The sequence below is a fragment of the Actinomadura sp. NBRC 104425 genome (assembly GCF_030269545.1).
GTDB lineage: Bacteria > Actinomycetota > Actinomycetes > Streptosporangiales > Streptosporangiaceae > Spirillospora > Spirillospora keratinilytica.
In genome coordinates, this window is the sequence record NZ_BSTN01000004.1 from 281,962 (window position 1) to 339,632 (window position 57,671).

General features: G+C 71.6%; 46 protein-coding genes and 1 pseudogene (1 of these 47 running past the window's edge). 33 read left to right on the top strand and 14 right to left on the bottom strand.

The genetic code is table 11. The annotated features are described in order from the left end of the window. Window positions 1–84 precede the first annotated feature (84 nt). The 16 genes from QSK22_RS09115 (at window position 85) to paaZ (ending at window position 19,310) form a co-directional block, all read left to right on the top strand. Window positions 85–1,032, top strand: a complete 948-nt coding sequence (locus QSK22_RS09115) for a glycine betaine ABC transporter substrate-binding protein (protein WP_285493580.1) — start codon at window positions 85–87, stop codon at window positions 1,030–1,032. A gap of 14 nt (window positions 1,033–1,046) precedes the next feature. Next, the gene (fae, locus tag QSK22_RS09120; protein ID WP_285493581.1) at window positions 1,047–1,559 is read left to right on the top strand and encodes a formaldehyde-activating enzyme; all 513 of its coding nucleotides are present in this window, start codon (window positions 1,047–1,049) and stop codon (window positions 1,557–1,559) included. Beyond that, window positions 1,556–2,671: a mandelate racemase/muconate lactonizing enzyme family protein gene (locus QSK22_RS09125; protein WP_285493582.1), complete on the top strand. Its 1,116-nt coding sequence runs from the start codon at window positions 1,556–1,558 to the stop codon at window positions 2,669–2,671. Before fae ends, QSK22_RS09125 begins: the two co-directional genes overlap by 4 nt. A gap of 1 nt (window position 2,672) precedes the next feature. Continuing rightward, the gene (locus QSK22_RS09130) at window positions 2,673–4,175 is read left to right on the top strand and encodes an aldehyde dehydrogenase (protein WP_285493583.1); all 1,503 of its coding nucleotides are present in this window, start codon (window positions 2,673–2,675) and stop codon (window positions 4,173–4,175) included. Continuing rightward, window positions 4,172–5,071 (top strand): NAD(P)-dependent oxidoreductase, encoded by a 900-nt coding sequence (locus tag QSK22_RS09135; protein ID WP_285493584.1) that lies wholly within the window; start codon window positions 4,172–4,174, stop codon window positions 5,069–5,071. The genes QSK22_RS09130 and QSK22_RS09135 overlap by 4 nt, the downstream gene beginning before the upstream one ends. Window positions 5,072–5,107: 36 nt before the next feature. After that, on the top strand, window positions 5,108–6,247 hold the full coding sequence (locus QSK22_RS09140; RefSeq protein WP_285493585.1) for an iron-containing alcohol dehydrogenase family protein: 1,140 nt from the start codon (window positions 5,108–5,110) through the stop codon (window positions 6,245–6,247). A gap of 15 nt (window positions 6,248–6,262) precedes the next feature. Next, window positions 6,263–7,699, top strand: a complete 1,437-nt coding sequence (locus QSK22_RS09145) for an NAD-dependent succinate-semialdehyde dehydrogenase (protein ID WP_285493586.1) — start codon at window positions 6,263–6,265, stop codon at window positions 7,697–7,699. A gap of 1,258 nt (window positions 7,700–8,957) precedes the next feature. After that, window positions 8,958–10,685, top strand: coding sequence for a 2,3-epoxybenzoyl-CoA dihydrolase (boxC, locus tag QSK22_RS09150; RefSeq protein ID WP_285493587.1), 1,728 nt, complete (start codon window positions 8,958–8,960; stop codon window positions 10,683–10,685). A gap of 3 nt (window positions 10,686–10,688) precedes the next feature. Beyond that, a complete protein-coding gene (gene boxB / locus QSK22_RS09155; protein ID WP_285493588.1) occupies window positions 10,689–12,107 on the top strand; it encodes a benzoyl-CoA 2,3-epoxidase subunit BoxB in 1,419 nt (472 codons plus the stop codon). 18 nt (window positions 12,108–12,125) lie between these two features. Continuing rightward, entirely contained in the window at window positions 12,126–13,700 is a 1,575-nt protein-coding gene (locus tag QSK22_RS09160) for a benzoate-CoA ligase family protein (RefSeq protein WP_285493589.1), read from the top strand. 71 nt (window positions 13,701–13,771) lie between these two features. Beyond that, the gene (locus tag QSK22_RS09165) at window positions 13,772–14,791 is read left to right on the top strand and encodes an NAD(P)/FAD-dependent oxidoreductase (RefSeq protein ID WP_285493590.1); all 1,020 of its coding nucleotides are present in this window, start codon (window positions 13,772–13,774) and stop codon (window positions 14,789–14,791) included. A gap of 52 nt (window positions 14,792–14,843) precedes the next feature. Continuing rightward, window positions 14,844–15,194 carry a ferredoxin gene (gene fdxA / locus QSK22_RS09170; protein ID WP_285493591.1) on the top strand — a complete coding sequence of 117 codons (351 nt, stop codon included), beginning with the start codon at window positions 14,844–14,846 and terminating at the stop codon, window positions 15,192–15,194. Continuing rightward, the gene (locus QSK22_RS09175) at window positions 15,194–15,487 is read left to right on the top strand and encodes a hypothetical protein (protein ID WP_285493593.1); all 294 of its coding nucleotides are present in this window, start codon (window positions 15,194–15,196) and stop codon (window positions 15,485–15,487) included. Before fdxA ends, QSK22_RS09175 begins: the two co-directional genes overlap by 1 nt. Before the next feature lie 19 nt (window positions 15,488–15,506). Next, window positions 15,507–16,988, top strand: a complete 1,482-nt coding sequence (locus QSK22_RS09180; protein ID WP_285493594.1) for a 3-hydroxyacyl-CoA dehydrogenase — start codon at window positions 15,507–15,509, stop codon at window positions 16,986–16,988. A gap of 34 nt (window positions 16,989–17,022) precedes the next feature. After that, window positions 17,023–17,766, top strand: a complete 744-nt coding sequence (locus tag QSK22_RS09185) for an enoyl-CoA hydratase/isomerase family protein (protein ID WP_285493595.1) — start codon at window positions 17,023–17,025, stop codon at window positions 17,764–17,766. Next, window positions 17,763–19,310 (top strand): phenylacetic acid degradation bifunctional protein PaaZ, encoded by a 1,548-nt coding sequence (gene paaZ, locus QSK22_RS09190; RefSeq protein ID WP_285493596.1) that lies wholly within the window; start codon window positions 17,763–17,765, stop codon window positions 19,308–19,310. Before QSK22_RS09185 ends, paaZ begins: the two co-directional genes overlap by 4 nt. A gap of 3 nt (window positions 19,311–19,313) precedes the next feature. Here paaZ and QSK22_RS09195 read toward each other — a convergent pair whose 3' ends face one another. The 3 genes from QSK22_RS09195 to QSK22_RS09205 form a co-directional block, all read right to left on the bottom strand. Then, on the bottom strand, window positions 19,314–20,180 hold the full coding sequence (locus QSK22_RS09195; RefSeq protein ID WP_285493597.1) for a PaaX family transcriptional regulator: 867 nt from the start codon (window positions 20,178–20,180) through the stop codon (window positions 19,314–19,316). Window positions 20,181–20,449: 269 nt separating this feature from the next. Next, entirely contained in the window at window positions 20,450–21,892 is a 1,443-nt protein-coding gene (locus QSK22_RS09200) for a serine/threonine-protein kinase (protein WP_285493599.1), read from the bottom strand. Further along, window positions 21,889–23,355, bottom strand: coding sequence for a serine/threonine-protein kinase (locus QSK22_RS09205; RefSeq protein ID WP_285493600.1), 1,467 nt, complete (start codon window positions 23,353–23,355; stop codon window positions 21,889–21,891). Before QSK22_RS09205 ends, QSK22_RS09200 begins: the two co-directional genes overlap by 4 nt. Before the next feature lie 262 nt (window positions 23,356–23,617). On the opposite strand from QSK22_RS09205, the gene QSK22_RS09210 reads away from it, so the two are divergent. The 9 genes from QSK22_RS09210 to QSK22_RS09250 all read left to right on the top strand — a co-directional run bounded on the left by QSK22_RS09210 (window position 23,618) and on the right by QSK22_RS09250 (window position 31,703). After that, a complete protein-coding gene (locus QSK22_RS09210; RefSeq protein WP_285493601.1) occupies window positions 23,618–24,439 on the top strand; it encodes an SAM-dependent methyltransferase in 822 nt (273 codons plus the stop codon). A 342-nt stretch (window positions 24,440–24,781) separates the two neighbouring features. Further along, the gene (locus QSK22_RS09215) at window positions 24,782–26,887 is read left to right on the top strand and encodes an RHS repeat-associated core domain-containing protein (RefSeq protein ID WP_285493602.1); all 2,106 of its coding nucleotides are present in this window, start codon (window positions 24,782–24,784) and stop codon (window positions 26,885–26,887) included. Continuing rightward, the gene (locus QSK22_RS09220) at window positions 26,814–27,608 is read left to right on the top strand and encodes a polymorphic toxin-type HINT domain-containing protein (protein ID WP_285493603.1); all 795 of its coding nucleotides are present in this window, start codon (window positions 26,814–26,816) and stop codon (window positions 27,606–27,608) included. The genes QSK22_RS09215 and QSK22_RS09220 overlap by 74 nt, the downstream gene beginning before the upstream one ends. 122 nt (window positions 27,609–27,730) lie before the next feature. Next, complete coding sequence (locus tag QSK22_RS09225; protein ID WP_285493604.1) at window positions 27,731–28,120, top strand: hypothetical protein; 390 nt, start codon at window positions 27,731–27,733, stop codon at window positions 28,118–28,120. A gap of 124 nt (window positions 28,121–28,244) precedes the next feature. Next, the gene (locus QSK22_RS09230; RefSeq protein ID WP_285493605.1) at window positions 28,245–28,418 is read left to right on the top strand and encodes a hypothetical protein; all 174 of its coding nucleotides are present in this window, start codon (window positions 28,245–28,247) and stop codon (window positions 28,416–28,418) included. Window positions 28,419–28,994: 576 nt separating this feature from the next. Continuing rightward, on the top strand, window positions 28,995–29,468 hold the full coding sequence (locus QSK22_RS09235) for a hypothetical protein (RefSeq protein WP_285493606.1): 474 nt from the start codon (window positions 28,995–28,997) through the stop codon (window positions 29,466–29,468). A 117-nt stretch (window positions 29,469–29,585) separates the two neighbouring features. Then, entirely contained in the window at window positions 29,586–30,350 is a 765-nt protein-coding gene (locus QSK22_RS09240; RefSeq protein ID WP_285493607.1) for a polymorphic toxin-type HINT domain-containing protein, read from the top strand. 2 nt (window positions 30,351–30,352) lie between these two features. After that, entirely contained in the window at window positions 30,353–30,838 is a 486-nt protein-coding gene (locus QSK22_RS09245) for an SUKH-3 domain-containing protein (RefSeq protein ID WP_285493608.1), read from the top strand. A gap of 514 nt (window positions 30,839–31,352) precedes the next feature. Continuing rightward, window positions 31,353–31,703: a hypothetical protein gene (locus QSK22_RS09250; RefSeq protein WP_285493609.1), complete on the top strand. Its 351-nt coding sequence runs from the start codon at window positions 31,353–31,355 to the stop codon at window positions 31,701–31,703. Window positions 31,704–31,969: 266 nt separating this feature from the next. Here QSK22_RS09250 and QSK22_RS09255 read toward each other — a convergent pair. Beyond that, window positions 31,970–33,211 (bottom strand): annotated as a pseudogene (locus QSK22_RS09255) (IS256 family transposase). Window positions 33,212–34,073: 862 nt separating this feature from the next. On the opposite strand from QSK22_RS09255, the gene QSK22_RS09260 reads away from it, so the two are divergent. Genes QSK22_RS09260 through QSK22_RS09270 form a run of 3 tightly spaced genes read left to right on the top strand, consistent with a single transcriptional unit; the run spans window position 34,074 to window position 38,011 of the window. Continuing rightward, complete coding sequence (locus QSK22_RS09260) at window positions 34,074–35,360, top strand: hypothetical protein (protein ID WP_285493610.1); 1,287 nt, start codon at window positions 34,074–34,076, stop codon at window positions 35,358–35,360. Then, entirely contained in the window at window positions 35,357–35,839 is a 483-nt protein-coding gene (locus QSK22_RS09265; protein ID WP_285493611.1) for a hypothetical protein, read from the top strand. The genes QSK22_RS09260 and QSK22_RS09265 overlap by 4 nt, the downstream gene beginning before the upstream one ends. Before the next feature lie 57 nt (window positions 35,840–35,896). Continuing rightward, the gene (locus QSK22_RS09270) at window positions 35,897–38,011 is read left to right on the top strand and encodes a fibronectin type III domain-containing protein (protein ID WP_285493612.1); all 2,115 of its coding nucleotides are present in this window, start codon (window positions 35,897–35,899) and stop codon (window positions 38,009–38,011) included. A gap of 6 nt (window positions 38,012–38,017) precedes the next feature. Here the strand turns inward: QSK22_RS09270 and QSK22_RS09275 are convergent, their stop codons facing one another. From QSK22_RS09275 to QSK22_RS09305, 7 genes are all read right to left on the bottom strand, one after another. Next, window positions 38,018–39,355, bottom strand: coding sequence for a serine/threonine protein kinase (locus QSK22_RS09275; RefSeq protein ID WP_285493721.1), 1,338 nt, complete (start codon window positions 39,353–39,355; stop codon window positions 38,018–38,020). Between the two features lie 13 nt (window positions 39,356–39,368). Beyond that, on the bottom strand, window positions 39,369–40,235 hold the full coding sequence (locus QSK22_RS09280) for a protein phosphatase 2C domain-containing protein (RefSeq protein WP_285493613.1): 867 nt from the start codon (window positions 40,233–40,235) through the stop codon (window positions 39,369–39,371). Between the two features lie 17 nt (window positions 40,236–40,252). Continuing rightward, on the bottom strand, window positions 40,253–40,927 hold the full coding sequence (locus tag QSK22_RS09285) for a vWA domain-containing protein (protein WP_285493614.1): 675 nt from the start codon (window positions 40,925–40,927) through the stop codon (window positions 40,253–40,255). Then, on the bottom strand, window positions 40,924–43,434 hold the full coding sequence (locus tag QSK22_RS09290) for a GTPase-associated protein 1-related protein (protein WP_285493615.1): 2,511 nt from the start codon (window positions 43,432–43,434) through the stop codon (window positions 40,924–40,926). Before QSK22_RS09290 ends, QSK22_RS09285 begins: the two co-directional genes overlap by 4 nt. 73 nt (window positions 43,435–43,507) lie before the next feature. Continuing rightward, a complete protein-coding gene (locus tag QSK22_RS09295) occupies window positions 43,508–44,743 on the bottom strand; it encodes a hypothetical protein (protein ID WP_285493616.1) in 1,236 nt (411 codons plus the stop codon). 2 nt (window positions 44,744–44,745) lie between these two features. Further along, a complete protein-coding gene (locus QSK22_RS09300) occupies window positions 44,746–47,715 on the bottom strand; it encodes a DEAD/DEAH box helicase (protein ID WP_285493618.1) in 2,970 nt (989 codons plus the stop codon). Next, a complete protein-coding gene (locus tag QSK22_RS09305; protein ID WP_285493620.1) occupies window positions 47,663–49,891 on the bottom strand; it encodes a BTAD domain-containing putative transcriptional regulator in 2,229 nt (742 codons plus the stop codon). Before QSK22_RS09305 ends, QSK22_RS09300 begins: the two co-directional genes overlap by 53 nt. Window positions 49,892–50,034: 143 nt before the next feature. Here QSK22_RS09305 and QSK22_RS09310 point away from each other — a divergent pair, with 143 nt between their 5' ends. Then, window positions 50,035–50,247, top strand: coding sequence for a DUF397 domain-containing protein (locus QSK22_RS09310; RefSeq protein WP_285493621.1), 213 nt, complete (start codon window positions 50,035–50,037; stop codon window positions 50,245–50,247). 93 nt (window positions 50,248–50,340) lie between these two features. On the opposite strand, the gene QSK22_RS09315 is transcribed toward QSK22_RS09310, so the two are convergent. Beyond that, a complete protein-coding gene (locus tag QSK22_RS09315) occupies window positions 50,341–51,213 on the bottom strand; it encodes a helix-turn-helix domain-containing protein (protein WP_285493622.1) in 873 nt (290 codons plus the stop codon). Window positions 51,214–51,695: 482 nt separating this feature from the next. Here QSK22_RS09315 and QSK22_RS09320 point away from each other — a divergent pair, with 482 nt between their 5' ends. Continuing rightward, entirely contained in the window at window positions 51,696–52,427 is a 732-nt protein-coding gene (locus QSK22_RS09320) for an MBL fold metallo-hydrolase (protein ID WP_285493623.1), read from the top strand. A gap of 78 nt (window positions 52,428–52,505) precedes the next feature. Here the strand turns inward: QSK22_RS09320 and QSK22_RS09325 are convergent, their stop codons facing one another. Then, on the bottom strand, window positions 52,506–53,405 hold the full coding sequence (locus tag QSK22_RS09325; RefSeq protein WP_285493624.1) for a LysR family transcriptional regulator: 900 nt from the start codon (window positions 53,403–53,405) through the stop codon (window positions 52,506–52,508). Window positions 53,406–53,475: 70 nt separating this feature from the next. Here QSK22_RS09325 and QSK22_RS09330 point away from each other — a divergent pair, with 70 nt between their 5' ends. Beyond that, window positions 53,476–54,921: an MFS transporter gene (locus tag QSK22_RS09330; RefSeq protein ID WP_285493625.1), complete on the top strand. Its 1,446-nt coding sequence runs from the start codon at window positions 53,476–53,478 to the stop codon at window positions 54,919–54,921. 18 nt (window positions 54,922–54,939) lie between these two features. Here QSK22_RS09330 and QSK22_RS09335 read toward each other — a convergent pair whose 3' ends face one another. Further along, window positions 54,940–55,731 (bottom strand): 2,3-dihydro-2,3-dihydroxybenzoate dehydrogenase, encoded by a 792-nt coding sequence (locus tag QSK22_RS09335; RefSeq protein WP_285493626.1) that lies wholly within the window; start codon window positions 55,729–55,731, stop codon window positions 54,940–54,942. Between the two features lie 201 nt (window positions 55,732–55,932). On the opposite strand from QSK22_RS09335, the gene QSK22_RS09340 reads away from it, so the two are divergent. Beyond that, window positions 55,933–57,156 (top strand): isochorismate synthase, encoded by a 1,224-nt coding sequence (locus QSK22_RS09340; protein ID WP_285493627.1) that lies wholly within the window; start codon window positions 55,933–55,935, stop codon window positions 57,154–57,156. Next, a protein-coding gene (locus tag QSK22_RS09345) for a (2,3-dihydroxybenzoyl)adenylate synthase (protein ID WP_285493628.1) crosses the window boundary here: on the top strand, window positions 57,153–57,671 show its 5' portion. Its footprint extends 1,134 nt past the window's final position; 519 of the gene's 1,653 nt are visible here — the first part of the coding sequence; the start codon lies at window positions 57,153–57,155; the stop codon falls past the right edge of the window. Before QSK22_RS09340 ends, QSK22_RS09345 begins: the two co-directional genes overlap by 4 nt.

The window sequence follows — 57,671 nt, forward strand, 5'->3', positions numbered from 1 at the left end:
GAGGGCGTGCGAACCCGGGGGGTCTGCGGCCCCCGTCACTCCGATTCCTGTCCCACCCCACTCAGGAGTTCCACCATGTCCGCAATGTCCAAGAGGATCGCGGTGCTGGCTGCGCTGCCCGGCCTGCTGCTGACCGCCTGCGGCGGCTCGCCCACGACCGCCGAGCAGGGCAGCCTCGGCTCGGAGCTGAAAGGCGCCACCTTCACGGTCGGCTCCAAGGACTTCACCGAGTCGATCATCCTCGGTCACATCACGATGGACCTGCTGCGCGCGCACGGCGCCAACGTCAACGACAAGACCAACATCAAGGGCTCCACCAACACCAGGACCGCCCTGACCACCGGCAACGTCGACATGTACTGGGAGTACACCGGCACCGCGTGGGTGACCTACCTCAAGCACACCGAGCCGATGGCCGACCCCGCCAAGCAGTACCAGGCGGTCGCCAAGGAGGACCTGGACGCCAACAAGATCGTCTGGAGCAAGCCGGCGCCGCTCAACAACACCTACGCCTTCGCCATCCGCAAGGAGAAGGCCGCCGAACTCGGCGTGAGCAAGCTGTCCGACCTGGCCGCGCTCGTCCAGAACAAGCCGAACGAGGCCACCTTCTGCATCGAGAGCGAGTTCTCCACCCGCGACGACGGCTGGCCCGGCATGACGAAGGCGTACGGCATCCAGGTGCCCAAGTCCAACGTCAAGATGCTCGACACCGGCCTCATCTACAGCGAGACCAAGAAGGGGAGCACCTGCAACTTCGGGGAGGTCTTCGCCACCGACGGCCGGATCGCCTCCATGGGCCTCACCGTGCTGCAGGACGACCGCAAGTACTTCCCCGTCTACAACGCGGCGCTGACCCTCCGGCAGGACACCGCCACCAAGTACCCGCAGATCCAGCGGTTCCTGGACCCGGTGGCGGCCAAGCTCGACGACAACACCATGCGGCAGCTCAACGCCAAGGTGGACGCCGACGGCCTGGAGGCCGACCAGGTCGCCCACGAGTGGCTGGTCGAGAACGGATTCGTCAAGAAGTGAGCGGAGTTGAGAACATGAGCGACATACAGATCGGGGAGAGCTTCATCGGCGAGGGCTCCGAGGCCGCCCACATCAACACGGTGCTCGGGTCGCGCAGCGGCCCCGCCGGGACCGCCTGGGCCACCGCGCTGGCCGCGCCGCGGTCGGGGCACGTCCCGTTCGTGGCCGTGCTCAAGCCCGGCGTGCCGGCCAAGCCCGTCACCCTGTTCGTCAACAAGGCGCCCATCGAGTCGCCGGAGCACGCCGACCTGACCTGGGGCGCGGCCCAGGCGGGCGTGGCGGCCGGGGTGATGGACGCCGTGGCCGAGGGCGTGGTGCCCGAGTCCGCCGCCGACGACCTGGTGCTCATCGCCGCCGTGTGGGTCAATCCGAAGGCCGCCGACGCCGACCTGGTGTACGCCAACAACCGCGAGGCCACCCGGACGGCGCTGCGCGCCGGGGCCGCCGGCCTGCCGACCGTCGACGAGGCGCTCGCCGCCCGGCACGCGCCGTCCAACCCCTTCTACACGCCCTCGGGGGACGCGTGAAGATCACTGCCATTCGCCTGGACCGGATGCGGCTGCCGCTGGAGCCGCCGTTCCACGCCGCCTGGGACCCCGTCCCGCGGACCTGGTTCGACGCCACCCTCGTCACCGTGGAGACCGACGAGGGCGTGGTCGGATACGGCTCGGGCGACACCATGGACGGGTTCGAGGCCCACGAGCACCTGTTCCTCGGCCGCGATCCGATGGCGATCGTCAACCACGTCAAGACACTTGAGACGATCAACTTCCACGCCGGGCGCTACTGGCCGCTGGAGGCCGCGCTCTGGGACATCATCGGCAAGGTCAGCGGGCTGACCGTGGCGGGCCTGTTCGGCGGCACCGCCGACCGGCTGCCGGCCTACGCCTCGTTCGGCGAGCTGCGCCCGCCCGCCGAGCGCGCCGAGGCGGCGCTGGCCGCCAAGGAGGCGGGCTTCCGCGCGATGAAGATCCGGGTGGCGCGGGACCGGCTGGCCGAGGGCCTGGCCGCGGTCCGCGCGACCCGGGAGGCGGTCGGCCCGGACATCGCGCTGATGGTCGACCTCAACCAGTCCTGGCGGATGTCCGGGGACATCGAGCCCGCCCTGGACCTTGCGTCGGTGCGCGCGTTCGCCGCCGAGCTGGCCGAGCTGAACGTGCTGTGGCTGGAGGAGCCGCTGCCGCAGTACGACATCGACGGGGCGCGCATGGTCCGCGCGCACACCGGCGTGCGGGTGGCGGGCGGCGAGATGGTCCGCACCATGCCCGAGCTGCTGCACCTGCTCGAATCCGACGCGCTCGACGTCTACCAGCCCGACGTCGTGCTGTCGGTCGGCATGCTGCGGGCCCGGACGATCGCCGAGCTGGCGTTCGCCAAGCACCGCTGGTTCACCCCGCACACCTGGAGCAACGGCCTGGGCGTCCTGGCCAACCTGCACGTCGTCGCCGGCGTCGGCGGCGGCCCGTACGTCGAGTTCCCCTACGACCCGCCGGGCTGGACCCCGGAACGCAGGGACTTCTTCCTCGCCGAACCGCTGCAGGTGGACGCCGACGGCTACCTGAACGTGCCCGCCGCGCCGGGCCTGGGAGCCGAGATCGATCACGACGCGGTGCGCCGCTGGGCGAGAAAGGGGGCGTGACATGCCGGAGCACGAGACCGCGGATCACTGGCGCGAGCGGGCGGCCGGGATCGCGCCGCGGACCGAACTGTTCATCGACGGCGCCTTCACACCGGCCGGCGACGGCGCGACGTTCGCGTCCATCGGCCCGCGGGACGGGCGGGAGCTGGCACGGATCTCCGCCGCGGGCGAGCAGGACGTGGACCGGGCCGTGCGGGCGGCGCACGCCGCCTTCGAGGACGGCCGGTGGTCGCAGGCGGCGCCCCGCCACCGCAAGCGGGTCCTGCTGCGGCTGAGCGAGCTGATGCGCGAGAACCTGCGGGAACTGGCGCTGCTGGAGACGTTGGACGTCGGCAAGCCCATCGCCGAGTCGCTCCGGGTCGACGTGCCCGGCGCCGCCGACTGCCTGCGCTGGTACGCCGAGGCGATCGACAAGACCTACGACGAGATCGCGCCCACCGGGCCCGGCGCCCTGGCCACGGTCACCCGCGAGCCGCTGGGCGTGGTCGGCGCGGTCGTGCCGTGGAACTACCCGCTGATCATTACCGCGTGGAAGATCGCGCCGGCGCTGGCGATGGGGAACTCGGTGGTGCTCAAGCCGGCCGAGCAGTCGTCCCTGTCGGCGCTGCTGCTGGCCGAGCTCGCGGCCGAGGCGGGCGTCCCCGACGGCGTCCTGAACGTCGTGCCGGGCCTCGGGCCGGTCGCCGGGCGGGCGCTGGGCCGCCACCCGCTGGTCGACAAGATCGCCTTCACCGGGTCGCCGCGCACCGGCCGCGCGTTCCTGGAGTACGCCGGGCAGTCCAACGGCAAGCAGGTCGCGCTCGAACTCGGCGGCAAGTCGCCGCAGATCGTGTTCGCCGACGCGGCGGACCTGCGGGCCGCGGCCGAGGCGGTGGCCTGGGGCATCTTCTACAACGCCGGGCAGACCTGCAACGCGGGCTCGCGGCTGCTGGCCGACGAGCGCATCGCCGACGAACTGCTCGCCGAGGTGGTCAAGACGGCCGAGTCGATCAAGGTCGGCGACCCCCTCGACCCGGCGACGCAGATGGGGCCCATCGTCAGCCGGGAGCAGCTCGACCGCGTCCTCGACTACGTCGACATCGGCCGCGCCGAGGGCCGCCTGGTCACCGGCGGCGACCGCGTCACCGCCGGGACGGACGGCTACTTCATCGCCCCCACCGTCTTCGACGGCGTCGACAACACCGCGCGGATCGCCCAGGAGGAGATCTTCGGCCCGGTGCTCACCGTCACCAGGTTCGCCTCCGAGGAGCAGGCCGTGCGGCTGGCCAACGACACCCGCTACGGCCTGGCCGCGAGCGTGTGGACCTCGCGGCTGACCACGGCGCACAGGGTCGCGGCCGCGGTGCGCGCCGGGACGGTCTGGGTCAACACCTTCGACGCCAGCGACGTCATCACCCCCTTCGGCGGTTTCAAGGAGTCCGGGAGCGGGCGGGACAAGTCCCTGCACGCGCTGGACGCCTACTCCGCCCTCAAGACCACCTGGATCGACCTGGAGAGCTCGTGAAGATCGGTTTCATCGGCCTGGGCAACATGGGCGGCCCGATGGCCCGCAACCTGCTCAAGGCCGGATACGACCTGGCCGTCCACGACATCCGCCGCGAGGCCGCCGAGCCCCACCTGCGGCTCGGCGCGACCTGGGCCGACGCGCCCGCCGAGGCCGGCAAGGGCAGGGACGCGGTCATCACCATGCTGCCCACCCCCCGCCACGTCGAGTCGGTGCTGCTGGGGCCGGACGGCCTGCTCGCCGCGATGGAGCCCGGCTCGGTCTGGATCGACATGTCGACGTCCGTGCCGGAGGTCGCCGACCGGGTGCGGGCGCTCGCCGCGGGCCGCGACGTCCAGGTCCTGGACGCCCCGGTGTCGGGAATGGCCGCCGGCGCCCGCTCCGGCACGCTGCAGATCTTCGTTGGCGGCGACCGGGAGACCTACGAGCGGGTCCGCCCGATCCTGCACGTGCTCGGCGACCCCGAGCGCGTCATCCCGGTCGGCGGCCACGGCGCGGGCTACACCGTCAAACTCATGATCAACCTGCTGTGGTTCGCGCACCTGGTGGCCACCACCGAGGTCCTGACGATCGGCACCGCGGCGGGCGTGGACCTCGGCGTGCTCCGCGAGGCGCTGCTGGCCAGCCCGGCGGCCAGCAACTTCATCGACCGGGACGTGCTGTCGGTGCTGCGCGACGGCGACTACGACGAGTCCTTCGCGCTCGCGCTCGCCTGCAAGGACCTCGGCCTGGCGGTCGACCTGGCCCGCGACGTCAAGGTGCCCGCCGAACTGTCCGCGCTGGTGGAGCAGGTCTACCGCCGGGCCCGGCGGGCCTACGGCGACCTGGCCGGGGAGATGGCGCCCATGAAGCTCTGGGAGGATCTGCTCGGCGCGCCGCTCCGCCTGCCCGCCTGAACGCCCCTCCACCCGTCTTCGCCCAAGGAAAAGATCATGTCGCTTTCGCTCACGCTCGCCCCGACACCCACCGCGCACCTCGGCGCCGGCGCGGTCGCCATGCTCGGCGAACTCGCCGGGACCCGCCGGGTGCTGGTCGTCACCGACGCCGGCATCGCCGCCACGCCCGTGCTGCCCGCCGTGCTCGACGCCCTGTCCGGCACCGAGACCGCCGTCTTCACCGGAGTCCACGCCAACCCCACCACCGACGACATCGCAGCGGGCGCCGACGCCGCCCGGGAGGCCGACGCGCAGGTCGTCGTCGCCGTCGGCGGCGGTTCGTCCATCGACGCCGCCAAGGGCATCGCGCTGGCGGCGGTCAACCCGCAGCGGGGCCGGGACCTGGACTACAGCAACGACTTCGCCGAACCCGCCCTCCCGATCATCGCCGTGCCCACCACGGCGGGCACCGGGGCCGAGACCAACGGCTTCGGGGTCATCACCGACGTCGAGGCGCACCGCAAGTTCTACGTGGGGCACGCCACGGCGGTGCCCGCGGCGGCCGTCCTGGACCCCGAACTGACCGTCGGCCTGCCGCCCGGCCCGACCGCGGCGACCGGGATGGACGCCCTCACCCACGCGCTGGAGTCCTACTCCTCAGTCCGCGCGAACCCCTGGGCGGACGGGATCGCGCTGCAGGTCATCCGCATGGTCTCCCAGAACCTGCCCGCCGCCTGCCGGGACGGCGGCGACCTGGAGGCGCGCACCCAGATGCTGCTCGCCTCGCACATGGCCGGCATCGGCATGGGCACCACCGGCCTGGGCATCTGCCACGGCATCGGACACCCGCTGGGCGGCCGCTTCGACATCGCGCACGGCGTCGCCCTGACCATGCTGCTGCCGCACGTCCTGCGCTTCAACCTGCCGGTGCGGCTCGACCGCACCGCCCAGGTGGCCTTCGCCCTCGGCGTCGGCGACACCGGCAAGAGCACCGAGTGGAACGCCGAGGCCGCGATCGACGCGGTGCGCCGCCTGGCCGCCGAGGTGGGGCTGACCGGCAGGCTCGGCGACCACGGAGTGAGCGAGGACGACTTCGACCAGCTCGCCGAGGACGCACTCGACGACGAGGTCATGGCGAACACCCCGCGCCGGCCCACCGCAGACGAGATCCGCACCATCCTCGCCGCCGCGAGCTGACCCACCGGACACCAGATGGACACGCAACCGCAGACGCACGGCCTGTTCATCGGCGGGACATGGCACCGCCCGGGCCCGACCTTCGAGGTATCCGATCCGGCCACCGGCCGCACCGTGGCCGAGGTCTCCGACGCCGGACCCGGCGACGCCCTCGCCGCGCTGGACGCCGCCGCGCAGGCGCAGCCGGACTGGGCCGGCACGCCGCCGCGCGAACGCGCCGAGATCCTGCGCCGCGCCTTCGACCTGCTGGTGGCGCGGACGGAGGAGTTCGCCGAGCTCGCCACCCTGGAGATGGGCCGTCCGCTCGCCGAATCACGGGCCGAGGTGGCCTACGCGGCCGAGTTCCTGCGCTGGTTCGCCGAAGAGGCGGTCCGCATCGCGGGGGAGCACCGCACCGCCCCGGGCGGCGACTTCCGCATCGTCACCGCCCGCCGGCCGGTCGGCCCCTGCTATCTGATCACCCCGTGGAACTTCCCGCTGGCGATGATCACCCGGAAGGTCGGCCCCGCGCTGGCGGCCGGCTGCACGGTCGTCATCAAGCCCGCCGAGGCGACCCCGCTGTGCGCGCTCGCCCTCGCCTCCCTGCTCGCCGAGGCCGGGGTGCCCGCCGGTGTGGTCAACGTGCTGCCGACCCTGGACCCGGGACCGGTCACCACCGCGCTGCTGGCCGATGAGCGGCTCCGCAAACTGTCGTTCACCGGTTCCACCGAGGTCGGCCGGATGCTCCTGGCGCAGAGCGCGCCGGGCGTCCTGCGCACCTCGATGGAGCTCGGCGGCAACGCCCCGTTCCTGGTCTTCGACGACGCCGACATCGAGGCGGCGGCCGACGGGGCGCTGGTGGCCAAGATGCGCAACGCCGGGCAGTCCTGCGTCGCCGCCAACCGCTTCATCGTGCACCGGGCCGTCGCCGCGGACTTCGCCGAGGCGCTCCGCGCCCGCATGGCGCCGCTGCGGCTCGGCCCCGGCAGCGACCCCGCCTCCCAGGTCGGGCCGCTGATCGACGAGGCGGCCCGCACCAGGATCCACGGCCTGGTCACCGACGCGGCGGACAAGGGCGCCAAGGTTCTGCTCGGCGGCGAGATCCCCGCGGGTCCCGGCGCGTTCTACCCGCCCACGCTTTTGGTGGACGTGCCCCCGGACGCCGCCCTGCTGCACCGGGAGATCTTCGGACCGGTCGCCGCGATCACCGTGCAGCCCGACGAGGAGGCCATGGTGGAGGCGGCCAACGCCACCGCCGCCGGGCTGGTCGCCTTCGCCTACACCCGGGACCTGCAGCGGGCCTTCCGCGTCGGGGACCGGCTGGAGGCCGGCATGGTCGGCCTGAACCGCGGCCTGGTCTCCAATGCCGCCGCCCCGTTCGGCGGTATCAAGCAGTCCGGCCTCGGCCGCGAGGGCGGCTTCGAGGGGATCGACGAATACCTGGAGGTCAAATACATGGCGATCCAGGCCTGACCGGCCGGCAAGGCCGTCGCGGGACGCTCCGGCAAGCCTGCTCCGAACGCCCTCCGCCGTCACACAACCTGATGGGGCCGTCTCGTTCCACAGAACGGGCCCCGAGCGGGAAGGTGATGGCCACACGGATGCTCGGGGCAGGCTGCAGGGCGTTCCGGACCAGCGGCCGGTGGCCCGAGACACCAGGTGGCGGCGACGACGAGTGGGGCCGCGCCGAATCCGCCGAGGGCTGAGGCCCGACGCGGTCATGAGCGGGTCAGGGGCGGCGTCAGCCGATGAGACAGCGGCCGAGGTGAATGTTGCTCCGAACGGCCGTACCCCAGGGCCAGTGCGCTTGACACCGCCGCCGCAACCGGCCCCTCGCGATCGCCACCGCGGCGACGCGATCGCGCACCGACGGGGCCGCCAACACACGACCGCCACTACGCGGCCGCTCCACAGCCCACCACGCCGCAAGCCCGCTGCACGTTCGAAACGTGGTCAACCCCGGCCCGCCTGCGCATCCCGGAACAGGGAACCGCGCACGGCGCTGAACGTCCCAGAAGCAATCCACCACGCGACCATCCGCAGACCGCCGCGGGAACGGCACCGCCGTCCGCCAAAGGATCTCGGCGCGCTCGAACCTCCCGCGGGCCCTCGATCGCTGCCGCCACATCCAGCACCGTGTGGCATGCACGTCGCAAAGCATCTCGATCCTTCAGCGGATCCTCGGCCCGGCGGGTCGACTCGTCAGCCGCCATCGACACGTCCACCAGGCGGCGCACCCCCCAAGAGTGCAGCAGCGCCAACCCCGGCAGAAGCGCCAGCCCGCCCTCCCGTTGGTAGGGAACCAGTCGGCCTGACGGTGGACGATCGGATCCTGCTGCCGACACAGCTGACCGGACCCCAGGAGCGCTACAAGCTGCGGGCACTGTCGGCGCGATCACATGCACTGGCGCGGCGACCCTGGCGGTGGCGGCCGAAGGACAGGCTGGGGGAGCCGCTGCCGAAGGCGTTGCGCGTCAACGTACACGTCGGTGCGCGAGTCGAAGACCTCCTTGTACACCGGCGAGGCCACCGTCGGCACGCCCGCACCTGCGTCGCACCGCGCCCGCCGCTCCGACAGTCCGGCACCAGGCCGTGTCCGGTGTCCGCGGCCAGGTGTCCGAGCAGCATGCAGGGATGGCCCGCAACCGATCGACTTGCTACGAACTCTTGACGCTCCTGTAGAAGAATGTAGAGTATCGGCCATCCCAGACGACATGAGAGGGCCTCCCTGATGACCAGCTTGGCCAGCGAACCCACCACTCGGGCGGATGGCGATGCGAATGGGACTCCCGCCCCGCAGGAGCGAGTCGAGTTCCGCACCGAACCGTCCCGCTACCGCCACTGGCGGCTCACGTTCGACGGCTCCGTTGCGACGCTCACCATGGACGTGGACGAACATGGAGGGCTGGTTCCGGGCTACGAACTGAAGCTGAACTCCTATGACCTCGGCGTCGACATCGAGCTCTACGACGCGGTGCAGCGGCTGCGCTTCGAGCACCCCGAGGTCCGCGCCGTGGTGATCACCGGCGGCAAGGAGAAGGTGTTCTGCGCGGGCGCCAACATCCGGATGCTGGCGGCCTCGCCGCACTGGTGGAAGGTGAACTTCTGCAAGTTCACCAACGAGACCCGCAACGGCATCGAGGACGCCTCGGCGAACTCCGGGCAGACCTACCTGGCCGCGCTCAACGGCACCGCCTCGGGCGGCGGTTACGAGCTGGCGCTGGCCTGCGAGCACATCATGCTGGTCGACGACCGCTCCTCGATGGTGTCCCTGCCCGAGCTGCCGCTGCTGGGCGTCCTGCCGGGCACCGGAGGGCTCACGCGCGTCGTCGACAAGCGGCATGTGCGGCGTGACCTGGCCGACTACTTCTCCACCAAGGCCGAGGGCGTCGGCGGCAAGAAGGCCGAGGCGTGGCGGCTGGTCGACGAGGCCGTGCCGCGCACCGCCTGGGCCGAGACCGTCGCCAAGCGGGCCGCGGAGTTCGCCGCCCGCTCCGACCGCCCGGCCGGCGCGCGCGGGATCGAGCTGACCCCGCTGGCCAAGACCCGCACCGACGACCACATCGGCTACCGCTACGTCAGCGCCGCACTGGACCGCGGCCGCGGCGTCGTGGAGATCACCCTGCTCGGCCCGGACGGCGACGCCCCGGCCGACCTCGCCGGCCTGCACGCCCAGGGCGCCGACTTCTGGACCCTCGCCCTGACCCGCGAGCTGGACGACCTGATCCTCGACCTGCGCACCAACGAGATCGAGCTGGGCACCTGGATCATCCGCACCCGCGGCGACGCCGCCCGCGTGCTCGACCACGACGCGCTGCTGCTGGACAACTCCGGCGACTGGCTGGCCCGCGAGATCGTGCTGTACCTCAAGCGGACCCTGAAGCGGCTGGACGTGACGAGCCGCAGCATCATCGCCCTCATCGAGCCCGGCAGCTGCTTCGCCGGCTCGCTGCTGGAGACGGCGCTGGCCGCCGACCGCTCCTTCCACCTGGCGGGCGTGTTCGAGGAGATCGACCCCGACGCCGACCCGGCCGCGATCGTCCTCGGCCCGATGAACTTCGGCCCCCTGCCGATGGGCAACGACCTGACCCGCCTGGCCACCCGCTTCCACGGCGACCCCGAGGGGCTGGCCGCGGTGCAGGACGCGCAGGGCCGTCCGCTGCAGGCCGAGGAGGCCGAGCGGCTCGGCCTGGTCACCTTCGCGCCCGACGACATCGACTGGGACGAGGAGGTGCGCATCGCCGTCGAGGAGCGGGCCAGCTTCAGCCCGGACGCCCTGACCGGCATGGAGGCGAACTACCGCTTCGCCGGGCCCGAGACCATCGAAACCAAGATCTTCGGCCGGCTGTCCGCCTGGCAGAACTGGATCTTCAACCGTCCCAACGCCTCCGGACCCGACGGCGCGCTGCGCAAGTTCGGGACCGGGCAGCGCGCCACCTTCGACAGCAAGCGAGTGTGACCCATGGCCATCGCCGCTGACTACACCGAGAAGATCCCCAACAACGTCGACCTGCACGAGGACCGGCGCCTGCAGCGGGCCCTGGAGTCCTGGCAGCCGAACTTCCTGTCCTGGTGGGACTCGATGGGCCCCGCCCTGCCGACCCGCGACGTCTACCTGCGCACCGCCGTCAACGTGGGACGCGAGGGCTGGGCGCACTTCGGCCACGTCGCGATGCGCGACTACCGCTGGGGCATCTTCCTCGCCGACCGCAAACCGGACCGGCGCATCGCCTTCGGCCGGCACAAGGGCGAGCCGGTATGGCAGCAGGTGCCCGGCGAGTACCGCGCCGACCTGCAGCGCCTCATCGTCATCCAGGGCGACACCGAGCCCGCGTCCGTCGAGCAGCAGCGCCATCTCGGCGCGACCGCCCCCAGCCTGTACGACCTGCGCAACCTGTTCCAGGTGAACGTGGAGGAGGGCCGCCACCTGTGGGCGATGGTCTACCTCCTGCACGCCTACTTCGGACGCGAGGGCCGCGAAGAGGCGGAACTGCTGCTGCACCGGAACTCCGGCAGCGAGGAGTCGCCGCGCATCCTCGGCGCCTTCAACGAGGAGACGCCCGACTGGCTCTCCTTCTTCATGTTCACCTACTTCACCGACCGGGACGGCAAGTACCAGCTGGGGACGCTGAAGGAGTCGGCGTTCGACCCGCTCAGCCGCACCTGCGAGTTCATGCTGAAGGAGGAGTCGCACCACATGTTCGTCGGCACCACCGGCATCGACCGGGTGGTGCAGCGGACCGTCGAGCTGATGCTCGAACACGACACCGACGACGTCGTCGCGCACGGCGGCATCCCGCTGGACATCATCCAGAAGTACCTGAACTTCCACTTCTCGGTGTCGCTGGACCTGTTCGGCTCGGAGACCTCGACGAACGTCGCCAACTACTTCACCGCGGGGCTCAAGGGGCGCTGGGCGGAGGAGCGCCGCAGGGACGACCACGTGCTGACCGACGACTCGATCATGGTTGATGCGATCGTCGACGGGAAGCCGGGGCAGACCGAGGTCGCGGCCCTGGTGGGGCTCAACACCGACCTGCGCCGCGAGTACATCGGCGACTGCCAGAACGGCGTCAACCGGTGGAACCGCATCCTGGAGGAGGCGGGCATCGACCGGCGGCTCAAACTGCCGCACGTGGCGTTCAACCGCAAGGTCGGCGCGTTCGCCGACATCGAGGCGACCCCGGAGGGCGAGGTACTCTCGGCGGACGAGTGGGAGCGGCGCAAGGGCGAGTGGCTGCCCACCGAGGTGGACCGCACCCACGTCCGGTCGCTGATGCAGCCGGTCTACGAGCGCGGGAAGGTCGCCGCCTGGCTCGCCCCGCCCCGCCAGGGCATCAACGGCAAGCCCCTCGACTACGAATACGTCCACCTCGCCTGAAACCGGACGGCACAGTAGATGAGCGAATCCTTCAACGCCTGCCACTACCTGCTCGACCGCCACATCGAGCAGGGCGACGGCGGCCGCCTGGCGCTGTCCGGCGCCGGCGGTGACCTCACCTACGCGCAGCTGTACGAGAGGGTCCGCCGCACCGCGGCCGGGCTGCGCGGGATCGGCCTGCTGCCGGAGCAGCGGCTGGTGATGTACATGGCCGATTCGCCGGACTTCGTCACGGTGTTTCTGGCCGCGCTGCGGATCGGCGCCGTCCCGGTCCCGGTCTCCACGATGCTGCGCGCCGACGGCCTCGCCGAGCTGCTGCGCGACTCGCGGGCCGCGCTGCTCGCGGTGACGCGGGAGTTCGCCGCCGCCGGCGCCGAGGCCGCCGCGGCGGCGCCGGAGCTGGCCGGGGTGCTGGTCGGCAGCGGCGTCTCCATCACCACGCACCTGCCGGTGCACGCGCTGGACGACCTGGCCGCCGCCGAACCGGACGGCGACCCGTACCCGACCACGGCGGACTCGCCGGCGTTCTGGCTTTACACCTCCGGGACGACCGGCACGCCGAAGGCCGCGATGCACCGGCACGGCTCCGTCGAGGTGGTGTGCCGCACCTACGGCAGGCACGTGCTGGGCATCCGTCCGGACGACCGGTGCCTGTCGGCGGCCAAGGCGTTCTTCGCCTATGGCCTGGGCAACTCGGTGCTGTTCCCGCTGTCGGTCGGCGCGGCGACGATCCTGGAACCCGCGCCGTCTCGGCCGGAGCTGCTGGCCGAGCGGGCCCGCACCTGCGGCGCGACCCTGTTCTTCGCCGGGCCGACCTTCTTCGCCAACATGCTGCACGCCGGTCTGCCGCGCGGGGCGCTCGGCAGGGTGCGGCTGGCGACCTCGGCGGGCGAGGTGCTGCCCGCGTCGCTCTACCACCGCTGGACCGAGCACTTCGGCGTCGACATCCTCGACGGCATCGGCATGACCGAGATGCTGCACATCTTCATGTCCAACAGGCAGGGCGCGGTGCGGCCCGGCACCACCGGTGTGGCGGTGCCCGGGTACGACCTGCGGATCCTGGACGAGGAGGGCAACGAGGTCCCGCCCGGCACCCCCGGCACCCTGTACGTGCGGGGCGAGTCCACGGCGACCGGCTACTGGTCGCGCTACCGCGCGTCACGCGAGGTGTTCCAGGGCGAATGGCTGCGCACCGGCGACACCTACGTGCAGGACGCCGACGGCTACTACACCTGCCTCGGGCGCACCGGCGACATGCTGAAGGCGAGCGGCATCTGGGTGTCGCCGACCGAGGTGGAGGACCGGCTGTTGAAGCACGAGGCGGTCGCCCAGGCCGCGGTGGTCGCCGCCCTGGACGAGGACGGGCTGGAGAAACCCGTCGCCTACGTGGTGACCGAGGCCGGGGCGGCCGTCACCGAGGACGAGCTGATCGCGTTCTGCCGGGAGGGGTTGCCCGCGGTGAAGCGGCCCCGGCGGGTGGTGTTCATCGACAGCCTGCCGACCACCGCCACCGGCAAGGTCCGCCGGGTCGAGCTGCGCGCCCGCGCCGCCGGCGTGCTGGGCGGCCCGCACCGGGAGGCCGCGCTGTCATGAGCGGCCCTGCGATGACCGGACCCGACACGACAGGTCCCGTGACGACCGGCGCTGACACCACCGCTTCTGCGATGGCCGGTTCTCGGACGACAGGCTCTGCCGAGGCCGACATCGAACGCGACCTGCTGATCGTCGGCGCCGGCCCGGTCGGCCTGTACGCCGCCTACTACGCCGGGTTCCGGGGGCTGTCGGTCGCCGTGGTCGACTCCCTGCCGGAGATCGGCGGGCAGGTCACCGCGATGTACCCGGAGAAACCGATCTACGACGTCGCCGGGTTCCCCGCGGTCAGGGGCCGCGACCTGGTGGCCGGCCTGCTGGAGCAGGCCAGGCGGTTCACGCCGGCGTTCGTGCTCGGCCAGCGCGCCCAGACCCTGGAAAAGGATGCCGCCGGAGTGTTCACGGTGACCACCGACACCGGCACCCGCATCCGCTGCCGGGCCGTCGTGATCAGCGGCGGGATCGGCACCTTCACCCCGCGGCCCCTCCCGGCGGGGGAGGGCTGGCTGGGGCGCGGCCTGTCCTACTTCGTGCCCTCGCTGGAGGCGCACGCAGGCCAGGATGTGGTCGTGGTCGGCGGCGGCGACAGCGCCTGCGACTGGGCGCTGAGCCTGGAGCCGATCGCCCGCTCGGTCACGCTGGTGCACCGCCGCGCCGCGTTCCGGGCGCACGAGCACAGCGTGGCCCGGCTCCGCGCCTCGACGGTCGAGGTGATCACCGAGGCGCAGGTCACCGCCGTGCGCGGCGACCGCGCCGTCGAAAGCGTGGAGATCACCGGTCCCGGCGGGCGGATGACGCGTCCGGCGCAGGCGGTGATCGCGGCGCTCGGCTTCACCGCCAACCTGGGCCCGATCCGGCAGTGGGGGCTGGAGGTGGTCGGCAACCGCTACCTGGCGGTGGACACCACCATGGCCACCAGCGTCCCCGGCGTGTTCGCTGCCGGGGACATCACCGACTACCGCGGCAAGGTGCGGCTGATCTCGGTCGGCTTCGGCGAGGCGGCCACCGCCGTCAACAACGCCGCCGTCCTGATCAACCCGGAGGAGCAGCTGTTCCCCGGCCACTCCACCGACAGCGTCCCCGCGGTGGCCTGATGCACGTTCCGGCGGACCGCGGCCGCACCGACCGAACCGAGGAGGAAACGCCATGCCGTACGTCATCGCTGCGGCCTGCATCGACGTGATGGACCGCTCCTGCATGGAGGAGTGCCCGGTCGACTGCATCTACGAGGGGGAGCGCAAGCTCTACATCAACCCCGCCGAGTGCATCGACTGCGGCGCCTGCGAGCCGGTCTGCCCGGTCACGGCGATCAGCCAGGACCGGCGGGTCCCGGCCGACCAGCACGCCTTCGTCGCCGACAACGCCCGCTTCTTCGCCGAACCGCTGCCCGGCCGCGACGAGCCGCTCGGCATGCCCGGCGGCGCCTCGGTCACCGGCCCGCTCGGCGTCGACACCGAACTGGTCGCCTCCTACCGGGTCGCGGTCGGGGAGGGCTGATGCCGTCGCCTCCGGCGGCGCTGGTGACCGGAGACGCGCACGTCCCGGCCGTGCCTGGGCCCCCGGGCTGGGTGAGCGGATCGCCGGGGCGGCGGGGCGTCGCCTCCGGTGGTGCTGCCGGGGCGGCGGTGCTGGTGACGGGGGACGGGCACGTCCCTGCCGGGCACAGCGCCGTGAGCGTCCCGGCCGGGTTCAGGCCCGCCCCCGTGCCGGGGGAGCGGATCGCCGAGGCGGCGGAGCCGTACCGCGGCATGGCCGGACGCTACCGGGCCGGCCTGTGCCGCATCGGTTGAGGAGCCGGTGAGAGGAGACATGAAAGAAACCGTCGCCGTGGTGGGCACGGGCACGATGGGCGCGGGCATCGCGCAGGTCGCCGCGCTGGCGGGCCATCGGGTGCTGCTGCTGGACACCGCCCCCGGCGCCGCCGACCGCGCGGTGTTCGGCATCCGCGAGCAGGTCGGCAGGCTCGCGGCGCGCGGCAGGGTCGACGCCGATCCCGACGCGTTGGCACTGACTCCTGTCGACGGCGTCGGCGCGCTGGCGGACGCCCGGATCGTCATCGAGGCGATCGTGGAGGACCTCGACGCCAAACGCCGCCTGATCGCCGAACTGGAACCGGTGGTGGCGCCCGACTGCCTGCTGGCCAGCAACACCTCGTCGCTGTCGCCGACCGCGCTGGCGGCCGGCGCCGAGCGGCCCGAGCGGATCCTCGGCCTGCACTTCTTCAACCCGGTGCCGCGCATGCGCCTGGTCGAAGTGGTCGCGGGCGCCGACACCCGCGCCGAGGTCCTCGACCGGGCCGCCGACCTGGTCACCGCCTGGGGGAAGACCCCGGTGCGCTCCGCCCCGACGCCCGGGTTCATCGTCAACCGGATCGCCAGGCCGTACTACGCCGAGGCGTGGCGGCTGTGCGAGGAGCAGGCCGCCGCCCCGGAGGTCGTCGACGCCGTCCTGACCGGCGCCGGAGGCTTCCCCATGGGGCCGTTCGCGCTGATGGACTTGATCGGCCACGACGTCAACGAGGCCGTCACGCGGTCGGTGTGGTCGGCGTTCGCGCACGACCGGCGCTTCGAACCCTCGCAGGCGCAGCGGGCCCTGGTGGAGGCCGGACGGCTCGGCCGCAAGAGCGGCCGGGGCGTGTACCGCTACGGCCGCGACGCGCCCGTCCCGCAGGCGTGCGGCGCGCCGCCGGAACCGGCGCCGCTGGAAGTGACCGATCACGGCGCGGTCGCCCTGGGCACCCTGCTGTCCCGGGCGTCCGTCCCCGTCCTGGGCGGCGAGCGCGGCGACGGCACCGTCGAACTGCCCGGCGGCGCACTGCTGGTGCGCGGCACCGGTGTCACGGCCACCGCACTGGCCGTTGAGCACGGCGCCCCGGTGGTCGTCGTGGACCGGACGCTGGACGACGCCACCGCCACCGCGATCGCCATCGCACCGAGCGACTCCTGCCCCGCCGACGCCGTCGCGGCCGCGACCGGCCTGTTGCAGGCCGCCGGGCTCACGGTGCACGTCATCGACGACACGCCCGGTCTCATCGTCACCCGCACCGTCGCGATGCTGGTCAACCTGGCCGCCGACGCGCTGCAGCACGGCGTCGCCACCGCCGCCGACATCGACGCCGCCATGCGGCTGGGCGCCGGACACCCCCTCGGTCCGCTCGCCTGGGGCGACCGGTGGGGAGCGGGCACCGTCCACTCCGTCCTGACCGCCTTGCAGGACGCCTACGGCGACCCCCGCTACCGCCCGAGCCCGCTGCTGCGCCGCCGCGCCCTGAGCGGGCGATCACTGGCATGACCGCACACTCCGACATGCCCATGGAGGACACCCGATGACCGTGGTCCGGGTCGACCGCGAGGACCACCTGCTATGGGTCGGCCTCGACCGTCCGGCCAAGCACAACGCACTCGACCAGGCGATGGTCGCCGAACTGGAGGCGGTGCTGGACTCCGCCCGCCGCGGCGACCCGTGCGTCCTGATCGTGCACTCCACCACCCCCGGCATGTTCGCCGCGGGCGCCGACATCGCCGAACTGCGCGACCGCGACGCCGACGCGGCGCTGCTGGCCATCAACGCCGGCCTGTTCGACCGGCTGGAGGCGCACCGCTGGCCGACCATCGCGCTCGTCGACGGCCCCGCCTTCGGCGGCGGCTGCGAGCTGGCACTGGCCTGCGACTTGCGCATCGGCTCGGGCAACGCGCACTTCGCCCAGCCGGAGCCGTCGCTGGGCATCATCGCCGGCGCGGGCGCGAACTGGCGGCTGCCGCAGCTGGTCGGCCTGGCCACGGCCCGCCGCATGCTGTACGCCGGGGCGCGCCTGGACGCCGCGCAGGCCCTAAAGGCCGGCCTCCTCGACGAGGTCGTCGACGACCGCGACCGGCTGGTCGAGCGGGGCCGGGAACTGGCCGCGGCCATCGCCGAACGCTCCTGGCGCGCCCTGGAGCTCACCAAGCTCGCGCTGCGCAGCCGGCGGCCCGCGACCACGGCCTTCGACCTGGCCGCGCAGGCCCTGCTGTTCGACAGCGAGGACAAGCACACCCGGATGACGGCCTTCCTGGAGCGGAGAAACCGATGACGCCCGTACTTCGCAGCTACAGCCACGACACCTGGCAGGAGGGCGGCGGCCCCGCCAGACCCCTGCGCGACGCCGCCACCGGCGAGGTCGTGGCGCGGCTGCCCGCCACCGGTCCCGATCCGGCCGCGATGCTCGACCACGCGCGCCGGGTCGGCGGCCCCGCGCTGCGCGCCCTCACCTTCCAGCAGCGCGCGGCCATCCTCAAGGCGCTGGCCCGGCACCTGAGCGACCACGCCGCCGAGTTCGCCGAGCTCAGCACCAGAACCGGCGCGACCCGCCGGGACACCGCCGTCGACGTGCAGGGCGGCATCGGCACGCTCGCCGTCTACGCGAGCAAGGCCGCCGCGGAGCTGCCGGACGCGGTCGTGCTGGCGGACGGCCCGGTCGAGCCGCTGGGCCGCGGCGGCACGTTCGCGGGACGGCACGTGCTGGCGCCCAGGCTCGGCGCCGCGGTGCAGATCAACGCCTTCAACTTCCCCGTCTGGGGGATGCTGGAGAAGTTCGCACCGGCCTTCCTCGCCGGGATGCCGTCGGTGGTCAAGCCGGCCGGGCCGACCGCCTACCTCACCGAACTCGTGGTGCGCCGAATGACCGAGTCCGGGATGCTGCCCGAGGGGACGCTGTCGCTGCTGTGCGCGGGTCCCGCCGGGCTGCTGGAAGGCCTCACGGCGCAGGACACCCTCAGCTTCACCGGGTCGGCGGCGACCGCGCTGAAACTGCGCACCCACCCCGCCGTCGCGGGCCGCGCCGTGCCGTTCAACGCCGAGGCCGACTCCCTCAACTGCTCGGTCCTCGGTCCCGACGTGACGGCGGACGACCCGGAGTTCACGCTGTTCGTCGACCAGATCGTCACCGAGATGACCGTCAAGGCGGGCCAGAAGTGCACCGCGATCCGCCGCGCCTTCGTCCCGGCCGCGCTGGCCGACGCCGTCACCGAGGCGCTCGCCGAGCGCCTGCGCCGCATCGTCGTCGGCCATCCGGCGCGGCAGGACACCGACATGGGTCCGCTGGTCGGCCTGGACCAGCGGGAGGAGGTGCGCGCCGCCGTCGCCGGGCTGGCCGCCGAAGCGAAGATCGTCTTCGGTGATCCGCTCCGGGTCGACGCCGCCGGCGCCGATCCCGAGCGCGGCGCCTTCCTGTCTCCGATCCTGCTGCGCTGCGACGACCCGTCGGCCGCCGCGCCGCACGAGATCGAGGCGTTCGGCCCCGTCAGCACGCTGCTGCCCTACACCGGCCTGGACGAGGTCGCCGCGGCCGCCGCGCGGGGCGGGGGAAGCCTCGCGGGTTCGATCGTCACCGCCGACCCCCGGGTCGCGCGGACCCTGGTGGACGGCCTGGCCCCCTGGCACGGGCGGCTCCTGGTGCTGAACCGCGACGACGCCGCCGAGTCGACCGGGCACGGGGTGGCGATGCCGCAGCTCGTGCACGGCGGGCCGGGCCGGGCCGGCGGCGGCGAGGAACTCGGCGGGCTCCGCGCCCTGCACCACTACATGCGCCGCACCGCCGTGCAGGGGCACCCCGGGTTCCTGGCCGGCCTCGCCTGAGCCTCAGCTCCCGGCGGCCAGCGCCGCCCAGCGCCGCTGGGCGGCGTCATGCCAGGTCCGGTGCAGGTCCTCGAACACGTTGGCGGCGCGCAACCCGATCCAGTGCGGCGGCAGCAGCTCCAGCGGCAGCTGCGGGTCCAGGCCGGGGAAGCGGCGCCAGGCGTTCACCAGCCGGATCTGGGCCAGCAGCACCTGGTCGCCGGGATCGGGCCGCAGCCCGGCGAACTCGCGGACGAAGTCCTCGTAGGCGGCGGCCAGATCGTCCAGATGCCAGGCCTGCTCGACCATGGCGCGTTCGGACCCGATGCCGGCGAACGCCCCGCAGAACGAGAAGATCGCGGCGTCCAGGCCCAGGTCGTCCACCACCTGCTTGGCCTCGGCCTCCCGCGCGGTGTGCGGGCTGATCCACACGCCCGGCGCCGGGGTGCCCAGGCCGACCCAGCTCAGCTTGGTGCGCAGCCGGTGGCGCAGGTCGCGTTTGGACTCCGGGACGCTGACGAGCAGCACCAGCCAGCGCCCGTCCCAGGACCGGCGTTCGCGGCTGAAGGAGTAGATGCGTTCCGCGCCTTGGCGCAGCAGCACCCGGCCGTGGTCGGTCAGCGCCCAGCGGACCCGCCGCCCGGACCGCTGCGAGGTGATCCACCCGTCGGCCGCCAGCCGGTTCAGCGCCTGCCGGGCGGACCGCTCCTCGATCCCCAGACCGGTCGTGACCCGCAGCAGATCGGACGTCCACACCGGTTCGCCGTGCGGCAGGACGAACTCCCCGAACACGGTCAGCAGCAGGGAGCGGGCGCTGGTCGCGGCGGCCTGCTGCCGGCGGGTGTAGGACGGCACGGCCCCGCTCGCCGCCGCGCCCCGGTCACCCGCCATGGCCGACGGGTCCCTCCTCGGACGTTGATCGCCACCGAATCGCTGCCACGCGAATATACTACACGACAACAACGTTCTTGAATGTCAGTGTAGAACGATGTGGGAGGGTTCACACAACGGGCGCGTTTGCTGCATAGGCGGCATTTGAGCCGCGATTCATGCGCGGCCCTCGCGAAATCGCCACTGAATATAAGCTCATCCGATCACCCTGACCGGACGCGGGAGCCGCCGCCTGGTGACCCCGGCCGTGCCTGCCGCCGGCGTCGCGGTCAGCCCTCGCGGACGGCGGCCAGGACCTCCTTGGCGAGGGTGAGCGCGGCTTGCCGCGTTCTGCTCCTCATGTCATCGCCGTCGTACCGGGGCGCGTACTCGACGCTCACCCTGAGGTTGCTGAGCCTGAAACGGACGTTGGCCGACCTCTCCGAGTCCGCGACGAACGCCTCCTCGCCGAGCCCCGGCACGGCGGTCCCCACACGGTCGAGGTTCCTGCGCGTCACGCTCGTGGCGGACTCGGGGAATTCGGCGCCGTCCGCCTGCAAGTCGATGTCGAGACTCGCGAGCGAGTCCGCGGTGCGCCACCGGCAGAACCTGTGCCGGCCGCGGTCGCCAAGGGCGGACTCCTCGAGGACGGAGATCTCGGCCGGCAGGCTGCTCGGTCTCAGGCGGGCGCAGCGGGGCACCCGCTCGTACTCGCCGTCGTCGACGGCGTTGCGGACCAGCAGGACCCCGGCGATGACCGAGGCGGCGACGACGACCCCCGCGACCGCGCCGACCAGACGGCGGGCGTCCACCGGGCGGCGGCCGCGCGCGGGCAGCCGGGCCGTGTCCCGGGCCAACCGCACGGTCGCCGCATCGGGCCGGACCGCCCGCCACGTCGACCGGCCCCGCAGCACGGCGGCGACCTGCCCGGCGCTCTGCGGCCGGTCGCCGGGGTTCTTGGCGAGCAGTGCGGCGACCAGGCCGTCGAGGTCCTCGGGGGTCTCGGGGCGCAGCTCGCGCACGCGCGGAGGCGGGTCCAGCACGATCTTCTTGACCAGCGTCCCGACCGTGTCGGCGGCGAAGGGCGGACGGCCGGTGAGCATGACGAACAGGACGGCGCCGAGCGCGTACAGGTCGCCGCGCACGTCCGGCCGCGTCCCCTTCTCGAACCGCTCGGGCGGCATGTACGCGGGCGTGCCGACGATGCCGCTGCCGGTCAGGTCGGAGGTGCGGTCGGCGTACCGGGCGATGCCGAAGTCGAGGATCTTCACCCGGTTCCCGGGCAGCACCATGATGTTGGCGGGCTTGACGTCGCGGTGGACGACGCCCCGCCCGTGCGCCGCGTCCAGCGCCTCGGCGATCTGGGCGCCCAGCTCCCGGACCGTGCCCGGCGGCAGCCCGCGGTGGTGCTCCCGCATCACCGCCGCGAGGTCCCGCCCGGCCAGCAGCTCCATGACCAGGTACAGCCGCCCGCCGTCCCGGCCGGCGTCGTAGTGGACCGCGATCCCGTCGTGCTGGAGGCCCGCGGCGATCTCCGCCTCGCGCCGGAACCGCGCCACCGCGCGCTCGTCGCCGTCCGCGCCGTGCGGCTCGAAGGCGAGCAGCTTGATCGCCACGGCGCGGTTCAGCCGCAGGTCGACGGCCTCCCAGACCTCGCCCATCCCGCCGCGGCCGAGCCGCTTGCGCAGCCGGTAGCGCCCGGCGATGTCGGCCCCCGCCAACGGCCCGGTCATCGCGCGGCCATCCGGTTCGCCATGCCCCGGGCCGCCTCTTCCAGGAAGGCCCCGATGTCCTCCACACCGGCTCCCACATCGCGTTTCCCGTCGACCGTCACGGACGTCTGCCCGTAGTTGATGTGGAAGACCATGTTGCTGATCCGGAAGTACAGGGTTCCGGCGTCGTTCGAGCTCTCCACGCACGCTTCGTCGCCGATGCCGTGGATCGGCCTCTTCCCGGCGCATCCCAGGTAGCGGCGCACCCGCTCCGGACCCGACTTCAGCCCGTCGTGGTCGAGGATGAACATGGTGACGGTGAGCATCTGGTGGGAGCCCATCGGGGGGTCGGTCCGCCCCTGCCAATAGCAACTCGCCTGGGCGGCGCTCGGCCTGCTCGACACCGGGCCGGTCATATGCGCGGGGAGGTTGGCCGGCTTCACCTCGTCACACTGGGGAACGCCGGCGAACCGTCCGTCCTCGATGGGGAAGCCGCCGGGACTCCACAGGACGAAGAGGTAGGCGAGCAACGCCGCCCCGGGAAGCAGGCCCAGCCACCACCACCGGTTGCGCCGGCGGGTACGGGCGGAGGCTCCGATGTCTCCGGTGAGACGGCGCGTGGCGTGGAGGGTGCCGCCCGGCGGCCGGTGGGGGACCTGGGGGGCCGCCGCCGCACCGCGCAGGACGTCGGCGACCAAGCGGGCCTGTGCGGGACGGTCGGCGGGATTCTTGGCCAGGAGCGCCGCGACCAGCCGGTCGAGGTCGGCGGGGACCTCGGGCCGCAGATCGCGGACGCGCGGCGGTTCGGTGAGCAGGATCTCCTTGATCAGGGCGGGGGCGGTGTCCGCCTCGAAGGGCCTGCGCCCGGTCAGCATGAAGAACAGCACCGCCCCGAGCGCGTACAGATCGGTGCGCGCGTCGGGCGCCGCGTCGCCCTCGAACTGCTCGGGCGCCATGTACGACGGCGTGCCGATGGCCGCGCCGCCGGTCAGGTCCGAGGTCCGGTCGGCGTACCTGGCGATCCCGAAGTCGAGGATCTTGATTTTCTGGTCGGGGAGCACCATCACGTTCGCCGGCTTGACGTCGCGGTGGACGACGCCCCGCTCGTGCGCGGCGGCCAGCGCGTCGGCGATCTGCGCGGCCAGGTCGCACGCCAGGGCCGGCGGCATCCCGTGCGGGTGCGCCGCCATCACCGCCGCCAGATCCCGGCCGCGCAGCAGCTCCATCACCAGGAACAGCCGGCCGTCGTCGGCGTCGAAGTCGAACAGCACCGTGATCCCGGGGTGCCGCAGGCCTCCGGCGATTTCCGCCTCGCGCCGGAACCGCGCCACGGCGCGCTCGTCCGCCTCCGTCCCCCTGCTGAGGATCTTGACCGCCACGGGACGCCCCAAACGCAGGTCTGTCGCGCTCCAGACCTCGCCCATCCCGCCGGAGCCGAGCCTCGACTCCAGCCGGTACCGTCCTGCCAGCAGCCCACCGCGCAACCCGGCCCCCAGCCCTCGACCGCACCCCCGAGACTCGCCGATCAATGATCGTCTACCTCGGCGCCGTGGTTCAACGGCCCCTGCGCAGGCGTCATCAGCGACCGGGCCGCCGTCGGGATGCGGACCCGGCGGGTCGATCCGCCGGGCGGCGAGCCTTTCCGGACCCGATCGCGAAGACCGTCGGCCCGGCGATCACGCGGTGCCGGGGCGCGGTGACCATCTACACTTCGATGTGATCAACGGTGCTCCAGGAGAAGGACAGATGGTGGAAGAGGACAGGTCGCCGACGGTCATCGACACGACGAAGGCGAGCATCGCGCGCGTCTACGACGTCTTCCTCGGCGGCAAGGACAACTACGCGGTCGACCGGGAGGTCGCCGGGCAGGTCATCGACCAGATCCCGCAGACGCTGCGGTTCGCCCAGGATCACCGGGCGTGGTTGATCCGCGTGGTGCGCTTCCTGGTCAAGGCCGGGATCGACCAGTTCCTCGACTGCGGCTCCGGCCTGCCCACCGCCGAGAACACCCATCAGGTCGCGCAGCGCGGCAACCGCGACGCCCGCGTCGTGTACGTCGACATCGACCCGATCGTCGCCGCGCACGGCAGGGCGATGCTGGAGGAGAACGCCAACACCCGCCTGGTGGTCGGCGACCTGACCCGGCCCCGGGAGCTGTTCGCCAATCCGGCCATCAACGGCTTCCTGGACCTCTCCCGGCCGGTGGCGCTGATCCAGTGCGCGACCATCCACCACGTTTCGGACGAGCAGCGCCCGCACGACATCATGAGGGACTACATCGAGCTGCTCCCGTCCGGCTCCTACCTGGCGCTCACCCATTGGCACGATCCGGCGGACGGCAGCGAGGGCAGCCGGATCGCCCGCTACATCGAGGATGTGTTCAACAACAGCTCGATGGGGTCGGGCAGCTTCCGCAGCCGCGAGGAGATCCAGGCGTTCTTCGACGGGCTGGAGATGGTCGAGCCGGGCCTGACGCTGCTGCGCGACTGGTGGCCGGACGGCCCGAACCTCACCCCCGCCGACGGGGTGGACCACATCGTCCTCGCCGGCGTCGGCCGCAAGCCCTGAGCCTCCCGCCCGCCGGACGCCCCCGCGGCCGTCGCCCGATGCGTTGCGGGGAGCGGTCGGGCAAGCGGTTCGAGCGGCCTCCTCGGCGGTCGGCGGCAGGAGCTTCGGCGGCCCGGCGAAGGCGGCAGACGGGGCCTCGCCGTGCTGAACCGCGCCTCGGCCGCTGGGTGTGCCGTGCCGCCTGGCTGCGGACATCCGTGTCCGGTAGCGGCTGTTGCATGCCACGGAGTCCCTGACGGCGTGCGGCTTCGCCGAGGCCGCATAAGGGCGGGTGCATGAGTGGCGGCGAAGCGTAAGAAGCCCGGCGGCATGGCACAAGTGATGCTGTGAGGTCGCCGCCACGTGGGCGCCGACAAGTACACCACCGCGGTCACCGGCTACGACGCGCTCTACCGGCCCAAGGGAACGACCATCACCATCCCCGCGTCCGAAGGCGCGCTGGCCGGCACCTACACCACCACGCAGGACTACAACTTCGACGGCTCCCCGATGGCGACGACCTACCCGGCGGTGGGCGGCAGCACGGGGCTGCCCGCCGAGGACGTCTCCACCTACTACAACGACGACGGACTCCCCGAGTGGACCTACGGCCTGGCCACCTACGTCGCCGACACCGTCTACGACTCCCACGGCGAGGTCACCCAGCTCGCCATGGCGTCGGTCTCCGACAGGTTCATCTGGCAGACCTTCGACCGGGACGAGGCCACCGGACGCCTCACCCGCGCCACGGTCAGGCGGCAGACCTCGTCGGCCACCTATGACGTCGAGACCAGGTACTCCTACACCGACTCCGGATCGATCAACTCGATCCTCACCAACACCGTCGGCGCCGCCCCCGACCGGCAGTGCTTCACCTACGACTACGCCCAGCGCCTCACCCAGGCGTGGTCCACCAGCACCGCCGACTGCTCCACGGCCCCCTCGGCCACCACCATCGGCGGCCCCGCCCCGTACTGGACGACCTACGAGTACGACAGCAACGGCGAGAAACAGGGCAACCGCACCAAGGAGATCCAGCACGCCTTCACCGGCGGCCCCACCGCCGACAAGGTCCGCACCTACACCTACCCCGCGGAACTCGGCTCCGGCGGCCCCCTCGGCCCGCACGCCCTCAAGAGGGTCACCGAAACCCAGGGCGCCAGCACCCGCACCGACCTCTACACCTACGACGAGGCCGGCAACACCACCGCCCGCCCCGGGCAGAAGCTGATCTGGGACGCCGAAGGCAACCTGTCCAAGGTCACCGACACCAGCGGCAACGAACTGGCCAGCTTCATCTACGACGCCGCCGGCAACCGCCTCATCCGCAAGGACACGACCGGGAAGACCCTCTACCTGCCCAGCCAGGAGGTGAAGGTCTCCTCCACCGGCGCGGTCAGCGCGATCCGCTATTACAGCCACGGCGGTGCGACCGTCGCCTACCGGACCGGCACCAGCAGCTCGAGCGTCCAGTTCCTGGTCCCCAACTACCAGGACAGCACCGACATCACCATCAACGCCGTCGACCAGGACAGCTGGAGCCTGCGCCGCTTCGGCCCGTTCGGCAGCGAACGCACCAACCCGATCGGCATCTGGCCCACAGTCATGGACAAGGGCTACGTCGGCGGCACCAAAGACTCCACCACCGGCCTGACCCACCTGGGCGCTCGCGAATACGACCCCGGCATCGGCCGGTTCCTCAGCACCGACCCCCTGTACAACGGAGACGACCCCGGCACCTGGAACGCCTACAACTACGCCAACAACGACCCCGTCAACCTGAGCGACCCCGACGGCCTCATGCCCTGCGACGGGGTCATGTGCGGCTGGCCGCCCAAGCGGCCGTCGTCGGGTGGCGGCGGCTCCGGCGGAGGAGGAGGCTCCGGCGGTGGCGGCGGTGGCGGTGGCGGTGGCGCGCCCAGCTACGGCGGCATCCCGAGCTACGGCGGCGCCCCGATCGGTTACGTGCCGCCCCCCCGCACCTCCCGCACCGCCGCCCTGCAAGAGCTGGACGTGCAAGTTCAAGAAGGTCGGCGGAGCCATCGGCGGTTTCGTCAGCAAGCACCGCGCCACCATCGCCTCCGTCGCGGTCGGCGTCGGCTGCGGTGCGGCCATCGGCTGGACCGGCGCGGGCGGCGTTGCCTGCGCCGCCGCCGCGGGAGCCGTCTACGGCGCCGTCAACCACGCGCAGCACACCCCCAGGGACCAGTGGTCCGTGGGCGGCTTCCTCAAAGCCGGCGCCACAGGCGCAGCCGTAGGCGTCATCACCCACGGCGCCGCCGGCCTGGCCGCCAAAGCCGCCGCACCCGTCATCCAACGCGTCGCCCCCCGCATCGCCAGCAAGATCAAGGGCTCCGGCGGCGGCAAAGGCGGCGCCACCGCCAAGGGCAACAGTGTGGCCAAATCCAGGCCCGCTGCAGCCAAGAGAACCAGCTCTCGCACAAGTACCGGCTCGGCCAAGCCCACTGAGTGCAGTTTCGTTCCCGGCACCGCTGTTCTGATGGGCGACGGCAGCCGAAAGCCCATCGACCAGATCAAGGTGGGCGACAAGGTGATGGCCACCGATCCGGTCACCGGTAAGACGGGCCCGCGGACGGTCCTGACCACGTTCGGCGACTCCGGCACCAAGAACATGGTCCGCGTCACCGTCGACACCGACGGCGAACGCGGTACCAAGACCGGCACGCTACAGGTCACCGACAACCACCCGTTCTGGATTCCCGCCCTCAAGCAGTGGGTGGACGCCGGGAAGCTCAAGCCCGGCATGTGGCTGCGCACCAGCGCAGGCACCCACGTCCAGATCAGCGCCATCAACACCTGGACCCGGCATCAGCAGGTCCACAACCTCACCGTCGAATCCGACCACACCTACTACGCCGCCGCCGGCACCACGCCGGTCCTCGTCCACAACTGCGGGTCGTTTGACCCTCAAACTGGTCGTCTCACTGAAGACGCATTTGAAGCGTACGACAAGGCGTTCGGTCCTCAAGTGGCAGATGGCGTAGAATACCAAGCCATGAGAATGCATGATGGAACTGAGGAAGCTGCTGATCACGTGCTTCCAGGGCTAGGGCACGATACGGATGCGCTGGCTCTGTTCTTTGACAGTCTTGCTACCAGAAACTTCACCCACGTCGATCCCCGATTCGACTCGGGTTCGTCGCAATCCGAAGCCCTGCTTTTCATATAATCCATGGCAACGCTCCTTCGCGCAGCGTCGTGATGTTGCGGAACGTTCGTATGATTCACGGTTATCTGCTGAGCGAGGATGAATTCTATCGGATCTACCGGCCTCGAGGAGGATCGTAGCCAATGCGCACGTATGTCAAGATCGATCGGGATGGCGAACTGCTGCGTGTCGAGTTGACGAAAAATCAGTATGATCTGGTTTCGTCGGCATTGATTGTGTTCCCCTCCTTGGTGAAGTCCCGCGAGGGCAGGTTGCTGATGCTGGGACGTGGCTTCGATGAACTGCAGTCGGCCGTGGCTGACGCCGGCACGACCGATTTGGGGTGGAGAGTCGTCATCTGCAGTATTGAGGGGGTGCACGCGCTCCACTCCTTGTTGGTGTGCCTTCCGCTCCTTTATTTGACCGAAGAAAGTTTTGTTATCAGAGTGAAATTTTTCAAGGAGCAACTGATTGGAGTCGCGTCCGGTCTCCGAGAGGGGTTGAAAAAAATTGGCGATGAGAGCAATCTTTGAATTGTGCGATCGGGGTACGAGTGTCGCGCATAGAGCCAGTGTGCAGAAGGCCAGTAATCGCCTGTTTCGGTCTACTTAGTTTGGTGAAATGCATATGGGGCACAACTCGAGGGTCACACACATCATGGTCGCTTATCTGAATGGCTCCGGCGTTAGTCTGGACGGAATAGAGTTGGCTGGGCGGGCTATTTCGGTGAGTGCGCGTTTTGATATCTGGGTGCTTGATGTGGGAAAGCGGAAGTATAGCGGTGATCCGATGGGGCTTGGTGACATTATGCTGAAGTTCGCTGATCCTTAGGAGCGGATCGTCGATCTGTGGAAAGAGTGTGCGGCGGGGGAGCTGGATATATCTTCTTTCGAAGAGTTTCTGAGGCCTCTAGTGGAGGAGATGGAGTCCTTGTTCGCCGATGTCTCCGCAGATGGCGGGACGAATTTCCAACCGCCATGTGTTGACCGTGCAGTCGAGGAAGACTGAAAGAGTCGACCAGGTGGCCGTTTGTGTGAGCGTCTGACGATCCGATGTTCGATGCTCAATCGAACGTGGACACGGCCGCCGAGTGTGACCGCGCCCGCCGTCCGATTCGGGAGACTGGCCGCCGGGCCGACTGGTGAAGCGCATTGCCGGTCCGCTTTCCGCGGTGAATCCGTAGGCTGATCCGAAGAAGGGGGCCGCGTTGGTCGGCCTTTCGGACCATATGATTGACGACTTCATGGACGGCATCGTGACGGGGGCGGGGCGGATCACCGAAATGTGAGGGCGGAAGAAATGGTTGATCGATATGTTGAAGAGCTCAGAAGAATGTCCTTGCGTCCGTCTTCGTCGCTTATCCCGAGTGTGTTCCCGTCTCGCTCAGATAGTCACTCGATATGCACGTTGCAGATCGATGTGTTCGGTGATGTTGAAGCCTATGGGTGGAGATTGCGCCGGGTGCTTATGGCCGCCGTACGTGTGGCCTACGAGCAGGGATTCGATCGGGAGGAGTTGGATACCTCCAGTATCCCAAACTGGTTCATCTCGATCACTGACGGCGGTTCGCATGAGGAGGCGATACCTGTCGAGGTCCTGGCCGGCCGGAATGCCTACTATGCCGCCAGAGATCAAAACGAGTGGGATGTGCAGGAATGGCTCTTCTGTTTCGATCCCGACTTGAGGTACTGGCATTGGTGGGACTTGACCTCCCCAGGTGATCGTGTTGCGGTCCTTTGGATCGACACTCGTGGTGAATGGGATGTTCCGTGTGAAGAGCTCTGGTGGGCTGTGTATGCGGCCGGCGCGCGCAGTGCGGAGGGGCTGATTTGGATGTCGGCTGATGAATGGCGGCGGCAGCCGAGTATAGGGATCACCTGAGATCATCCCGAGAGGACGAGCCGACGGCGCTCACCGTCACCGAGATCAGAAAGCGCTATTTCTGCCAGTGGACCCTCGGCTCGGCCAAAGTGATGGCGGACGGCAGTCGGAAGCCCATTGACACAGCCAAGGTGTGGCGTGAAGGTGTTGGCCAGCGATCCGGTCACCGGTAGGACGAGCCCGCGGACGGTCCTGACCACGTTCGGCGACTCCGGCACCAAGAACATGGTCCGCGTCACCGTCGACACCGACGGCGAACGCGGTACCAAGACCGGCACGCTACAGGTCACCGACAACCACCCGTTCTGGATTCCCGCCCTCAAGCAGTGGGTGGACGCCGGGAAGCTCAAGCCCGGCATGTGGCTGCGCACCAGTGCAGGCACCTACGTCCAGATCACCGCGATCAACACCTGGACCCGGCATCAGCAGGTCCACAACCTCACCGTCGAGTCCGACCACACCTACTACGCCGCCGCCGGCACCACCCCCGTCCTCGTTCATAATTGTCAAAACGTTTCCTCGAGGCTGGAGGCGACGGCTGATGCTGGGGAGCGCCAACAGGCGGACTTCGCGTCTGAGTTCGTGTCGCCGAGCGGCCAAGTATATACAGCCCACAATAAGGAGTATGTCGAAATCCCAGAGGGCCTGAAAGATATCTTGCGTGAAAATCGACATCCCGCATTTGTTTGCTCTGAAATGAAGTGTCTTGCCAAAGCGTATGAAAAAGAAGGGGTGGCAGGAGTAAGTGGAGGAAGGATGACCACGGTATTTGTGGGTGATTCCGAGTTCGGGGAGCACGCTACTTTGGCGAGTCCGTGCAAGGCGTGTCGTCGAGTGCTGAGTTCGCTTTTCGTTAGGATTGTGGAAAACGAGGCGATGTAGTCATGGATCTTGATGTTTCCTCGGAAAGTCGTGCGGCACTGGCGGCTCAGGGCTGGACGAAAGACCGTAGCGTTGACGTTTCTGCATTGATCGGAAGACTGGAAGCGGTTGGTTTTCGAGTCGACGATTGGATGAGGGGAGTCTTGGGGTCGCTGGTGGGTATTCGGGTAAGTCCGGTGAATGAGGACGGGGTGAACTTTCAGAACGGCGATCCGTTCGTCGTTGACCCTCTTGCAATAGGTGTGAGGCATTTCTCGGAGGCCAGAGAACTGCAAGATCGATTCAAGGTGACTTTTTGTCCGCTCGGATGGTGGCTCTGTCGTTCGCATGTCTACTTCAGCACGGAAGGGCCTGTGGTCGCCTCGCTGCCCGGAGTGATCTGGCACGTGGGCAGTACCCTGTCCGAGGCGATCGACATGATGCTTCTCGGAAATCGACCACTTGTAAGGCTTTTGAGCGAGGATGGTATGGAAAGCAGAGATTTCTAGGTCGGATTGAAGAAATGCCGTTGTCAGTCGATGTGGTGAATGCGCATGGGGTGGGCTGTGTATGCGGCCGGCGCATGCAGTGCGGAGGGGTTCATTCGGATGTCGGCTGATGAATGGCGGCGGCAGCCGAGTATCGGGATTACGTGAGATCATCACGAGAGGACGAACCGACAGACTCATCGTCACCGAGATTGGAAAGCGCTACTTCTGCTAGTGGACGCTCGGCTCGGCCAAGGTGACGGCAGACGGCAGGCGGAAGCACGATCGACACAGCCAAGGTGTGGCGTGAAGGCATTGGCCACCGATCCGGTCACCGGTAGGACGGGTCCGCGGACGGTCCTGACCACGTTGGGCGACTCCGGCACCAAGAACATGGTCCGCGTAACCGTCGACATCGACGCTGATGCGGTACTAATACCGGTACGTTTCAGCCCACCGATAATCCCCTGTTCTAAATGTACTCGATGTGGTGAATGAGAATATGGGACCACGCAACTCGATGGTCACGAACTGTATGCTCGCTTTTCTGGACAGCTTCGGCAGCAGTCTGTATGGACTGGATCTGGCCGGTCGGGCTATTGCGGTGAGTGCGCGTTTTAGCATCTGGGTGCTTGATGTGGGAAAGCGGAAGTATAGCAATGATCCGTGGGCGCTGGGTGATATTATAATAAAGTACGCTGAATCTGAGGAGCGGATCGTCGATTTGTGGAAGGAGTGTGCGGCAGGGGAGCTGGATCTATCTTCTTTCGAAGAGTCTCTGAGGCCTCTAGTGGAGGAGATGGAGTTCGTGCTCGCCGATGTCTCCGCAGATGGTGGGACGAAGTTCAAACCGCCAGGCGTTGACCGTGTAGTCGAGGAAGACTGAATGAGCCGACCAGGTGGCCGTTTGTGTGAGCGTTTGGCGATCCGGTGTTCGATGCTCAATCGAGCGTGGACACGGCCGCCGAGTGTGACGGCGCCCGCCGTTCGATTCGGGGGACTGGCCGCCGGGCCGACTGGTGAAGCGCATTGCCAGTCCGCTTCCGCGGTGAATCCGTAGGGCTGATCCTAAGAGAGGGGGTGGTGTTGGCCGGGGTCACGTCCAGCGGAGTGGTGTATGAGTCGGCCTCCGCGTGATCCTGTTTCTGCCGGTTAAGCAGTGATCGCCTGCTGGTCGGTCTCGTCCCCGGAACAGTCGCCGTCAATCACTCGCAGTCTGGCTTTGGCGAGGAACTCCAGGCCCATGTAGCGGCGGCCCTCGGTCCACTCGTCGGTCTGCTCCATCAGCACGGCGCCGACGAGGCGGATGATCGCGGTGCGGTCGGGGAAGATCCCGACCACGTCGGTGCGCCGCCGGATCTCCTTGTTGAACCGCTCCTGCGGGTTGTTCGACCAGATCTGCCGCCGGACCTGCCGAGGGAACGCGGTGAAGGCCAACAGGTCGTCACGGGCCTCGTCCAGATGCTGCGCCGCCTCGGGGTGCTTGGCCTCCAACGAATCCACCACGCGGGCGTGCTGGGCGTGGACCTCTTCGGCGGCGGGCTGGTCGAAGATGGTGCGCACCAGTGTCGCCACCCATGGCTGGGCGGATCTGGGCACCTTGGTGAGCAGGTTGCGCAGGTAGTGGGTGCGGCACCGCTGCCAGGCCGCCCCCGGCAGCGTCGATGCGACCGCCTCGACCAGGCCGGTGTGGGCGTCGGAGATCACCAGTTGGACGCCGGACAGGCCGCGGGCGACCAGGGCGCGCAGGAAGGCGAGCCATCCGGCGCCGTCCTCGGCCGAGGCCACCTCGACGCCGAGGATCTCGCGGTGCCCGTCGGCGTTGACACCGGTGGCCACCAGCACGTGCACGTTCACGGTGCGGCCGCCCTCACGCACCTTCTGGGTGAGGGCGTCCAGCCACACGAACGCGTACGGCCCGCCTTCCAAAGGCCGGTTGCGGAACGCCTGGACCTGTTCGTCCAGCACCTTGGACATCTGCGAGACCTGGCTTTTGCCAGATGCCTTGGATGCCCATCTGCTCGACCAGTCTGTCCACCCGCCGCGTGGACACGCCCAGCAGATAGGAGGTGGCCACCATGCTGATCAGGGCCTGCTCGGCCCGGCGGCGTCGCTCGGCAGCCACTCGGGGAAGTACGACCCGCTGCGCAGCTTCGGGATCGCCGGTTCGACCGTGCCGACCCGGGTGTCCCACGTCCGTTCCCGGTAGCCGTTGCGGCGGTTGACCCGCCCGTCCGAGCGCTGCCCGTAGCCGGCGCCGCAGATCGCATCCGCCTCGGCCGACATGAGCGCTTCGGCCATCGTCTTGACCATCGATCGCAGCAGATCGGGCTCACACGCCCCGATCTGCTCGGCAAACCAGCCCGCGGGGTCCACACTGGGGTTGTCGGCCATCGCGTCCTCTCCTTCGATCTTGGACTTGGCATCTCGAAGGATCACGCGGTGGCCGTCTCATTTCACGACGCCACGCCCTCTGACCTGCATCAACTCGTACACCACCTCCGTGGACGCAACCCGGCCCGCCCGGTCTGCTGATCGGCACGCTCGCACAAGGCGGCGGTCGTGCCCCGGGCCCGTAGGCGGCGGACGACCCGGCTGCCGCCGGACGGCGGCCGTGTCGGCCGAAGGCGGCGGCCAGGAAGACGCGCCGGTGGCAATCACCCGCCCTGAGTGCCGGCGCCCGCGCGCCGCCGCTGAGACGAGATGGCCACGCCGTGGCCGGTGGCGGCCATCGGGGCCGGCGCACACACTCGAGAACAACCACCCGGAGCACCGCGAGTCCCACCGGATATGGCCTGGTTGTCCGCCCCCCTGAGGCCGAGGCGGAGTGATGGGGGAGTGGTTCGGGGGTGGGCTTTCGGCGGTGGGCGGCAAGCAGTCCGGCCTTCCAGTAAAGGCGGTCGGCGGGAGTCTCGCCGTGCTGGACCGGCCCTGACCCGCTGGGGTGCACCGCGCTGCCGCGGCTGATGACATTCGCCCCGGGCGGAGGCGTTGCGCGCAACGGCGTTCTCTGGCGGCCCGCAGGTTCACCGACCCCGCGTGAGGGCCATGAATGAGTGGAAGGCCAATGAAGGAGCGGCGGCGGAGTGGGATAAGCCTGGCCTCATGGAGAAATGGATGTTGTGAGGTCGCAATCTGAGAAATAATGTATGCGTCATAAGCCCGTCATGATGGGGTGGGGGCGGGGGCGTTTCGTGCGCGATACTCAGGGGGGCCAGGCGTGGCGCAAGATGATCCGCAGGCGCGTCCACCCGGAATGGGCCGGCTCGCCGGAAGACTGCGAACGCTGGCGGCGGAGCCTGCTCTCGCATTGCGGCGGGAAGAGTTGCAGCGGTTGGCAGGCGACCTGGAGAAGGGGCGTCGGCTGGAGCGGTGGGCCGAGATCGATCTGGTGAACGCGTTCGCGCGTCCGGAGAGCCTGACGGTTCCGCCCCCGGCGGCGCCCTCGGGGCCGTGGTGGAAGCGGCTGGTCGAGCACCCCGACCGTGAGCGCACGCTGGAAGTCGCACTGGGGGCGGTCATTTTCGTCCCGCTGCTCGTCACCTGGTACGGCCTTTGGAAGGCCATTCGCGCCTACGGGGAACTCACCAGGGAGGATCCGCGGCAGGCGACGCGGCCGTTCCTGCAGCTGTGGCAATCGGGCTTCGGGGGGCGCCTGACGGGAATCGCGCGGTTCGAGCATGTCGCGTTGACCGCGGTCTTGATCATTTTCGCGCTGGTGCTGCTGTCGGTTCTGCATTCACTCGCGCGGGCGCACGGCGAACGCGCCGACGCCGAGGCGGACGCCAAGGTGCGCGCCGAGCATGCCAGGCTGCTCGGCGAACTGGCCTCCGTCCTCACCAGCGTGCAACTGGAGCTGGTCCCGCACCGCGACACGTCCCCGGACCGCTTCACCGGCGTGCTGAGCCAGGCCGCCAAACGGCTGGACGCCGTCATCAAGCAAGCCAAGGAGCAGCAGCGGCAGCTGACCGCGGCGGTGCAGCTCACCGGCAAGGCGGCGGAGGAGCTCGGCAAGGCGACGGGCCAGATGAAGCGCGCGGCGCAGACCCTCAGCGACGGGGTCCCGCAGCTCACCGGGGCCGCGGACCGGATCGAGCAGGCCGTCCGAGCGGCGGAGGCGGCTGCGGCGCAGGCCGGCACGGACACCGCCGGCGCGGCGCACGGCATCGCCGATACCCTCCGGCAGGCGAGCGACACGCTGCGGGCCGCCCTGCACGACCTCGCCGCGACGCAGAAGGCGCTGACGGACAAGTCGCAATCCGTCGTGGACGCCACCGACAGGGCCGCCAAGGCACTGGTGGACAGCGGCGGCAGCACCGACCGCGCGGTGACCGGCATGCTGGCGGCCACCGACCGGTGGGACGCCGCGGCGGCGCACTGGCAGGACGCCGCGGCCAGGCTCGACACCAGCGTGCGCGCGCTGCTGGACAGGCTGTCCGCACTCGACACCACCGTCAACGGCGCCAAAGTCGCCGGCGGCGCACCGCAGCCCGCCCGGTCAGGGCCGGTGGCGCTCGGCGAGGACACGGAGACGAAACAGTGAGGCGGGCCGGCCGCCTGAGCGCGGTGGGGATCGCCGCCCTGGCGGGATGGCTGTTCGCCGACATGCTGCTGGTGCTGGCGGTGGTGACGATGGCCGACCGGCCCGATCCGCTCGCCGCGGCGAGCCCCGGGCCGTCCGGGAAGGGCGGTGCGTCGGCCAGTCCGTCCCCGACGCCGACCGGGCCCCGCTCGCTGGTGAAGAAGGCCGAGAAGTTCGAGGTCGCCGGAACCGACGAGGACGACCTCGTCCGGCAGATCAGAAGGCAGACCGAGCGGTGGGCCGGGCGCGAGGCGGCGCTGGTGATGACCTTCGGCGGCAGCGCCGGCGGCAACCGCTACGCGCACCGCGTGAACTCGCTGCTCGGCAGGGCCCGTCCGAAGATGTTCACCCGCAACACCGCGACGGAGGACTTCCACGCGCTCGACGAACCGGCCGACACGGCCTCGCTCACCGTGTACTTCTACACCTCGCCGAGCTGAACGGACGACGCGATGGCACCGTGGCGGCCGGGACGTCCCCCCACCGACGATCTGCCCTTGCCCGTCCTGCCCCGCTTCGTCGGCATCGACGGCTACTCCTCCCTCGACGCGGCGCTGAAGGAACTGGGGTTCCGGCATGCCGCGGACATGCTCAGCCCCGCCTCCCTCCCGGGCTCCGGACGGGGCCTCCAGGTGGAGTTCCGCGTCCTGGACGGCCTGTGGTTCCCGGCGCGGCGGGGTCTGCTCTGGCGACGGGCGGACCAGGCCTACATCGACGAGTGCCGAGCGGAGTGGGCGGCATCCGGCGACCCGCGCGGCCCGGCGGTGACGGAGGTGCTCGCGGTGCTGGCCGAGGCGCTGCGGGACGACCCCATGGCGCTGCGCCGCCTGGTGCTGTGGCAGCTCGCCTGCCTGCTCAAGGACGGCGGGCCCGGTGCGGCCGCAGCCGAGGGGCTGGGCGTCCACCGGGACGAGGCCGGGCCGCTGGCGGCGGCGGTGGCGGCGGATTTCCCCGGCGAAGGACCCGCCCGCCGGGCCGGTGAGCGGATCGCCGCAGCGGCGCGGCGCCGGCTGCTGCACGAGGCGGCGCGGCTCGCCGCCGACATACCGGACGCCTCCGCCGACCACGCTCTGGCCCACCTGGTCGCCGCGATCCGAGACGACATGGCGGCGGCGGACCGGCTGATGGGCGACGCCGTCCGCCTCCAGGAGCGCGGGGACGCGGACGCGGCGGCACGGGCATGGCTGCGGGCACACCGGCTGATCGTGGACGACCCGCGCGCCTCCGCCGGCCTGCTGGGCGCCGCGGCCTCCCTCGCGGACGCACCGAACCGGCCCGGCGAGGCGGCGGTGCGGGCGGTGGCCGACGGCCGCACGGTCCGGTTGAGCTGGCCCGCGCCCGCGTCGCCGGACGTGTCGGTGAGGGTCGTGCGGTTCCCGGAGGACGCCCCGCACGAGGCCGTCGAGGTCGAGACACCGGACGACGACGTGCCCGCGGGCGTGCGGCTGCGCTACGCCGTCGTCCCGCTGCACGGCGACCGGATCGCCGAGGTGCCGCACGCGACGGGACCGGTTCTGCTGCCCCCCGAGGTGACGGACGCCAGGGCCTCGTCGGTGCCGGACGGGGTCCACCTGGAGTGGCAGCCGCACCCCCGCGCCGGCGAGGTGAAGGTGATGCGCTCGTCGGATGCGGACGGCGCGCAGCCGGTCGCCGTGCCGTGCGGCCCCGGCGGACTGGTGGACCGGCCGTTGGAACCGGGCTCCTACCGCTACGTCATCGCGTGCCGCTACACGGGCCTCGACGGACGCGACCAGTGGTCCCCGGGGTGCCAGGTGTCGGTTCAGGTGCAGCGGTGGCCCGCTCCCGTGGAGGAGGCCACCGTGCGTCCCGTCGACGGCGTCGGACGCGTCGACATCACGTGGCGGCCTCCGCCGCGCGGCGAGGAGTACCTGGTGCCGTGGCCGTTCCGCACGGTGCGGCCGGGCGAGGACGTCTCGGAGCTGTTCGGCAGGCTGCCCGGTGAGATCCGCAACGCCTACGCGCCGCAGGGGCCCGCGCCGTCCGTCGCGCTGACCGTGCCTCCCCGGCAGACGCTGCGGCTCGCCCTGGTGAGCGTGCTCGGCGACCTGGCGGTGTCCGGACCGACCGTGGTGATCGAGAACCCCGGCGGGGTCGCCGACCTGGCGGTGCGCCGCCTGGGGCCCGACCGCGCCGAGGTGAGGTTCACCTGGCCCGACCCGGCGGTGCTGGTGCTGCTGCGCTGGCAGCGCGACGGCCTCACCGAGGAGACCCGCATACCGCGCAGCCGCCACCTTGCCGACGGACGCATCGTCATCCCCGTCTCCCGGCAGGCGGGCGAGGTCACCGTCACGCCGCTGCCCCGGCCGGACGCGGTCGTCGTGGCGTGCGAGCCGGCCACGGCCGTCCTCGAACCCGCCCCCGAGCCGGTCCTCGAACCGGCCGGCGCCCGGCGACCCACCGCGGTGGAACGCGTCGCGCTCCGGCCGGAACCGTCGCCGCCGCCGGAGCCGTGGCCGCCACCGGGTCAGGCCCTCGCACCGCCGCCCCGCCCGGTCGGCGAGGCGCGGGTCGTGACGGGGCAGCCGACGGGCGGCAGATGGAGCAGGCTGCGCCGATGGCTGCGACGCCTCATCCCGCGGTCGCGGGGATGACCCGCGTCAGTCGAAGAAGACCGCCTCCACGCCGCCGCCGAGTTCCAGCAGAAGCCCCGGTTTCAGGCCCACCGTCCGACCGGGCGGCACCTCCTGCGCGGACCCGTCCGGCCGCCGCATCGTCCACGCCCCGTCGGTGCGGTTGGTGAGGCCGAAGCGGCCGCGCTGCTGCGCGTGCTCGGTCACCTCGCCGACCACCGCGGTGAAGTCGTGCCGGTCGGGGTCGTCCACGAGGTGGTGGGCGTACACCCGCGCCTGCGGGGCGAGGGTGATGTCACGGGCGGTGCTGAGGGAGCCCCGGCGGACCGTGATCCGCAACCGGACGGGTAGCTTGACCCGGTGGCCGCAGTGCCAGCAGTCGGGCGGCGGGCCGCCCGGCTCGGCCAGGTTCTGCTTGCCGCACGAGCCGCACACGGTGATGGCGTCCAGCACCTTGCTCAGCGCGTCGCGCCACTGCGTCTCGCGGACGCGGCGGGACGGCGTCCACAGCCCGGCCGTGAACGTCTCGGTGAACAGGTCGCGCAGGATCTTCGGCAGGACGCTCCACGTCGCGATGACGGTCGTCTGCTCGCCCGGGTCGGGACGGTTGCTTGTGTCGTCCGGATCGTAGATGAACACCGGATGGGTCCCGTAGAGCCGGCGTTTGGCGGCCTCGTCCATGCAGCGGATCCGCAGCGCCAGCGCCCCCTCGAACGGGTGGTGGTTCATCAGCAGCAGGAACAGCAGGACGGCGAGGGCGTGCAGGTCGGTCTGGATGCCCGGACGGGCGCCCTGGTCGCCGCGCACCAGTTCCGGCGCCATGAAGTCCATGGTCCCGGCGACCTGCGTGGTCTCGCCTTCCACCACCGCGTTGTCGTTGTCGCACACCAGCACGTCACCGGTCTTGGGGTCGAAGAAGATGTTGCCCCAGTTGATGTCGCGGTAGGCGATGCCCTTGGAATGCAGGGTGCGGTACGCCTCCACGGTGTGCAGGGCGACGGTGACCAGGGTCCGCAGGGTGGTCGCGGACACCGCCTTGTCGCGGCGGAACAGCGCGGGCAGATCGTGGAACCGGGAGGGCCGCACGTCCATCAGGTACCCGAACCCCGGCCGGCTGGAGTGCGGGTCGATGACGATGGCCTGCGGCCACAGGAACCGGTCGTCGTTCCATTTGCGGTCGATGAGGCTTTCCAAGATGCGCCGCTGCCGGGTGTCGGCGAGCTGGGGGTAGTACCACTTCAGCGCCTGCGGGCCGTGCGGGGTGCGCACCCGGTAGACCTCGCCCTGCCCGCCGGATCCGAAGAGCCGCTCCACCGTTATCTTGTCGCCGGATTCGGTCACCAGGGTCCGCCCGGCGTCGAGCATGCCGTTCACGCGGTCAGTCCTCCCATGTCGCCGGTGATGTGGGTGTGGTCGTGGCGGGGGGCGCGGGCGGGACGGGCGCCGCGAAGGCGCCCACGAGCGTGGTGTCGTCGCCGGAGTGGCGCGCGGCCTGCTCCAGCCATCCGGTAAGCCGCGACCGCACGTGCGCGGCGCCCTGCTCGGCGACCATGGCTCCGACCTCCTCGGCGAACTGCAGGAACCCCGACCGCTCCGCGAAGCTCTTGGACAGTCCGTCGGTGGACAGCAGCACCCCGCGCGGCGGCCTTCCGGTGAACGGCAGCCAGTGCGTCCGCACGGCCCGCCACGCCTCCCGCTGGCAGATGGAATCGGTCTCGTCGCCGATGTCGGGTCCGGTGGACAGGGGCGCCTGGGCCGCACCCGTGTCGTCGAGCAGCACGATGTCGCCGTCGCCGAGCTGCCAGCAGGCCAGGAGCCGCGCGGTGACGACCGCCCCGACGAGAGTGCTGCCGTAGACGGGGAGCCGCTTTTCCAGCTCCTTCAGGGACCGGGCGGACGTCGCTCCGTCCGACGGGGCGTTGCTCTCGTGCAGCAGCGCCCGCTCACGCCAGCGGTGGACGAACTGCTGCGGGAGGCTCCGGACATGGGCGCGGAGGATGGGCCACTTCGACACGTCGCTGCCCAACCGGACCGCCTCCCGCGCGAAGACCTCGGCGCTTTGCGTGAACTCCTCCACCGCCCAGCGTGCGCCCAGGTCGCTGCGGAAATGCGCGGCGGCCCCGTGGCCGTCGGCCACGGCGAGGACCAACGCACCGCCGTCCGCGGCCGGGCGGGCCGCGCAGCTGTCCTGGCTGTGCGTCTTGCCGACGCCGGTGACGGAGCCTTCGAGCAGTTCCCATGGCATGCTCGCCGGGCCTTGCCTCACCAGACGTCTTCGTCCTGGTCGGTGGAGGACAGCGGGGACGTCGGGTGCTTGTCGCCTTCGACGGTCGGCGTGGACGCGTTCTTCACCGCCACCGTGGACGCCCAGCGGATCGCCGCGACGAGCTGCTTGGGGTTTTTGGCCAGGATCGGCTCCAGCTCGGGGTTGCCGAGGAACTCTTTGAGCATGCTGCGGTCCGCGTCGTCGCCGATGGCGATGGCGACGCGCACCGCCCGCTTCCCCCACGGGGTGGCGTCGATCTCGCGCAGGCCGGACCGCCAGTCGTCGGTGGGCTGCCCGTCGGACACCACCGCCAGCACCGGACGCAGCGCCCGTTCCGGCATCGGCGGGGTCCGCAGCTCCGCCGCCGCGAGCCGGAACGCGGCGCCCATGTCCGTTCCGCCGTAGGTGTGGACGTCGTCCCAGGTGAACTGCTCCACGGGGGTGGGCTCGGCGATGTGCCAGTCGGCCCCGCTGGCGAACGTGATGGCGCGGACGACCAGTGACGCGGCCGGGTTGTCGCGGGCCGCCTGCTGCATCTCCGGGATCGCCTCGCGGATCGCGAAGTTCAGCTCGCCGATCTTCCCGTTGATGCTCATCGAGCCCGAGCAGTCGAGCAGCCAGATGAAGTGGAGGGGACGGGAGGCCATGCGGCCGCCGGGGATTTCGCTCACGCTGGTCCTCTCTGAGGGGGGATGCCGCCATGCGGCCGGTCGTCATCGGTGGGGTGGGGCGCCTCGGCGGGAAGCGACGCGAGCCAGCCACGCCAGACGTGCTCCCAGCCGGGCTGTTCGAAGCGGAAGGTCTCGTGCACCACCAAGCGTTTTGGGCCGTCCATGCGCCGCCAGGCTTCGGACAGGACGACCGTCAACAGCTCGCCGCACACCCGACGCCACGCGTCGGTGCTGCCCGGCGTGGCGAAGCACCAGCTCATGAACAGGTAGGCCGCCTGCTGAGGATGGTCGAGGAGAAAGTCGACTCGCTTCCATTTGGCGGCCAGCTCGGCCCGGCGGTAGTGCTCGGCGAGCGCCGGATCCCGCTCTGTGGCAAGCGGGTGAAGGATCTTCTGGGCCCACAGTGCCCGGGGCGGCGCCTGCGCGAGGCGGTCGGCGAGCGTCCGGAACACGCCGTCGATCAGCGTCGGAGTCGGGTCGGCCCGGCGGCGCGCATCGAACAGAGTGTCGACGGCATCGGGCAGGGGCACCGACCGTTCCACCAGAGCAGACGTGCGCACCAGCAGTTCTACGGTGGTTCCCAGCCGCGGGGGCAGTAGCACGCGTTTCATTTCCCGCGCGTAGTCGATGAGCGTTTCGTCGAACCGGTCGGGATCGGTGAGCCATTTGCGGAAGTACTGGTCCAACCCCGTGTCGACGATCAGGGACGGCGGGCACACGCGTGCCAGCTCCGGAATCTCCTCGTCGGGGGGACGGCCGTCCGGCCACACCAGGTACCACGCCGTCTCCAGGGTCGGTGCGTCCGGCACGTGCCGCCCGGGCATCCTCTCCTCGATCAGCGCGGCCAGCAGGTCGACGCCCTTCAGGCGGTCGCAGCGCACCACCGCCTCGGCGAGACGAAAGGGGAGCGAGGTGCCGTCGTCGACGGCGTCCCGCAACCAGTCGCCCAGCAGCGGACCGATGTTGACCGCGAGGGTCCGCCCCTGCCACGTACGCGTCCGGATCTCAAGCGTGTGCAGCACCGCACGGGGCAGCCGTGAGCCGCGGGCGCGATCCAGCAGGGCCAGCGCCTCGCGGCGCTCGCCGTCCGCCGGGGCGAGCAGGGCGTCGGCCAGCCGGTCGGCGGCGGCCTCAACGAGAGCGTCGTCCGCCGTGTCTGCGGCGAGGCGGGACTTCAGCTCCGCCGCCCAGGTGCCGACCGGGCCGGCCAGTCGGCGGTGCAGCGGATCCGGATCGGCGGGCGGCCCGGACTCGCGGTGCGGTTCCGGCCGCGCCCGCCCGCCAGGCGGCGGCTGCCCCGCCGGGGACCGGTGGTGCGGCCCGGGCACGCCGCCGACCCGGAGCCATTCGTCGGCCCCGGCGCCTTCGCGGCCCTCGACGCCGCGGCCGAGGGCATCGGCGTGTTCCTGCTCGTCGGTGCCATGGCTGACACCCCCGGCGCCGCCGGAGTTCGGCACCGGGGCCGATTCGGAGAACCGGGCGCGTGCCAGCGTCCGCACCAGCGGGGCGGCGGCCGCGGCGTGCCGGCGTTCCAGGTGACGGCACAACCGCGTCAGCGCGCCCAGGAGCTGGGAGTCACCGGTCTGGGCGATCTTCGTCAGGACTTCGACCAGCCCGTGCAGCACCTCATCGCCCAGCGACTCCAAGCGCCACAGCTTCTCCGCTCCCTCCTCGTCGTCGGGTAGCGGCGCGAGGCGCAGCAGACGCGTCGCCGACGACTCCGGGTCGAACGGGTCGGAGGCGTCCGCGGGACGCAGGCCCGCCAGCCACGACCGGGCCGCCAGCTCCGCCCACAGGTCCGTCGCCGCCGGGCTGCCCGGCCCGCCGACGCCGTCGTGCACGCGGTAGCGGTGTTGCACCGTCGCCGGATCGAAGCGGTCGAAGTCGGCGTCCGGGCCGATCCCCACGATCTGCTGCGGAGCGCGGTGCGGATGGGCGGTGCGGGTCGTGAACGTCAGGGAGCGGGCGTGGGACTCGGGCAGGCAGGCGCAGGCGAGCGCGATCCAGCGGGCCACCGTTTCCGGATCGTCCTCGACGAGGACGATCTGCCGCCCGGCCGGGGAGGCGAACAGGCGGCGCACGTCCGCCAGGAACGGTGCGAGGCGCGAAGCGTTCTCCTTGGCGAAGCGCACCAGCGTCTCGGAAGCGAACGGGCTGCCGGACCGCTCGGTCGGGACGGCGCCACCATCCGTTCCCACCGAAGAGCGCCAGAGGTCGATCGGGAGGGGGCCGTCCGCGCCGTCGGGTAGGTAGGCGTGCTCGCCACGCGGCCCGGTCCGCCCCTCGGCCGGGTGCACGGCGTACAGCAGGGCGCCGCCGCCGGGAAGCCGCGTGTGACTGAGCGAGCCCGCCGGTGGCGGGGAGCCGGGCAGGGCCGCCACCAGGTCCAGCCAGTGTCGCTGGTCGTCAGGGAGGGGCTCGTCCGTGGTGAGCCACCCGCCGTTGTCACGCACCCCACCCGGCACCGTGCCGCCCCATATATCTGTGAATCCCCGTGAGAACCACATTATGACAACCGGACCCCTCTTTCACAGGCATTTTTTGTGGCCAGATATGGCCTCGACGGCATGTTCGTCGCGGTCAATCGTCGATATCGTCCAGCCGGCGCAGCAGGTCGTGCTCGCCCGCCTGCGCCGCCAGCCGCCGCAGGTCGTCGCGGTCGACGGCGCCGAGACCGACCTGCCGCCCCAGACGGGTCGCCAGCGCCTCCAGGTCGGCCCGTTTGACCCGGACCCTCGGGGCGATGAAGTCGGCGACGCCCCGCAGCAGGGCACGGCGGCGGACCCGCTCGTCCGTGCACCAGATCTGGCAGACGTGGCAGCCCAGCACCGCGAACGAGCCGATTTTGCGCGGGGACAGGGGCCCGCCGTTCCCGCGATTCGCGCCGTTCGCGCCGAAGGCCGACGCGGGGAGGGTGACGCGCAGCATGCCGCCCGGCAGCCGCACGGGATGAACGCCGTCCATGCCCAGCTTGCGCAGCCACTCCCGCACCCGCTCCTCCGCGCGGCCCGCCGCGGACGCGCGCTCCTCGACCTCGACCAGGCCGGCGACCTCGGGACTGCCCCGGCAGATCTCGCCGATGTCCTCGTCGGCCGTGTCCGCCGCCTGGGTGTAGGCCAGCAGCCGGGCCACGCCGTCACTGCCGACCGCGCGGACCACGTACACCGGCAGGAACACGCACTCGGGGTCGCCGACGCGGACGGGGGACTCGATGCGGTCCGGCAGGTTGAACCGGTCCCGGTCGGGCAGCCCGGCCAGCGCGGCCAGCGCCCCGTCGTGGAAAGCGCGCAGGCTGAGCGGCATCCGGAAGGCGGGGCCGCCCTGCCGTTCCAGGTCGGGCAGATCGGCCCCGGTCAGCAGGGTGACGGTCGCCGGGTCGTAGTACCGGCGGGTGAGCGGCCGCGACCCGAACGCGTCGAAGTAGAGCTTGCGGCGGTCCCTGTGGCGCTCGATGTAGCGGACCTGGTCGCGCACGGACCGCAGGCCCAGCTCGGTGAGCACCAGCCGGTCGTCGGGGCCCGCCGTCACGTGCTCGATGCGCCTCAGCACCCGCAGCGCCCGGTCGACGAGCGTGTCGTCCAGCGCGAAGAACCGGGCCAGCTCGGCCGGCGTCGCCAGGCCCGCCTCGGCGATCCCGCGTTCCAGATACCGGTCGATCAGGCCGTACGGCTCGGCGTCGGTGACCGTCGCCTCGATCTCGACGCACCACACCGGCAGCAGGAACGGCACGATCAACGTGGGCGTCCCACCGCGCGCGTACGCCGCGTCCTCCAGCACGCGCTCTTCGGGGTAGGGGAAGATCCTCCTGGCGCACATGCTCAGCGTCCTCCCTGGTTGAGGCTGCGCACGTGGTCGTAGACGTCCTGGTAGCGCCGCAGGTCGCCGACCCGGGTCACGTGGTCGCACAGCGCCGCCGCCATCTCCCGGAACGGCCGGTCCGCGGCCCTGGTCAGCGTCGACAGGTCGCCGACGAGCACGAGCTGGTGCTTGGCGCGGGTGAACGCGACGTTCGCGCGGCGCAGCTCCTTGAGGAACCCGACGCGGCCGTGCGGGTTGCTGCGGGTGAACCCGTAAAGGATCACGTCGCGTTCGCCGCCCTGGAAGGAGTCCACGGTGCCCACGTTCAGCCGGGCCAGGTCCGCGTCGCCGATCCGGCGCGCGATGGACTTGGCGATCCGGTCCGCCTGGGCCCGGTACGGGACGATCACCGCCCATTCGGCGCCGCCGCGCTGGTAGTGCTCGGCGAGCTCGGCCAGCAGCTGCCCCTCGGCCTTGTTGAGGTAGCCGGACTGGCCCCACCGTTCGCCGCCGCCCACCTGCCGCTCGAAACGCCGGTCTCCGGGCAGCCGGGCGGTGTCGACGAACGCCAGCGGCCGGGCGAACAGCCGGTCCCGGTGTTCGCGCCGGACCTCCGTCCGCAGCCGGCCCCGGTAGAACGCGTGCGAGATGAACTCGCAGACCGATTCGGGCATGCGCCGCTGCCGGGTCAACTGGACGACGTGGTCGCCGGGAAGGCCGTCCACCAGCCGTTCCAGGGCGCTCTTGGCGAGCAGGTCCCGGACCAGGGGATCGCCGACGGACGCGCCCCACGCCTCCACCTCCGAGTCGAGGAACGGCGGAAGCTGCCGGTCGTCGCCCACCAGCACGGCCCGCCCCGCCCGGGTGAGCGGCACCAGGGCGTCGGCGACGCCGATCTGCCCGGCCTCGTCCACGATCGCCAGATCGAACAGGGCGCCGGACATCTCCGGGCGGGACGCGGCGCCGATGCAGGTGGCGGCGATGACGTCGGCATAGCGGATCAGCTCGGGATGCAGCTGCTCCGGGGCGCTGGAGATGTCGGCCTGCCACTGGGCGAGCAGCTTCGACCGGGCCTCCAGCAGCGCAAGCCGCTCCCGCAGCCAGTGCAGCAGGGCCGCCAGGTCCGCGTCCCGGGTCCGCGCGTCGGCGTCGGCGCGGACGGGCGGCGGCGTGTCCAGGGCTGCGACGGCGGCGCTCGCGTGGCGGGCGGCCCGCAGGGCGTCCGACAGGCAGGTCTCCAGGTGGCGGGACGCGGTCGCCGCCTGGACACGCGCCTCCCGCACCCGCGGGTCGTCCCGGGTGGCCGCGTCCAGCTTCCGCTCGGCCTCGGCGAGCTGCGCGCACGCCCGCTCCCAGGCGCGCCGCAGCCGCTCGGCGCGTTCGCCGGCGGCCCGGCGGCGCCTGTCGGCCAGCAGCGCCGCCACGCCGAACAGGCCGCCGATCAGCGGCCACGCCCGGCGGGCGCGCATCCGCTCCAGGCGCCGTTCCCGCCTGCCGGACCGCCGCTCGTGCCGCTCCAGCGCGCCTTCGCATCGGGCGCGTTCGCGCCTGAGGCCGTCCACCCGCTCCTGTGCCGGGCCGTTCACGGCGCGGCGGGCCGCGTCCAACCGCTCCGCCGCCTGCGCCCGCGCCGCCTCCGCCGCGTCCCGCTCGGCGACGCACCTGGCCAGCTCGTCGGCCCAGCGGCGGGCGTCGCCGAGCCCCGCATAGGACCGCAGCGACCGCGCGGGATCGTCCAGGATGCGGCTGCGCAGCTCCTCGGCCCGGCGTTCCAGCAGGTACGGCAGCCCCTCGGCGGTGACCGACCCCTCGTGGCCGACCCGGATCACCTCCAGCTCGCCCGGCAGCCGGGCCAGCACATTGTCGACGGCGCGGTTGGTGTGCGAGGTGACCAGGACGCGTTCCCTCTGCTCGACCGCCGCGGCGCGGGCGAGCTCGCTGATGACGCGGGTCTTGCCGGTGCCGGGAGGGCCGAGGACCACCAGCACGTCGGGGGTGGCGAGGCCCTTGCGGAAGGCGGCCGTCTGCTCGGGGTCCAGCGGCTCGACGGACCGGGCCGCGGTGGGCGGGATCGGCCGCACGCGATGCTCCACCAGAGCCGGCAGGACGGTGGTGTTGTGGGCCTGCCGGGAGCGCAGCAGCGCGACGGCCTCCCGCTGTTTGGCGTACACCACCTGGCTCGCCGTGACCTCCAGCTCGCCCTGCCGGACGGCCTCCAGCCGCGCCCAGTCGACCGGCTGGTCGAAGCGGACCGTCACCCGGTCGCGTTCGACCCACGTCACCTGCCCGCGCAGCCCCGGCTCGCCGGGCACCTGGACGAAGTCGCCCTGCTCCGGCCGCTGCCCGCCCGCGACGTGGAAGACGTACACCGAGCGGGTGCCCTGCCGCTGCCCGCCGGTGGCGGCCACGTCCCGGTACGGGAACCGCGGGCGCGCCTGCACCGCCTCCGTGGTGATCCGCTCGGCGGCGTCGATCGTCCGGTCGAGCGTGTCGAGGAACGCCGCCTGGGCGGGCGTGACCGCCGAGGCGCCGCGGGCCGCGGCGAGCTTTTCGGTGAGCCGGCTCCACTCGGCGGCCAGCGGCGCCCAGTACGCGTCGGACGGGCGCGGAATGGACTGCACGTTGAACGCCAGCCGCCAGCCGGTCGGGCGGATGAGCAGGCAGCCGCCCGCCAGCCGGTGGTGGTCCTGCAACCGCAGGAGGTTGATCGCACCGATCGTGTAGGCGTCCCCGTACTTCTTCGTCAGGTACAGGCGGACCGTGCACGTCGGCAGGTACAGCAGCAGGCTCCGGTCGGCGCCGCCCCTGGGCTCCTCGAAGGTCGCCGCCACGCCGTCCCGCCGGGCGTTCAGCTCGTCGACGAGCCGCTGCGGATCGACCGGGAGCCGCAGGTGGGGGTGCTCGCGGGCCAGGCGCTCTGCCCGCTCGTGCAGCCGCTCAGCGGGGACCAGGGTGATCGGGCCCGGGAGGTGCACAGGGCGAAAGGTCATCGCTACCTCGGGAGAGATCGTCGCGGGCGTTGTCGAACGCGGCGCCGAGCGAACGGATGTCCGGGCGCGCGGAGGGCTCGTCGTCCAGCGCCGCGTCGAGGGCGCGGGCGAGGGGGGCCGGCAGGCCGGGGACCTGGCGGCCGACCGGCAGCGGCGCCCGGAGCGCGGGCGGGCGGCCGGTCAGCAGATGGTGCGCGAGGGCGGCGAGCTGGTAGGTGTCGGTGTGCGGGCCGGGGGAGTCGGCGAGCCGCGAGCGCTGCTCGGGCGCCGGATACTCCACGGGGCCTTCGCGCGGTGCGGGGGGACGGGCGGCCAGCCCCAGGTCGCGCAGCGCCATGCCGTTCCCGTCCAGCCTGATGACTCCGGCCGGGCTGAGGGCCCGGTGGGACAGGCCGCGGTCGTGCAGCACCGCGAGCGTCCGGCACAGGTCGGCCAGCCCTCCGAACAGCAGGAACATCTGGTACGCGCTCGGCGGGGCGGTGTCGGCGGCGCCGTCGACATCGAACGCCGCGTCCAGCGTGCGCCCGGGTTCGGCGCGGGACGACGGCCACGCCAGGATCAGGGTCGCGATCCGCCCGTCGCCGTCGTAGTCGTGCACACGGGGCAGCCCCCGGACCCGGCCGAGACCGTCGAGCAGTTCCCGTTCGCGCCGCAGCGCGTCGAGGGCGCGCCGCGCCGTCTCGGTGGGCTCGCGGACCTCGACCTGCCGCAGCCACACGTACTGGGAGCGGGGCTGCCGCCGCCGCAGCGCCCGCGCCTCGCGCAGCACGACGCAATGGTCGGGGGAGTGCCGCTCGGCGAGGTGCCGCTCGTCGAGCAGGTAGATGTCGGCGCCGACCGTCACGTCCGCGCCGCCCCGCCACCCCCGCGGCTCGTCCTCGGGCGTCCTGACGGGGACGATCGGCCGCACACCCGCGTCGTCGTGGTGGTGGGTGATCTGGTCGCCGAGGACCACGGTGCCGTTGACACCGGAGATGTTGTGGCCGTGGTGGTAGTAGGAACCGGCGATGGTGAACTGCCCCGCAGCGTTATGGGGGCCTTTCCCGTCGAGAATCGCCGCGGCCTCGCCCGCCAGCGCGCCGTCGGCCGCGAGAACGGCCGCCAGTTGCGCACTCAGCTCGCCGGGATCGGGGACGTCCCGCAGCGCCTCGGAAAGGCGTGCGACGGCGTTGCGGCGCAGCAGCACATCCCACAGGCCTTTCGCCTGGACCCACGAATCCCCCGGGATCTGATCCGGTATTTGCGGCCAGCCGGAATCCGAGCGGAGAAATGGCAGCGCCGGGACCAGGACATCGGCCATTCGGCGCGCCAGTGCGGTGTTCGCCGGTGGTGGCATGGCGGCTCCCTCGGTAGGGCGGTCGGGTCGCGGGCCGAGCGCGGGGTCGTCGTCGAGAACACGCTGGTAGAACTGCTTGGTCTCCCGGCTGACATCGGCGGCGAACCGGTCGTCCGCGCTCCGCCGGAAACGCTCGTACGCCTCGATCGCCTGCAATCTGGCACCCGCCTGCATGTAGGCCCACATCAGGTGCCGCAGCAGCGGTTCGTCGGACGGATGGGCGCGGTGCAGCCGCTCCAGCTCCGGCAGGATGCGGGCGCCGCGACCCAGCCGCAGTTCCGCCGCCAGGCAGGCGACCAGCACCCGGTGGTGCTCCTTGCGCAGCTCGCGCCGGTGGGTCTCCATCTGCGCGCCGGGCAGGCCGGCGAGCGGTTCGCAGCCGAGCAGCCCCGCCTGCCCCTGGCCCCATTCCAGCAGCGCCCGGCGGCCGAGCTCGGCGATCTCCGCATCGTCGCCGGGATCCTTGCGCGCGGCCAGTTCCCGCACCCTGCCGGCCAGGTCGCGGAAACGGTGCAGATCGACGTCGTCGCGGGCGACCAGCAGCCGGTAGCCGTCCCGGTGGCCCGCAATCAGATCCGCGGCCCCCGCTTCGGCCTTTCGCAGATCGTCTTTCAGATGTCTCAGCTGCGAGTGCAGCTTCGGCACCAGCGCCTCGGCGCCGAGCGCGTCGGCCTCGTCCTCCCACAGCGTCCGGATCAGCCTTTCTTTGGGGACGGGCCGTCCCGCGGCCAGCAGAAGCTCCGCCACGAGCAGGCGCCGCAACGGCCCGCCGAGGCCAACGGGGCGGCCGCCGGATTCGGCCTCCAACCCGCCCAGCAACCGGAATTTCACAGCGTCCATCCCCAGATCAAGCAGCGGCTTCCAGCACGCTGCCAGAAGCCCGCCGAACGCGCCAGAACTCCGCCCGGATTCCGCCAAAGCGATCTTCGACGCTTGTGGTGTCGGCGGCACGGGGCCGCGATCGGCACGAAAGGAAAGTGACCATGAACGGGACCGGAGAAGCCCGCATCCAGGGCGCGGTGAAGTGGCGCAAGAGCAGCCGCTCCGAGGCCCACGGCGAGTGCGTCGAGATCGCCATGGACGGGGCCGTGTTCTGCGTGCGCGACTCCAAGGACCCCGACGGACCGGTGATCCGTCTGGGCCGCGTCGGGCGGGCGATGTTCGCCTTGGCGCTGCGCGAGCTCATCGGGGGCTGACACCGCCCGCGGGTGGGGGATGCGGCGGCCGTCGGGCCGCCGCATCCCCGGTCCCCCGCCGGTCATCGCCGGGTCGGTGCCGTACCGCACGGTTCACTCCGGCGCCCGCAGATCGGCGGCCAGCCGGGCGACGACCCCCCGCGCGTCGTCGCCGAAGACCGCCATCCGCGTCAGTGCGGACCAGGTCTGCCGGTAGATGCCGACCGACTCGGCGTCGTGCGCGGTCAGGCCGGCGTGGATCGCCTCCACGGAGACGTAGGCGTCGTCGGCGTCGTCGCCCTCGTAGATCACGAACCCGTGGGAGGCGATGGCCAGCGCCTGCCGCCCGGCCGGGATGATGCCGAGGGAGACGTTGCCGAGCGTGCTGAGCGAGACGACGCGGTCCCACTGCGGGAGCAGCAAGGCCCGCGCGTCCGGCCCGGGGCACCAGCGCAGCGCCCCCTCGGTGATCAGGAACTCGAACCGCTTGTCCTGCTCGTACAGCGCCAACTGCCGGTCCATCCGCGCCGCCACGGCGGCCGCAACGCCCTTCCTGACCTGCGGCAGCGGCGACAGGCCGAACACCTGCCGCGCGTACTCGGCGGTCTGCAGCAGACCGGGCACGAGCGCGGGCTGGAAGGTGCGCGTCACCCGCGCCCGGGCCTCCCGCTCGCGGGCCTCGTCCTGGCGGTGCGGCCGGTTGCGCAGGGACGCCCGCCAGGTGTGCACCTCGGTGAACGCGCGCTCCGCCAGCCGGACGAGCGACGCCTTGCGCTCGGGCGCGGCGCCGGTGAGATCGGCCCACCGCTCGACCTGCGGCAGCGTCGGCAACGCGTCCCCCGACTCGATCCGCGACACCTTCGACTGGCTCATCCCCTCGATCCCGCTCGCCAGCTCGCGGCCGGAGATGCCCGCCTGGCGGCGCAGCAGCCGCAGCTCGGCGGCGAGCTGCGCCCGCTCGCCGCTCGACTCCGACCGCCCGCTCACACCGGCTCCTCTCTCCGCCGTGCGACGCCGGACCTCCTTATGCGAAATGACCCAATCTGATTCACGTCAACTCACAGTGAATCATGCGCAACTGGATGCGCGCAACTCGTGGGGACACCGTACAGGCTTGCCCTCGGGGCGGTCATACCGTAGCAAGCAGTGATCAAATCTGGAGATCGCGAGTCATGTTGATGCAAGATGAGTCACGGCAGGTGCGGTTCGGGCTCCGAAGCGGCCGCGTCGCCTCAGGGGCCGGTGCCCGCCCGGGCTTCCGTCGGCATCGCCGACTCGCCACATCAAACGACCGCTAAAGCGGCAAAAAGGATGTCATGGACATGGCGTCAGGGTGGGGTGAAGACGTTCGCGTTGCGCGGCCCCCGCGTCCATAAAACTCCTGATCACAGTGAATGCGCCGATCCCCCCAGGTGAGAAGCTTCGCCCGGCTGCTGCATACCCGTCGAAGATCAGCCAGACTTCAGGCCATGGATGACATCACGGAGATCAGGGCCGGCGTCCATCTCGTCCACGGCACCGACACCAACTGGGTGATCCTGACCGAGGGGGACGCCGTCACGCTCGTGGACACCGGGTATCCGGGCGATCGGGAGCGCGTGCTGGCCTCGCTGGCGGCCGTCGGGCGGCGCCCCGAGGACCTGGCCGCGATTCTCATCACGCACGCCCACGGCGACCATCTCGGGTCGGCGCGGTATCTCGGTGAGACGCACGATGTGCCGGTGCTGATGCATCCGCTCGAGATCCCGCACGCGCGCCGGGAGATGCTCCAGCAGATCACTCCGGGCACGATCCTGGCCAACAGCTGGCGGCCGGGGGTGCTGCCGTGGGCGGTGCGCGTCGTTCGTGCCGGGGGCCTGAAGGACGTCAGCGTCCCGAAGGCCGCGAAGTTCCCCGAGCCCCTGGACGTTCCCGGCCGCCCCGTCCCCGTGCACACGCCGGGGCATACCGACGGCCACTGCGCCTATCACCTGCCCGAGGCCGGAGTGCTCATCACCGGCGATGCCCTGATCTCCGCACATCCCACCTCGCGGACGCGGGGCCCGCAGCTGCTGCCCCGGATGTTCCACCACGACTGGGCCGGGGCCGTCGCCGCGCTGGATGATCTGGGCGGGCTCGACGCCGACGTCCTCCTGCCCGGCCATGGACCGGCCTACCACGGTTCAGCGGCCGAGGCCGTGGAACGCGCGCGCCCGGTGTGAGTCACCGGTCGTGCGCGCGGCGGCCGCGCTGCTCCGACCGTGGGGGACGCCGTTGTCATGCGGGTCAGGCCGGCGCATTCAGGTCCAGTGTGCGTTGCGGGTGAGGACAGAGGCGGTGGCCAGGAGCAGGGCGGCGGCCGGGGGCAGGTGGTCGCGGCGCCAGACGATGTCGAGGTCGAAGGTGGGCAGGCCGGGGTCGGTCAGGGGCACTGCGGCGATGTCGGCGGAGGCGAGGGCCCGCGCCATCGAGGCGGGCACGAGCGTGAAGCTGGCGCGGTCGTCCAGGCGGGGGTGGCGCAGGCCGGGTATCGGGTCCTCCCGCCAGGCGAAGGCTTCGCCGGTCTGGTCCAGCGCGGCCCGCAGGAGGGCGTAGTGGGCGGGTGCCAGGTGCGGCGAGTAGAAGTAGAAGGTCTGTCCGGCGAAGTCGCGCAGGGCCACGCCCGTGCGGCCGGCGAAGGGGTGGCGGGCGTCGACCAGCGCCCAGAACGCCTCGCGGCGCAGCGGCTGGCGGGCGTAGCCGGGACGGTCGGGCACCGTGTGCGACAGCACCAGGTCCACCTCGCCGTCGGACAGCGCGGCGTCCAGGTCGGGTGACCAGCCTTCGCGGGCCTGGACGCGGAGGGCGGGGTGGCGGTCGCGGGCGGCGGCGATGAGCCGCGGCAGGGTGTCGTAGGCGGCCGACAGGACGTAGCCCACGCGTGCGGTTCCCAGTTCGCCGCGTCCGGCCAGCACGGTCCGCTCCACGAGCCGGTCGGTGCGGGTGAGGATCTCCCGGGCGCCTTTGACGAAGACGGCGCCGGCCTCGGTGAGGCGCACCGGCCGGCGTTCGAACAGCGGCGTGCCGAGGCGGTGTTCGAGGTCGCGGATCTGCCGGCTGAGGGGCGGCTGCGCCATGTGCAGACGCCGCGCGGCGGCGCTGAAGCTCTGCTCCTCGGCGACCGCGAGAACATACCGCATCAGCCGCAGATCGACCTCCATACCCTCAATGTATCGAGCGAGACTTTTTCGATCTTCGACAGCGGGCGGCCAGAGCTCCGACAATCCTGGGGTGACCAGCTGTCCGTCCCGCCGGCGTCGCCTGCTCGTGCTGGCGACCTGCTGCATGAGCCTGTTCATCGTCAGCCTCGACAACACCGTCCTGCAGATCGCCCTGCCGTCCCTCCAGCGGGAGCTGGAGGCGTCGCTGTCGGGCCTGCAGTGGACGATCGACGCCTACACCCTGGTGCTGGCCTCGCTGCTGATGCTCGCCGGGTCGATGGCCGACCGGTTCGGGCGGCGGCGCGTGTTCATGATGGGACTGGTCGCCTTCACCGCGGGCTCGGCGCTGTGCTCGCTGGCCGCGAGCCTGCGGATGCTGGTGGTCTTCCGGATGGTGCAGGCCGTCGGCGGCTCGATGCTCAACCCGGTGGCCATGTCGATCATCACCCACACCTTCACCGACCGCCGTGAACGCGCCCGCGCCATCGGAGTCTGGGGATCGGTGGTGGGCCTGTCGATGGCGGTGGGCCCCCTGGTCGGTGGGCTGCTTGTGGAGGGCGCGGGCTGGCGTTCGATCTTCTGGCTCAACGTGCCCGTCGGCCTGACCGCCCTGCTGCTGACCTGGGCGCTGGTCCCCGAGTCGCGCGCCGACACGGCCCGCCGCGCCGACCCGGTCGGCCAGATCCTGGTCATGGCGCTGCTGGCGGTCCTCACCTACACGATCATCCAGGCCCCCGAGCACGGCTGGGCCTCCCTCACCACCGTGCTGCCGGCGTGCCTGGTCCTGGCCTTGGCCGCGGCGGTGATCGGCTACGAGCTGCGGCGCGAGGAACCGCTGATCGAGGTGCGGTTCTTCCGCTCGCCGCTCTTCAGCGGCGCCTGCGTCAACGCGGTCGCCGCCTTCGCCACCCTGGGCGGTTTCCTCTTCCTGACCACCCTGTACCTGCAGAACGTGCGGTCCCTCAACGCCCTGCACGCCGGACTGTGGCTGCTGCCCATGGCCGTCATGACCTTCCTGTGCGCCCCGCTGTCGGGCCACCTGGTCGCCCGGAGGGGGCCTCGGCTGCCGATGGTGGCCGCGGGCTGCGCGATCGCCGCCAGCGGCACGCTGTTCGCCGCGTTCGACGGGCAGACCCGCACGTGGACGCTGCTGGTGGGGTGCGCGGTGTTCGGGATCGGCTTCGGGCTCGTCAACGCCCCCATCACCAACACCGCGGTCTCCGGCATGCCCCTGGCCCAGGCCGGTGTCGCCTCCTCCCTGGCCTCCACCTGCCGGCAGACCGGAAGCGCCCTGGGCGTCGCGGTGATCGGAGCCGTCCTGGCCTCCCGCATCGATCCCGGCGCCTACGCCGACACCTTCACCGCGGCCGCCCGTCCGGCCTGGTGGGTCATCGCCGGATGCGGCCTGGCCGTCCTCACCGTCGGATGGTTCACCGCCTCCGGCCGCACCCCGCCGCGCCCCGCCCCTGACGCCGCCGCGTCCCCGGCGCCGGTGACGCCGCTGTCCTCGTCGTGACCGCGTGCGGGGGCGCCTTCACGCCTGGAGGGTGGCGCCCCCGTCGACGAGCAGGTTCTGCATGGTGATGTGCCGTGCCCGGTCGGAGGCCAGGAAGACGACGGCGTCGGCGATGTCGGCCGGGTCGGCGATGCGGCCGAGGGGGATGCCGACGCGGAACCGCTCCGGATCCCCGGCGATCACCCGCGCGGCGTCGTCGTCGGACGTCCACAGCAGGCGCTGCATCGCCGTGTCGGTCGAGCCGGGGGACACCACGTTGCAGCGGATGCCGCTGCCGGCCAGTTCCAGCCCCAGGCAGCGGGCCAGCATGGTCGCGGCGGCCTTGGAGGCGGCGTAGGCGGCCATGCCCATGCGGGGCACCGAGGCGGCGTTGGACCCGACGACGACCAGCGTGCCGTCCCGGCGCGGCACCATCCTGCGGGCGATCTCGCGGAGAACGGTGAACACGCCGGTGGCGTTGACCGCGAAGGTGGCGGCCCAGTCCTCGTCGGTCGTGTCGCACACCGACGCGGGCCGCAGGACGCCGGCGGCCGACACCCCGATGCCGATCGGGCCGAGCGTGCGCTCCACGTCGTCGACGACGCGCGCGACGGCCGCGCAGTCCGCGACGTCGGCGGTGAAAGGCGTCACACGTTCGGGGAACCTGTCGGCCGCCTTCCGCGCCCCCGGGCCGTCGAGATCGACCGCGGCGACCGCGGCCCCCGCGCGGACCAGCGCCTCGACCACCGCCGCGCCGATCCCGCCGCCGGCCCCGGTCACCAGCGCGACCTTCCCCGCGATGCCCGCTTCCGCGCCTCCGGTCGTGGCCATCCGATGCACCCTCTTCCGCTCCGCCTTAGGTGAGGCTAACCTTTCACAAAGTTCGCGCTTAGGTTAGCCTCACCTAAGTCACCCCGGAAGTGGTGATGGCGACCGACCTCGGCGTCCCAGAGGGCGGCACGCCGAAGTCACGGCGGCGATACGGGCACCGTGCGGCGGTCGCCGAACCTCAGCGAAAGGGGAAACCTCGACGTGTCCTCACCTGTGCTGGACCGGCCACGGCCCGCGCATCGGGCGGCGGACCTGCTCGCCGCGTACCTGCCGGGCTCGTTCTACTTCTCATCGCCGCGCGGTTCGCTGCTCGCCGACGGCGTCCACTCCTTCGTCCGGGGGGCCGGGCACGGGTCCCACGCCCGCGCCGCGGCCGAAGCCCTCGACGCGGCGGCGGGCGTGCTGGCGGAGCCCCTGGTGGTCGGCGCCATCGGGTTCCGTCCCGACGCGGCGAGCAGCCTGGTCGTCCCGGCCGTGGTGCGCCGCGCCGGCGCGCCGGAGGCTCCGCTTGCGGGAGCCGCGCCGACGGCCGCCGGCCCGGCCTCGTGGACGGTCACGCCGCGGCCGGCCCCGGACGCGTACGCCGACGGAGTCCGCCGGGCCCTGCAGCTGATCGGCGGCGGCGACCTCGACAAGGTCGTGCTCGCACGCTGCCTGGAGCTGACGGCGGACGCCCCCGTCCCCGTGCCGGCCCTGCTCGCCCGCCTGGTGCGGGCCGATCCCGCGACCCACGCCTTCGCGGTCGACGTCACCGCCCCGGGCGACCCGGCCACCCGCACGCTGGTCGGCGCGAGCCCCGAACTGCTCGTCGCGCGGCACGGCGACCGGGTGGTGGCCAACCCGCTCGCCGGATCGCGGCCGCGCGCCGGCGACCAGGCGCTGGACCGCGAACGCGTGGCGGAGCTGACGGCCTCCGAGAAGGACCGCGACGAGCACGCCCACGTGGTGTCCCAGGTCGCCGAGGTGCTCGGCCGGTTCTGCGGCGAACTGCACGTGCCCGCCGACCCCGAGGTGATCGGCACCCCGACGATGTGGCACCTGTCGAGCCGCATCACCGGGCGCCTGGCGGACCCGGCCGACCCCGGGTCGTCGGCGCTGGCGCTGGCCGAGGCGCTGCACCCCACGCCCGCGGTGTGCGGGGTGCCCACCGCGCGGGCGCGCGACACCATCGCGGCCCTGGAGCCGGAGGACCGCGGCTACTACGCCGGGCTCGTCGGCTGGACCGGTCTCGGCGGCGACGGGGAGTGGGTCGTCACCATCCGCAGCGCCGAGGTGTGCGACCGGGCCGTCCGGCTGTTCGCCGGCGCCGGGATCGTCGCCGGTTCGGACCCGGAGGCCGAGCTGGCCGAGACCACCGCCAAGTTCGCCACCATGCTGCGCGCCCTCGGGGTGCGCGACGCGGCCACCGTGGAGGGCTCCGCGTGAGCGCGACCGAACACCCCGGACCCGACCACGTTCCCTGGCCGCCCGAGGTGGCGGCCCGTTACCGCGCGTCCGGCCACTGGCGCGGGCAGACGTTCGGCAGGCTGCTCACCGCGTTGGCGGCCGCCTACCCCCGCCGCACCGCGGTGGTGGGCGAACAGGCCGGGACGACGGTGCGCTGGACCTACGCCGAACTCGACGAGCGGGCCCACCGGATCGCCGCGGGGCTGGCCGACCTGGGCGTCAAGGCGGGCGACCGGGTGGTGCTGCAGCTGCCGAACATCCCCGAATTCGTGCCGGTCGTCTTCGGGCTCTGGCGCGCCGGCGCCTGGCCGGTGTTCGCGCTGCCCGCGCACCGCCACACCGAGCTGCGGCACTTCGCCGCGCACACCGAGGCCGTCGCGATCATCACCGTCGACCGGCACGAACGGCACGACCACGCGGCCACCGCACGCGCCGTCGCCGCGGACGTGCGCTCGGTCCGGCACGTGCTGACCGTCGACTCGGAACAGTTTCAC

What these genes read in the sequence shown, in the direction of transcription:
- QSK22_RS09115 (WP_285493580.1), top strand. Translation starts at nt 85, where the DNA reads ATGTCCAAGAGGATCGCGGTGCTGGCTGCGCTGCCCGGCCTGCTGCTG.
- fae (WP_285493581.1), top strand. Translation starts at nt 1,047, where the DNA reads ATGAGCGACATACAGATCGGGGAGAGCTTCATCGGCGAGGGCTCCGAG.
- QSK22_RS09130 (WP_285493583.1), top strand. Translation starts at nt 2,673, where the DNA reads ATGCCGGAGCACGAGACCGCGGATCACTGGCGCGAGCGGGCGGCCGGG.
- QSK22_RS09140 (WP_285493585.1), top strand. Translation starts at nt 5,108, where the DNA reads ATGTCGCTTTCGCTCACGCTCGCCCCGACACCCACCGCGCACCTCGGC.
- QSK22_RS09145 (WP_285493586.1), top strand. Translation starts at nt 6,263, where the DNA reads ATGGACACGCAACCGCAGACGCACGGCCTGTTCATCGGCGGGACATGG.
- boxC (WP_285493587.1), top strand. Translation starts at nt 8,958, where the DNA reads ATGACCAGCTTGGCCAGCGAACCCACCACTCGGGCGGATGGCGATGCG.
- boxB (WP_285493588.1), top strand. Translation starts at nt 10,689, where the DNA reads ATGGCCATCGCCGCTGACTACACCGAGAAGATCCCCAACAACGTCGAC.
- QSK22_RS09160 (WP_285493589.1), top strand. Translation starts at nt 12,126, where the DNA reads ATGAGCGAATCCTTCAACGCCTGCCACTACCTGCTCGACCGCCACATC.
- QSK22_RS09165 (WP_285493590.1), top strand. Translation starts at nt 13,772, where the DNA reads ATGGCCGGTTCTCGGACGACAGGCTCTGCCGAGGCCGACATCGAACGC.
- fdxA (WP_285493591.1), top strand. Translation starts at nt 14,844, where the DNA reads ATGCCGTACGTCATCGCTGCGGCCTGCATCGACGTGATGGACCGCTCC.
- QSK22_RS09175 (WP_285493593.1), top strand. Translation starts at nt 15,194, where the DNA reads ATGCCGTCGCCTCCGGCGGCGCTGGTGACCGGAGACGCGCACGTCCCG.
- QSK22_RS09180 (WP_285493594.1), top strand. Translation starts at nt 15,507, where the DNA reads ATGAAAGAAACCGTCGCCGTGGTGGGCACGGGCACGATGGGCGCGGGC.
- QSK22_RS09185 (WP_285493595.1), top strand. Translation starts at nt 17,023, where the DNA reads ATGACCGTGGTCCGGGTCGACCGCGAGGACCACCTGCTATGGGTCGGC.
- paaZ (WP_285493596.1), top strand. Translation starts at nt 17,763, where the DNA reads ATGACGCCCGTACTTCGCAGCTACAGCCACGACACCTGGCAGGAGGGC.
- QSK22_RS09195 (WP_285493597.1), bottom strand. Translation starts at nt 20,180, where the DNA reads ATGGCGGGTGACCGGGGCGCGGCGGCGAGCGGGGCCGTGCCGTCCTAC.
- QSK22_RS09200 (WP_285493599.1), bottom strand. Translation starts at nt 21,892, where the DNA reads ATGACCGGGCCGTTGGCGGGGGCCGACATCGCCGGGCGCTACCGGCTG.
- QSK22_RS09210 (WP_285493601.1), top strand. Translation starts at nt 23,618, where the DNA reads ATGGTGGAAGAGGACAGGTCGCCGACGGTCATCGACACGACGAAGGCG.
- QSK22_RS09225 (WP_285493604.1), top strand. Translation starts at nt 27,731, where the DNA reads ATGCGCACGTATGTCAAGATCGATCGGGATGGCGAACTGCTGCGTGTC.
- QSK22_RS09230 (WP_285493605.1), top strand. Translation starts at nt 28,245, where the DNA reads ATGGTCGCTTATCTGAATGGCTCCGGCGTTAGTCTGGACGGAATAGAG.
- QSK22_RS09245 (WP_285493608.1), top strand. Translation starts at nt 30,353, where the DNA reads ATGGATCTTGATGTTTCCTCGGAAAGTCGTGCGGCACTGGCGGCTCAG.
- QSK22_RS09250 (WP_285493609.1), top strand. Translation starts at nt 31,353, where the DNA reads ATGCTCGCTTTTCTGGACAGCTTCGGCAGCAGTCTGTATGGACTGGAT.
- QSK22_RS09260 (WP_285493610.1), top strand. Translation starts at nt 34,074, where the DNA reads ATGGGCCGGCTCGCCGGAAGACTGCGAACGCTGGCGGCGGAGCCTGCT.
- QSK22_RS09275 (WP_285493721.1), bottom strand. Translation starts at nt 39,355, where the DNA reads ATGCTCGACGCCGGGCGGACCCTGGTGACCGAATCCGGCGACAAGATA.
- QSK22_RS09280 (WP_285493613.1), bottom strand. Translation starts at nt 40,235, where the DNA reads ATGCCATGGGAACTGCTCGAAGGCTCCGTCACCGGCGTCGGCAAGACG.
- QSK22_RS09290 (WP_285493615.1), bottom strand. Translation starts at nt 43,434, where the DNA reads ATGTGGTTCTCACGGGGATTCACAGATATATGGGGCGGCACGGTGCCG.
- QSK22_RS09295 (WP_285493616.1), bottom strand. Translation starts at nt 44,743, where the DNA reads ATGTGCGCCAGGAGGATCTTCCCCTACCCCGAAGAGCGCGTGCTGGAG.
- QSK22_RS09300 (WP_285493618.1), bottom strand. Translation starts at nt 47,715, where the DNA reads ATGACCTTTCGCCCTGTGCACCTCCCGGGCCCGATCACCCTGGTCCCC.
- QSK22_RS09305 (WP_285493620.1), bottom strand. Translation starts at nt 49,891, where the DNA reads ATGGACGCTGTGAAATTCCGGTTGCTGGGCGGGTTGGAGGCCGAATCC.
- QSK22_RS09310 (WP_285493621.1), top strand. Translation starts at nt 50,035, where the DNA reads ATGAACGGGACCGGAGAAGCCCGCATCCAGGGCGCGGTGAAGTGGCGC.
- QSK22_RS09320 (WP_285493623.1), top strand. Translation starts at nt 51,696, where the DNA reads ATGGATGACATCACGGAGATCAGGGCCGGCGTCCATCTCGTCCACGGC.
- QSK22_RS09325 (WP_285493624.1), bottom strand. Translation starts at nt 53,405, where the DNA reads ATGGAGGTCGATCTGCGGCTGATGCGGTATGTTCTCGCGGTCGCCGAG.
- QSK22_RS09335 (WP_285493626.1), bottom strand. Translation starts at nt 55,731, where the DNA reads ATGGCCACGACCGGAGGCGCGGAAGCGGGCATCGCGGGGAAGGTCGCG.